General features: G+C 70.7%; 42 protein-coding genes. 16 read left to right on the top strand and 26 right to left on the bottom strand.

Features of this window, described 5'->3' with window-relative positions:
• Positions 1-251: 251 nt before the first annotated feature.
• From ABZ348_RS32650 to thyX, 3 genes are all read right to left on the bottom strand, one after another.
• A complete protein-coding gene (locus ABZ348_RS32650) occupies positions 252-1,937 on the bottom strand; it encodes a ribonuclease J (RefSeq protein WP_358939282.1) in 1,686 nt (561 codons plus the stop codon).
• A gap of 132 nt (positions 1,938-2,069) precedes the next feature.
• On the bottom strand, positions 2,070-2,969 hold the full coding sequence (gene dapA, locus ABZ348_RS32655; protein ID WP_358939284.1) for a 4-hydroxy-tetrahydrodipicolinate synthase: 900 nt from the start codon (positions 2,967-2,969) through the stop codon (positions 2,070-2,072).
• A 267-nt stretch (positions 2,970-3,236) separates the two neighbouring features.
• Positions 3,237-3,977, bottom strand: coding sequence for an FAD-dependent thymidylate synthase (gene thyX, locus ABZ348_RS32660; protein ID WP_358939285.1), 741 nt, complete (start codon positions 3,975-3,977; stop codon positions 3,237-3,239).
• Between the two features lie 259 nt (positions 3,978-4,236).
• Between thyX and ABZ348_RS32665 the strand changes: the two genes are divergently transcribed.
• Both ABZ348_RS32665 and ABZ348_RS32670 read left to right on the top strand, forming a co-directional pair.
• Positions 4,237-4,476 carry a hypothetical protein gene (locus tag ABZ348_RS32665; RefSeq protein WP_358939287.1) on the top strand — a complete coding sequence of 80 codons (240 nt, stop codon included), beginning with the start codon at positions 4,237-4,239 and terminating at the stop codon, positions 4,474-4,476.
• A 95-nt stretch (positions 4,477-4,571) separates the two neighbouring features.
• On the top strand, positions 4,572-5,123 hold the full coding sequence (locus ABZ348_RS32670; protein ID WP_358939289.1) for a hypothetical protein: 552 nt from the start codon (positions 4,572-4,574) through the stop codon (positions 5,121-5,123).
• Positions 5,124-5,222: 99 nt separating this feature from the next.
• On the opposite strand, the gene ABZ348_RS32675 is transcribed toward ABZ348_RS32670, so the two are convergent.
• The 6 genes from ABZ348_RS32675 to eccD form a co-directional block, all read right to left on the bottom strand.
• Positions 5,223-5,669: a hypothetical protein gene (locus ABZ348_RS32675; protein WP_358939291.1), complete on the bottom strand. Its 447-nt coding sequence runs from the start codon at positions 5,667-5,669 to the stop codon at positions 5,223-5,225.
• Between the two features lie 14 nt (positions 5,670-5,683).
• A complete protein-coding gene (gene dapB / locus ABZ348_RS32680) occupies positions 5,684-6,436 on the bottom strand; it encodes a 4-hydroxy-tetrahydrodipicolinate reductase (protein WP_358939293.1) in 753 nt (250 codons plus the stop codon).
• 20 nt (positions 6,437-6,456) lie between these two features.
• Positions 6,457-7,836 (bottom strand): pitrilysin family protein, encoded by a 1,380-nt coding sequence (locus ABZ348_RS32685; protein ID WP_358939295.1) that lies wholly within the window; start codon positions 7,834-7,836, stop codon positions 6,457-6,459.
• Positions 7,833-10,058, bottom strand: a complete 2,226-nt coding sequence (locus ABZ348_RS32690; RefSeq protein ID WP_358939297.1) for a polyribonucleotide nucleotidyltransferase — start codon at positions 10,056-10,058, stop codon at positions 7,833-7,835. The genes ABZ348_RS32685 and ABZ348_RS32690 overlap by 4 nt, the downstream gene beginning before the upstream one ends.
• 311 nt (positions 10,059-10,369) lie before the next feature.
• Positions 10,370-10,660 (bottom strand): 30S ribosomal protein S15, encoded by a 291-nt coding sequence (rpsO, locus tag ABZ348_RS32695; RefSeq protein WP_030351649.1) that lies wholly within the window; start codon positions 10,658-10,660, stop codon positions 10,370-10,372.
• 202 nt (positions 10,661-10,862) lie between these two features.
• Complete coding sequence (gene eccD / locus ABZ348_RS32700; protein ID WP_358939299.1) at positions 10,863-12,341, bottom strand: type VII secretion integral membrane protein EccD; 1,479 nt, start codon at positions 12,339-12,341, stop codon at positions 10,863-10,865.
• 192 nt (positions 12,342-12,533) lie between these two features.
• Between eccD and eccCa the strand changes: the two genes are divergently transcribed.
• Complete coding sequence (gene eccCa / locus ABZ348_RS32705; RefSeq protein ID WP_358939301.1) at positions 12,534-16,487, top strand: type VII secretion protein EccCa; 3,954 nt, start codon at positions 12,534-12,536, stop codon at positions 16,485-16,487.
• Positions 16,488-16,587: 100 nt separating this feature from the next.
• Positions 16,588-16,833 carry a DUF397 domain-containing protein gene (locus tag ABZ348_RS32710; RefSeq protein ID WP_358939303.1) on the top strand — a complete coding sequence of 82 codons (246 nt, stop codon included), beginning with the start codon at positions 16,588-16,590 and terminating at the stop codon, positions 16,831-16,833.
• 78 nt (positions 16,834-16,911) lie between these two features.
• Here the strand turns inward: ABZ348_RS32710 and ABZ348_RS32715 are convergent, their stop codons facing one another.
• The 4 genes from ABZ348_RS32715 to eccB form a co-directional block, all read right to left on the bottom strand.
• The gene (locus ABZ348_RS32715; RefSeq protein ID WP_358939304.1) at positions 16,912-17,205 is read right to left on the bottom strand and encodes a WXG100 family type VII secretion target; all 294 of its coding nucleotides are present in this window, start codon (positions 17,203-17,205) and stop codon (positions 16,912-16,914) included.
• A gap of 44 nt (positions 17,206-17,249) precedes the next feature.
• Positions 17,250-17,585: a WXG100 family type VII secretion target gene (locus tag ABZ348_RS32720; RefSeq protein WP_250923204.1), complete on the bottom strand. Its 336-nt coding sequence runs from the start codon at positions 17,583-17,585 to the stop codon at positions 17,250-17,252.
• Positions 17,586-17,729: 144 nt separating this feature from the next.
• The gene (gene mycP, locus ABZ348_RS32725) at positions 17,730-18,902 is read right to left on the bottom strand and encodes a type VII secretion-associated serine protease mycosin (protein WP_358939350.1); all 1,173 of its coding nucleotides are present in this window, start codon (positions 18,900-18,902) and stop codon (positions 17,730-17,732) included.
• Positions 18,903-19,027: 125 nt separating this feature from the next.
• On the bottom strand, positions 19,028-20,563 hold the full coding sequence (eccB, locus tag ABZ348_RS32730; RefSeq protein WP_358939306.1) for a type VII secretion protein EccB: 1,536 nt from the start codon (positions 20,561-20,563) through the stop codon (positions 19,028-19,030).
• A 217-nt stretch (positions 20,564-20,780) separates the two neighbouring features.
• On the opposite strand from eccB, the gene eccE reads away from it, so the two are divergent.
• The 9 genes from eccE to ABZ348_RS32775 all read left to right on the top strand — a co-directional run bounded on the left by eccE (position 20,781) and on the right by ABZ348_RS32775 (position 33,614).
• Entirely contained in the window at positions 20,781-22,076 is a 1,296-nt protein-coding gene (eccE, locus tag ABZ348_RS32735) for a type VII secretion protein EccE (RefSeq protein ID WP_358939308.1), read from the top strand.
• Positions 22,076-22,795, top strand: a complete 720-nt coding sequence (locus ABZ348_RS32740; protein ID WP_358939310.1) for a hypothetical protein — start codon at positions 22,076-22,078, stop codon at positions 22,793-22,795. The genes eccE and ABZ348_RS32740 overlap by 1 nt, the downstream gene beginning before the upstream one ends.
• 318 nt (positions 22,796-23,113) lie before the next feature.
• Entirely contained in the window at positions 23,114-26,539 is a 3,426-nt protein-coding gene (locus tag ABZ348_RS32745) for an SCO5717 family growth-regulating ATPase (RefSeq protein ID WP_358939311.1), read from the top strand.
• A 175-nt stretch (positions 26,540-26,714) separates the two neighbouring features.
• Positions 26,715-28,517 carry an ABC transporter substrate-binding protein gene (locus ABZ348_RS32750; protein ID WP_358939313.1) on the top strand — a complete coding sequence of 601 codons (1,803 nt, stop codon included), beginning with the start codon at positions 26,715-26,717 and terminating at the stop codon, positions 28,515-28,517.
• A 96-nt stretch (positions 28,518-28,613) separates the two neighbouring features.
• Positions 28,614-29,633 (top strand): ABC transporter permease, encoded by a 1,020-nt coding sequence (locus tag ABZ348_RS32755; RefSeq protein WP_358939315.1) that lies wholly within the window; start codon positions 28,614-28,616, stop codon positions 29,631-29,633.
• Positions 29,630-30,517, top strand: a complete 888-nt coding sequence (locus tag ABZ348_RS32760; protein WP_358939317.1) for an ABC transporter permease — start codon at positions 29,630-29,632, stop codon at positions 30,515-30,517. The genes ABZ348_RS32755 and ABZ348_RS32760 overlap by 4 nt, the downstream gene beginning before the upstream one ends.
• A 52-nt stretch (positions 30,518-30,569) precedes the next feature.
• Positions 30,570-31,577, top strand: a complete 1,008-nt coding sequence (locus ABZ348_RS32765) for an ABC transporter ATP-binding protein (RefSeq protein ID WP_358939319.1) — start codon at positions 30,570-30,572, stop codon at positions 31,575-31,577.
• On the top strand, positions 31,574-32,524 hold the full coding sequence (locus ABZ348_RS32770; RefSeq protein ID WP_358939321.1) for an ABC transporter ATP-binding protein: 951 nt from the start codon (positions 31,574-31,576) through the stop codon (positions 32,522-32,524). Before ABZ348_RS32765 ends, ABZ348_RS32770 begins: the two co-directional genes overlap by 4 nt.
• A 166-nt stretch (positions 32,525-32,690) precedes the next feature.
• The gene (locus ABZ348_RS32775) at positions 32,691-33,614 is read left to right on the top strand and encodes a DMT family transporter (RefSeq protein WP_358939352.1); all 924 of its coding nucleotides are present in this window, start codon (positions 32,691-32,693) and stop codon (positions 33,612-33,614) included.
• A gap of 104 nt (positions 33,615-33,718) precedes the next feature.
• Here the strand turns inward: ABZ348_RS32775 and ABZ348_RS32780 are convergent, their stop codons facing one another.
• The 9 genes from ABZ348_RS32780 to rimP form a co-directional block, all read right to left on the bottom strand.
• The gene (locus ABZ348_RS32780; RefSeq protein ID WP_358939323.1) at positions 33,719-34,666 is read right to left on the bottom strand and encodes a bifunctional riboflavin kinase/FAD synthetase; all 948 of its coding nucleotides are present in this window, start codon (positions 34,664-34,666) and stop codon (positions 33,719-33,721) included.
• A gap of 80 nt (positions 34,667-34,746) precedes the next feature.
• Complete coding sequence (locus tag ABZ348_RS32785) at positions 34,747-38,397, bottom strand: serine protease (RefSeq protein ID WP_358939325.1); 3,651 nt, start codon at positions 38,395-38,397, stop codon at positions 34,747-34,749.
• A 185-nt stretch (positions 38,398-38,582) separates the two neighbouring features.
• Positions 38,583-39,479, bottom strand: coding sequence for a tRNA pseudouridine(55) synthase TruB (gene truB / locus ABZ348_RS32790; protein WP_358939327.1), 897 nt, complete (start codon positions 39,477-39,479; stop codon positions 38,583-38,585).
• Positions 39,476-39,919: a 30S ribosome-binding factor RbfA gene (gene rbfA, locus ABZ348_RS32795; protein WP_358939329.1), complete on the bottom strand. Its 444-nt coding sequence runs from the start codon at positions 39,917-39,919 to the stop codon at positions 39,476-39,478. Before rbfA ends, truB begins: the two co-directional genes overlap by 4 nt.
• 34 nt (positions 39,920-39,953) lie before the next feature.
• Positions 39,954-40,247, bottom strand: a complete 294-nt coding sequence (locus ABZ348_RS32800) for a DUF503 domain-containing protein (RefSeq protein WP_358939331.1) — start codon at positions 40,245-40,247, stop codon at positions 39,954-39,956.
• A 157-nt stretch (positions 40,248-40,404) separates the two neighbouring features.
• The gene (gene infB, locus ABZ348_RS32805) at positions 40,405-43,521 is read right to left on the bottom strand and encodes a translation initiation factor IF-2 (protein ID WP_358939332.1); all 3,117 of its coding nucleotides are present in this window, start codon (positions 43,519-43,521) and stop codon (positions 40,405-40,407) included.
• A gap of 152 nt (positions 43,522-43,673) precedes the next feature.
• On the bottom strand, positions 43,674-43,970 hold the full coding sequence (locus tag ABZ348_RS32810; protein WP_358939334.1) for a YlxR family protein: 297 nt from the start codon (positions 43,968-43,970) through the stop codon (positions 43,674-43,676).
• Between the two features lie 131 nt (positions 43,971-44,101).
• Positions 44,102-45,136 (bottom strand): transcription termination factor NusA, encoded by a 1,035-nt coding sequence (nusA, locus tag ABZ348_RS32815; protein WP_358939336.1) that lies wholly within the window; start codon positions 45,134-45,136, stop codon positions 44,102-44,104.
• Positions 45,137-45,138: 2 nt separating this feature from the next.
• On the bottom strand, positions 45,139-45,639 hold the full coding sequence (gene rimP / locus ABZ348_RS32820; RefSeq protein WP_358939338.1) for a ribosome maturation factor RimP: 501 nt from the start codon (positions 45,637-45,639) through the stop codon (positions 45,139-45,141).
• 160 nt (positions 45,640-45,799) lie between these two features.
• Between rimP and ABZ348_RS32825 the strand changes: the two genes are divergently transcribed.
• The 3 genes from ABZ348_RS32825 (at position 45,800) to ABZ348_RS32835 (ending at position 47,742) form a co-directional block, all read left to right on the top strand.
• The gene (locus tag ABZ348_RS32825; protein ID WP_358939340.1) at positions 45,800-46,309 is read left to right on the top strand and encodes a hypothetical protein; all 510 of its coding nucleotides are present in this window, start codon (positions 45,800-45,802) and stop codon (positions 46,307-46,309) included.
• Positions 46,306-46,740: a ferritin-like domain-containing protein gene (locus ABZ348_RS32830; protein WP_358939342.1), complete on the top strand. Its 435-nt coding sequence runs from the start codon at positions 46,306-46,308 to the stop codon at positions 46,738-46,740. The genes ABZ348_RS32825 and ABZ348_RS32830 overlap by 4 nt, the downstream gene beginning before the upstream one ends.
• Before the next feature lie 132 nt (positions 46,741-46,872).
• Positions 46,873-47,742 (top strand): aminoglycoside phosphotransferase family protein, encoded by an 870-nt coding sequence (locus tag ABZ348_RS32835; protein WP_358939344.1) that lies wholly within the window; start codon positions 46,873-46,875, stop codon positions 47,740-47,742.
• Between the two features lie 124 nt (positions 47,743-47,866).
• Here ABZ348_RS32835 and ABZ348_RS32840 read toward each other — a convergent pair whose 3' ends face one another.
• From ABZ348_RS32840 to ispG, 4 genes are all read right to left on the bottom strand, one after another.
• Positions 47,867-49,564 carry a proline--tRNA ligase gene (locus tag ABZ348_RS32840; RefSeq protein ID WP_358939346.1) on the bottom strand — a complete coding sequence of 566 codons (1,698 nt, stop codon included), beginning with the start codon at positions 49,562-49,564 and terminating at the stop codon, positions 47,867-47,869.
• A 69-nt stretch (positions 49,565-49,633) separates the two neighbouring features.
• Positions 49,634-50,182: a GNAT family N-acetyltransferase gene (locus ABZ348_RS32845; RefSeq protein WP_358939347.1), complete on the bottom strand. Its 549-nt coding sequence runs from the start codon at positions 50,180-50,182 to the stop codon at positions 49,634-49,636.
• 170 nt (positions 50,183-50,352) lie between these two features.
• The gene (locus tag ABZ348_RS32850) at positions 50,353-51,195 is read right to left on the bottom strand and encodes a GNAT family N-acetyltransferase (RefSeq protein ID WP_358939354.1); all 843 of its coding nucleotides are present in this window, start codon (positions 51,193-51,195) and stop codon (positions 50,353-50,355) included.
• 253 nt (positions 51,196-51,448) lie between these two features.
• Complete coding sequence (ispG, locus tag ABZ348_RS32855) at positions 51,449-52,606, bottom strand: flavodoxin-dependent (E)-4-hydroxy-3-methylbut-2-enyl-diphosphate synthase (RefSeq protein WP_358939348.1); 1,158 nt, start codon at positions 52,604-52,606, stop codon at positions 51,449-51,451.
• Positions 52,607-52,802 lie beyond the last annotated feature (196 nt).

Below are 52,802 nucleotides of genomic sequence, written 5' to 3' on the forward strand. Positions count from 1 at the left end.
ACCAGACCTTTTTCTCACTCCGTTTCCGGACTTCGAATTCGATCCAGCACCCGATTGGAAGGGCTTTTCGCCTTTCGGCTGAGCCGACTTTATCAGAAGATTCTGAGTCGGAATTCCCGTTCCGATGAGATCGGGTGACCAAGTGTCTGAAGACTCCGGGTTCCCGGTCGGGCGGGGTCGTAAACGTACTGGAGCGGAGCGCCTCGATGCAAATCGAGGCGCTCCGCTCCAGCGAACGCGACGTCAGACCGTCAGACCTCGACCACCACGGGGAGGATCATCGGGCGGCGGCGGTAGGTGTCGGACACCCACTTGCCCACGGTTCGGCGCACCAGCTGCTGGAGTTGGTGCGGCTCCACCACTCCGTCGGATGCGGACCTGGCGATCGCTTCCTCGATCTTCGGCATGACATCGCCGAAGGCCGAATCCTCGATGCCTGAGCCGCGCGCTTGCAGGTGCGGACCGCCGACGACCTTGCCGGTGGTGGAGTCGACCACCACGAACACCGAGATGAAGCCCTCGTCTCCGAGGATCCGGCGATCCTTCAGCGACGACTCGGTGACGTCGCCGACCGAAAGACCGTCCACGTACACGTACCCGGCCTGAACCTTGCCGACGATCTTGGCCTTGCCGTCGATCAGGTCGACGACGACGCCGTCCTCGGCGATGACGATGCGGTCCTTGGGGACGCCGGTCAGCGCGCCGAGTTCCGCATTGGCCCGTAGATGGCGCCATTCGCCGTGGACCGGCATCAGGTTCTTCGGCTTGCAGATGTTGTAGAAGTACAGCAGCTCGCCCGCGGACGCATGGCCGGAGACGTGCACCTTGGCGTTGCCCTTGTGCACGACGTTCGCGCCCCAGCGGCTGAGGCCGTTGATGACGCGGTAGACGGCGTTCTCGTTGCCCGGGATCAGCGACGACGCCAGGATCACCGTGTCGCCCTGGACGATGCGGATCTGGTGGTCACGGTTGGCCATCCGGGACAGGGCCGCCATCGGCTCGCCCTGAGAGCCCGTACAGACCAGCACGATCTCGTGGTCCGGCAGGTCGTCGAGGGTCTTCACATCCACGACGAGGCCCGCGGGTACCCGCAGATAGCCCAGGTCACGTGCGATGCCCATGTTGCGGACCATCGAGCGTCCGACGAAGGCGACCCGACGGCCGTACTCGTGCGCCGCATCGAGGATCTGCTGGATGCGGTGCACATGGCTGGCGAAGCTCGCGACGATGATGCGCTTCTGCGCGTTGGCGAAGACCTGCCGCAGGACGTTGGAGATGTCCCGCTCGGGCGGGACGAACCCCGGGACCTCGGCGTTCGTCGAGTCGGACAGGAGGAGGTCGATGCCCTCCTCGCTGAGCCGGGCGAAGGCGTGGAGGTCGGTGAGCCTGCGGTCCAGCGGCAGCTGGTCCATCTTGAAGTCGCCGGTGTGCACCACCATGCCCGCCGACGTGCGGATGGCCACCGCAAGCGCATCGGGGATGGAGTGGTTGACCGCGATGAACTCGCAGTCGAAGGGACCGATGCGCTCGCGGTTCCCCTCGGACACCTCAAGGGTGTACGGGCGGATGCGGTGCTCCTGGAGCTTCGCCTCGATGAGGGCCAGCGTCAGCTTGGACCCGATGAGCGGGATGTCCTGCTTCAGTCGCAGCAGATAGGGGACACCGCCGATGTGGTCCTCGTGGCCGTGGGTCAGGACGATGCCCTCGATGTCGTCGAGGCGGTCCCTGATGGTGGTGAAGTCGGGCAGGATCAGGTCGATGCCGGGCTGCTCCTCTTCGGGGAAGAGGACACCGCAGTCGACGATGAGCAGCCGGCCGTCGATTTCGAAGACTGTCATGTTTCGACCGATCTCACCGAGCCCGCCGAGGGGTGTGACACGCAGTCCACCCTTGGTGAGCTTCGGCGGGAGGCCGAGTTCGGGATGCGGATGGCTCAAAAGACTCTCCTCACCACGTACGCCACGTGCCGCTGAGGACACGTGGCGTACGTGACATTCGTGCACTTGCTGGTTCTGTGCCCGATCGTGATCGATCGGGTCGTTTCTCTTATTTAGTTGTGAAGTCTGTGATCACAGCTGTACCCCACCGGCGGTGAGGTCGATCTTCAGCTGGGCGGTCTCCTCGGGTGACAGCTCGACGAGGGGGAGCCGCAGGGGGCCTGCGGGCAGGCCCAGCAGTGCGAGGGCCGCCTTGGTGGTGATGACGCCCTGCGTCCGGAACATTCCGGTGAAGACGGGCAGGAGCCGCTGGTGGATCTCGGTGGCCTTCTGCACGTCGCCGTTGATGTGGGCGTCGACGAGGGCGCGCAGTTCCGGGGTGACGACGTGTCCCACGACGGAGACGAAACCGACGGCGCCGACGGACAGCAGCGGAAGGTTGAGCATGTCGTCGCCCGAGTACCAGGCGAGACCGCTCCTGGCGATGGCCCAGCTGGCCCGGCCCAGGTCTCCCTTGGCGTCCTTGTTGGCGATGATCCGCGGGTGCTCGGCAAGGCGCACGATCGTCTCGGTGTCGATCGGCACCCCGCTGCGACCGGGGATGTCATAGAGCATGACCGGCAGCTCGGTGGCGTCGGCGATGGCCGAGAAGTGACGGAGCAGTCCCTGCTGGGGCGGCTTGTTGTAGTAGGGGGTCACCGCGAGGAGGCCGTGGGCGCCGGCGCGCTCGGCCGCGCGCGCGAGTTCGATGCTGTGGCGGGTGTCGTTGGTGCCGATGCCGGCCACGATGTGGGCGCGATCTCCGACCGCTTCCCCTACCGCCCGTACGAGCTGGTCTTTCTCCGCGTCACTGGTCGTGGGCGACTCTCCGGTGGTGCCGTTGATGATGAGGCCGTCGTTGCCTGCGTCCACCAGATGGGCCGCCAGACGCTGTGCGCCGTCGAGGTCGAGTGCGCCGTCCGCCGTGAATGGCGTGACCATGGCGGTGAGGACCCGCCCGAAGGGGGTCTGCGGAGTGGAGATCGGAGCCATGGGTAACACGCTACTCGTTGCTCGGCACACTGTGTCCCTTGAGGGGCGTGACGTACGTCTGACCAAGGAGCCCGGCACTGCCTGCTCGGGGGTTCAGGCAGTGCCGGGTCCGTTTGATCAGCCTAGATGAACTTCACGAAACACCGCAATGTGGACACTTCGCCGGACGAGTCCGCACATCTGTCCCCAACGGCCGGCGGCCGTCCCCGAAGGTTTCCCCTGCTGGAATCCGGCGGAGGAGCACGGGGCAACGACCGGCCCGGAGGATCAGGGGGCGATGCGGCCATTCGCGTTGAAGGCGGCGTGGGTCAACGGCATCAGCCGGGCCCAGTGCTCCTCCATCTGCTCTCCGACCATCTCGATCTCGCGCTGCGGGAAGGACGGGACCGCCGCGAGCTCGTGCTGGGTGCGCAGACCGAGGAAGTGCATCAGCGAGCGGGCATTGCAGGTGGCGTACATCGAGGAGAAGAGGCCCACCGGCAGGACCGCACGGGCGACCTCACGGGCGATGCCGGCGGCCAGCATCTCCTGGTACGTCTCGTACGACCGACGGTAGGAGTCCTCCATCGCCTCGCTCACGATCTTGTGCTGCTCAGGGCTGCCGTCAATGAAGACGTACTTGCCCGGGCGGCCCTCCTGGACCAGCTTGCGGTCCTGGCCGGGGACGTAGAAGACCGGCTGGAGCTCCCGGTAGCGACCCGACTCCTCGTTGTACGACCAGCCCACGCGGTGCCGCATGAACTCGCGGAAGACGAAGATCGGGGCGCTGATGAAGAAGGTCATCGAGTTGTGCTCGAAGGGGCTGCCGTGACGGTCGCGCATCAGGAAGTTGATGAGGCCCTTGGAACGCTCCGGGTCCTTCTGCAACTCCGCGAGGGACTGCTCTCCGGCGGTCGAGACACGGGCGGCCCAGAGTACGTCGGAGTCCGCGGCGGCGTGCTTCACCAGCTCGACGCTGACGTCGGTGCGGAAGCTGGGGGTCGCGGACTCGGCGGGCGTATCGGTCACCGGGAGGGGTCCTTCCAGGGGCTGCGTGGGCGGCGACCACTCTAGTCCACGTCCCTCCCGCTCCTTCTTCCACCGACATGCGCGACCGCGGCCCCTTTGCGCAGGTCGCCGGGAACCGGTGCTATCACCGCCAGCCGCCCCGCCAGCCGACCGTCAGCGGCTCCCCGGCTGCGATCGGCGGCGGAAATCGGGCACCGATTCGGCGTTCCATACGTCTATAGGGGTGACAGCTCGATCATCACACCAAGGAGAGTGCCTGATGTTCCGCCGGCGCGAGGCCGTCCCGTTTTCGTTCGTGGCCGAGCGCAATCAGTTCCGCAGTAACGTCACTCCCCCGCCGAGACAGCGCCCGAGCGTCTCCCAACTCACCGGCCGCACGCTGACCGGGTTGACCATCGTCGCCGGTCTCGTCGGTTCGCTGCTCCTGGGGATGCCTTCGCTGGAGTCCAGCGCCACACCGGCCCACAGTCAGCAGTCCGAGGCGACAGAGCGCCGCTGACCCGTACGGCCCCCCTGGGGTGGTCGGTCGAAGAGCACCTCGGTAGCCTCACCCGTCACAGCCCCATCCCGTGTGCTGGTGAGTGAGGATCAGTCGTGCCCCTGCCCTTCCTGACGGCGGACCGCACATTCGACGCGAACGCGGACGATGTCGCGCTGCCCTTCGACGATCATGACCTGTGGCGACGGCCCTACCGTCCCGGGCCCTGGCGGGTGGGGGCTGCGGCTGTGCTGCTCCTCCTCGCCTCCTTCGTTCTGATCGCCGGGGTGATCACCGCTGCGGCCGGTGCGCTCGGCGGAGCGGCCGTCTGCATGGCGCTGGGAGGAGCCGTCATCGCGGCGGCCCTGCGACTGCTGCGCATGGGCGTGTGGGTGAGCCGGCACGGCCTGCGGCGCGTGGGCTTCCTCCTGACGAACACGGTGGAATGGGCTCGGATCGCAGAGGTTCGGACGGCCCAGCAGCCCGTGCGGTGGCTGGGGCTGCCCCGTACGGTCCAGGGGCAGGCGCTCCTTCTCGTACGGAAGGGATCGAGCGAGCCGCTCCCCCTGCTGACCGATCACAACGCGGACTTCCTGTCCCGTGTCGAGGCTTTCGACCGGGCGGCGGACACCGTCGAGGCGTGGGGTTCGGAGTACCGCACGGAGTGAGGCCCACAACGCCGCACACGCACGATGAAGAGGCTGGTCACCCAGGGTGACCAGCCTCTTTGTGTTCGTCCGTGGGGTGCATGCCCACCGTGTCGGCGCCTACTGCGGAGGGGCCGCGTGGAGGGCGATGGCACGTTGCATGGCCTTGCGCGCCCGGGGGGTGTCACGGGCGTCGTGGTAGGCGATGGCCAGCCGGAACCAGGTGCGCCAGTCGTTCGGAGCCGCCTCCGTCTCGGCCTGGCGCTGGGTGAAGACCCGGTCGGCGGAGTCGCGGTCGATCCTGCCGCTGGGCAGTCGTACGAGATCGTCGACGGGGAGGCCGCCTTCGGCTTCCAGTTGGGCGGCCAGGCGGTTGGCCCTGGTCACGAACTGGGTGTTCTTCCAGAGGAACCAGATGCCGATGACCGGCAGGATCAGCACCGCCGCACCGAAGGTGACGGTGATCAGGGTGCCCTGCTGGATGAGCAGCACGCCCCGGCTGCCGACCAGGACGAAGTAGACGACGAGAGCGGTCGCCAGGACGAAATAGGTGATCTTCGCGCGCATGGTGGTTCGAGCTCTCAGGCCAGATCGAGGAAGTGTTCCAGGCCGAAGGTCAGGCCGGGGGTGGTCACCACGCGTCGCACGCCGAGCAGGATGCCCGGCATGAAACTGCTGTGGTGCAGGGAGTCGTGCCGGATGGTGAGGGTCTCCCCCTCGCCGCCCAGCAGGACCTCCTGGTGGGCGAGGAGACCGCGGAGCCGGATGGCGTGGACGGGGATGCCGTCGACGTCGGCGCCGCGGGCACCGTCCAGTGCGGTGACCGTGGCGTCCGGCTGCGGGGGGCAGCCGGCTTCGGCACGGGCCGCCGCGATCAACTGGGCGGTGCGGGTGGCGGTGCCGCTGGGTGCGTCCGCCTTGTTGGGGTGGTGCAGTTCGACGACCTCGGCCGAGTCGAAGTAGCGGGCCGCCTGCTGGGCGAACTTCATGGTGAGGACCGCGCCGATGGAGAAGTTCGGCGCGATCAGCACTCCGGTCTTCGGCGAGGCGTCGAGCCAGCCGCCCAGCTGCGCGAGCCGGTCGTCGGTCCACCCGGTGGTGCCGACGACGGCGTGCATCCCGCGCTGCACGCAGTAGTCGAGGTTGGCCATCACCGAGTCCGGAGTGGTCAGCTCGACCACGGCCTCGGCCCCGACCTCGGTCAGGGTCTCCAGCCGGCCGTCCCGCCCGAGGGCGGCGACGAGTTCGAGGTCGTCAGCGGCCTCGACGGCCCGTACCGCTTCGGACCCGATGCGTCCTCGGGCGCCGAGGACTGCCACGCGCAGCTTGCTCATTGGATTCTTTCCTCGTGTGGTTAGGAGACCGCTTCGTGGAGCCGGTCCGCCTGGCGGTCCTTCAGCGGGCCGATCACCGCGAGTGAGGGACGGTGGCCCAGGACCTCCGATGCGACCGTGCGTACCTCGTCCGGGGTGACTGCCGCTATCCGTGCGAGCATCTCGTCGACGGACATCTGCGTTCCCCAGCACAGTTCGCTCTTGCCGATACGGTTCATCAGCGCGCCGGTGTCTTCGAGACCGAGCACGGTGGAGCCGGAGAGCTGGCCGATCGCCCGGCCGATCTCGTCGTCCGTGAGGCCGTCGGACGCGACCCGGTCCAGTTCGTCCCGGCAGATCTTGAGGACGTCGTGGACCTGGTTGGGTCGGCAGCCCGCGTAGACGCCGAAGAGTCCGCAGTCGGCGAAGCCCGAGGTGTACGAGTAGACGCTGTAGGCGAGGCCGCGCTTCTCCCGTACTTCCTGGAAGAGGCGGGAGGACATCCCGCCGCCGAGTGCGGTGTTGAGCACGCCGAGGGCCCAGCGGCGCTCGTCGGTGCGGGCGAGGCCCGGCATGCCGAGGACGACGTGCGCCTGCTCGGTCTTGCGGCCCAGCAGTTCGACCTTGCCCGCGGTGCGCAGCGAGCGGTGTCCGTCGCGGGGTGCGAGCGGCACGGCGTCGGTACGGGTGAGGGCTCCGGCCTTCTCGAAGGCGCGGCGGACCTGGCGCACGACGGTGGCGTGGTCGACGTTGCCCGCCGCGGCCACGACCAGGTGGGTCGGGTCGTAGTGCTTGCGGTAGAAGCGTCGGACCCGCTCGGCGGTGAGGGCGTTCACGGTGTCGACGGTGCCGAGGACCGGGCGGCCCAGCGGGGTGTCACCGAGCATGGTGTGCGCGAAGAGGTCGTGGACGCAGTCGCCCGGGTCGTCCTCGGTCATGGCGATCTCTTCGAGGATGACCCCGCGCTCGGCGTCGACGTCCTCCTGGAGGATCAGCGACCCGGTGAGCATGTCGCAGACCACGTCGATGGCGAGCGGGAGGTCGGTGTCGAGGACCCGCGCGTAGTAGCAGGTGTACTCCTTCGCCGTGAAGGCGTTCATCTCTCCGCCGACCGCGTCGATCGCCGAGGAGATGTCGAGGGCGGAGCGACGCTCGGTGCCCTTGAAGAGGAGGTGCTCCAGATAGTGCGTGGCGCCGTTCAGGGACGGCGTCTCATCACGGGAGCCGACGTGCGCCCAGATGCCGAAGGTGGCGGAGCGCACGGAGGGCAGGGTCTCGGTGACGATCCGCAGACCACCGGGGAGGGTGGTGCGGCGGACGGTGCCGATGCCGTTCTCACCCTGGAGAAGCGTTTGGGTACGGGCGACGGCCCGCTCCTTCGAAGAGGGGCGGGCCGTCGCTCGTGAGCTGCGCGACGTCACTTGGCAGCGTCGTCCTTGTCCTCGGCGCCGGCGTTGTCGGACTCGCCCTCGATCACGGGGATGAGGGAGAGCTTGCCGCGGGAGTCGATCTCGGCGATCTCGACCTGGACCTTGGAGCCGACCGCAAGCACGTCTTCGACGTTCTCCACGCGCTTGCCACCGGCGAGCTTGCGGATCTGCGAGATGTGCAGCAGTCCGTCCTTGCCGGGCAGCAGCGACACGAACGCGCCGAAGGTGGTCGTCTTGACGACCGTGCCCAGGTAGCGCTCGCCGACCTCCGGCATGGTCGGGTTGGCGATGCCGTTGATCGTGGCGCGGGCGGCCTCGGCGGCCGGTCCGTCGGCGGCACCGATGTAGATGGTGCCGTCGTCCTCGATCGTGATCTCGGCGCCGGTGTCCTCCTGGATCTGGTTGATCATCTTGCCCTTGGGGCCGATGACCTCGCCGATCTTGTCCACGGGGATCTTGACGGTGATGATCCGCGGGGCGTTGGGGGACATCTCGTCCGGCGTGTCGATCGCTTCCATCATCACGTCGAGGATGTGGAGGCGGGCGTCGCGGGCCTGCTTGAGGGCCGCGGCCAGGACGGAGGCGGGGATGCCGTCCAGCTTGGTGTCGAGCTGGAGGGCGGTGACGAACTCCTTCGTACCGGCGACCTTGAAGTCCATGTCGCCGAAGGCGTCCTCCGCACCGAGGATGTCGGTGAGGGCGACGTAGTGCGTCTGACCGTCGATCTCCTGGGAGATCAGGCCCATGGCGATGCCAGCGACGGGGGCCTTCAGCGGCACACCGGCGTTCAGCAGGGACATGGTGGAGGCGCAGACCGAGCCCATGGAGGTGGAGCCGTTGGAGCCCAGCGCCTCGGAGACCTGGCGGATCGCGTAGGGGAACTCCTCGCGCGTCGGCAGGACCGGCACGATCGCGCGCTCGGCGAGCGCGCCGTGGCCGATCTCGCGGCGCTTGGGCGAGCCCACGCGGCCGGTCTCGCCGACGGAGTACGGCGGGAAGTTGTAGTTGTGCATGTAGCGCTTGCGGGTCACCGGGGAGAGGGTGTCCAGCTGCTGCTCCATGCGGAGCATGTTGAGGGTGGTGACGCCCAGGATCTGGGTCTCGCCACGCTCGAACAGGGCGGAGCCGTGGACGCGCGGGATGGCCTCGACCTCGGCGGCCAGCGTGCGGATGTCCGTGATGCCGCGGCCGTCGATGCGGACCTTGTCCTTGATGACGCGCTCGCGCACCAGGGCCTTGGTCAGGCTGCGGTAGGCGGCGGAGATCTCCTTCTCGCGGCCTTCGAAGGCCGGGAGGAGCTTCTCGGCTGCCAGCTCCTTGACGCGGTCCAGCTCGGTCTCGCGGTCCTGCTTGCCCGCGATGGTGAGCGCCTGGGACAGCTCGTCCTTGACGGCGGAGGACAGGGCCTCGTACACGTCGTCCTGGTAGTCCAGGAAGACGGGGAACTCGCCGACGGGCTTCGCGGCCTTGGCGGCCAGGTCGGCCTGGGCCTTGCAGAGGACCTTGATGAAGGGCTTCGCGGCGTCGAGGCCGGCGGCCACGATCTCCTCGGTGGGCGCCTCGGCGCCGCCCTTGACCAGTTGGATGGTCTTCTCGGTGGCCTCGGCCTCGACCATCATGATCGCGACGTCACCGTCTTCGAGCGCACGGCCGGCGACGACCATGTCGAAGACGGCGTCCTCCAGCTCGGTGTGCGTCGGGAAGGCGACCCACTGGCCCTTGATCAGGGCCACGCGGACGCCGCCGATCGGGCCGGAGAAGGGCAGTCCGGCCAGCTGGGTGGAGGCCGACGCGGCGTTGATGGCCACGACGTCGTACAGGTGGTCGGGGTTGAGCGCCATGATCGTCGCGACGACCTGGATCTCGTTGCGCAGGCCCTTCTTGAAGGAAGGGCGCAGCGGGCGGTCGATCAGGCGGCAGGTGAGGATCGCGTCCTCGGAGGGGCGGCCCTCCCGGCGGAAGAAGGAGCCGGGGATCTTTCCGGCCGCGTACATCCGCTCCTCGACGTCGACCGTCAGGGGGAAGAAGTCGAGCTGGTCCTTGGGCTTCTTGGAGGCGGTGGTGGCCGACAGCACCATGGTGTCGTCGTCCAGGTACGCCACGGCGGAGCCTGCGGCCTGCCGGGCGAGGCGGCCCGTCTCGAAGCGGATGGTGCGGGTGCCGAAGGTGCCGTTGTCGATGACGGCCTCGGCGTAGTGGGTCTCGTTCTCCACTAGTGATTTCTCCGTTACGTTGCGTCTTGTGTCCCTTCCGCCCGTGTGGCGGGGGGACTGGGCGGAGAAGCTCTCGTTCCTGGGGCCGGTCTTCGATCGAAGCACCCGGGGGCACCGGCGGACCGGTTTCCGGGAGCCACTACCGAGGACCGGCGGCAGCGAGCCAGCTTCTCCCACAGGGGTGGTGCGGGTGATGCGTCTTTATTGCTTTGTGTAACCACACCAGAATAAGTGCCGGGTGGCAGGTCACGCACGTACAGCAAAAGGGAGCGGTTCCCTCGTCACGGGGGAACCGCTCCCTCCACGGCGTCTTACTTGGCGCCGCCGGCCGCACCACGGCGGATGCCGAGGCGGTCGACCAGCGTACGGAAGCGCTGGATGTCCTTCTTGGCCAGGTACTGCAGCAGACGGCGGCGCTGGCCGACCAGGATGAGCAGACCGCGGCGGGAGTGGTGGTCGTGCTTGTGGGTCTTGAGGTGCTCGGTCAGGTCCGAGATGCGGCGCGAGAGCATGGCGACCTGGACCTCGGGGGAGCCGGTGTCGCCCTCCTTGGTGCCGAACTCGGTCATGATCTGCTTCTTCGTAGCGGCGTCGAGAGACACTCGGTACTCCTTCGTGGTGTTCTATGCGCCCACGAGTGCCCCTGGTCTTGTACTCAGGGGAGCTTCCGTGACTCGGAGGCGAAGGCGCGATGGGCGCAGCTCCCAGAAGAACCGGGGGCGCGTACACAAACGGCCGTCACCCACAGTACCAGTCGTGCGCCAGCGGCCCGGACGGGCGTCCCGGGTGCGGTCGGCGGCGAGGTCAGCTGGTCAGGGAGCGTGCGGCGGAGTAGACGTCGAGGACGGCGAGGCAGAGGGGGACGAGGGAGAGCAGGACGAGGCCCTCGGTGAGGTCGAGGAGTCGGCCCCAGAAGGGTGACAGGCCCTTCTTGGGGATGACGAGGCCGATGGCGGTGATCAGTGCGGCGCCCGCGGCGACGGCTGCGGTGAGCCAGACGGTGCGGACGTCGAGGCCACCGCGGTCCCCGTACATCACCAGATCCTTGACGAGGTCGACGGGCGGGTTGAGGGAGAGGCCGAGGACCAGGAGCGCGATCGCGGCGATTCCGGCGACGAGGGCGCAGGCGACCTGCGAGGTGTAGCGGAAGAGGCGGGCCCGCAGCAGCATGGCGAGGCCGGCGGCGAGGGCGAGGAGCTGTCCCCAGAAGCTGCTGGAGAAGCCGAGGACCGCGGCGGAGCCGACGACGACCGCCGCACATCCGCCGACGAGGCCCAGGAGCATTTCGTGGCCGCGGCGGGCCTGGAGGGCGATGCGCTCGCCGTCGACGGGCTCGGGCTCGGGCAGGGCGTGGGGGTCGGCCGGGTCGGCGTTGAAGTCGTCCTCGGCGGCGCTGCGGGGGGATGCGTAGCCGATGGGGAGCCGGGCGAAGCGGGCGGAGAGCCCGGGCAGGAAGGCGACGAGCCCTATGGCGACCGGCACGGTGACGGCCGCGGTCTCGGTGGCGGTGGCCTCGGTGAGGATGCCGATGAAGGTGGCGAGGGTGCCGGTGGCGCTGAGGAAGGTGGCGGCGACGAAGGGTGCGTCACCGCTGGGGGTGAGGGCAACGAGGGCGACCGAGGCGACGAGGACGGTGACGCACCCGAGGAGGAACTGGAGCCGGCCGGGGCCGTCGCCGCCGTCGGGCGCGATGATGCCGGAGCCCGCGATCAGGAGCAGGGGCAGTGCGCCGAGTCCGAGGGCGACGGCGGTGGCGCGGTCGGCGTAGACGCGGGCGCGCACCCCGGCGAAGGCGGTGAGGAGGAGTCCAGCGGCGCCGGCGATGATGCCGGGCAGGCTGTGCATGTCGTGGCGGACGGGGTCGGCGAACCAGAGCACGAAGCCCATCAGCACCAGCAGCAGTACGCCGCCCACCTGGCCGGCTGCACGCAGGAGTTCGTCGCTCCACAGATGGCGGTCGCGGCGGACGGCGGACGCGACGGCGTCCGACACATCGTCATAGACGGCCGGGGGCAGGGATTCCGCGAACGGGCGGAGGCTGAGGACCTCGCCGTCGAGGATCTGTTGGGCCGCGAGCGTGCGCGCGCCGTCGAGGACGGTGCCGTCACGGCGCACCAGGTGGTAGCCGGTGGGCGTGCCGGGGGTCTGGGTCTGGCCGGTGAGCCGCAGGATCTCCGGGTAGACGTCGGCGACGGCGATGTCCTCGGGAAGGGCGACATCGATCCGGCTGTCCGGAGCGACGACGGTGACGCGGCAGAAGCCGGTCGCTGCGGTCGTACTCACTTGTCTGGTCCCCCTGATTCGCGGTTGCGCACGCTGCGCGCGCCACCCTACCGGGACATCTTGGGCTGGTCTGCAAGTAGGATCGCCGTCGCGCGGAGGGGGCCCGCCGCTCACGGGGGCGTCGGTACGAAAGCTGCCCACCAGCATCCAACTGCACATGCTTTTCGTCTGTATCGAGGGATTGATGCTCCGGTGAGCCAGATCGTCGTGAAACGCCCGCCGAGGTCCCTGCCGCCTGAAGTGCCCACTGATGCCCTGGCCCTTGAGCCGCCTCCGGAGCTTCCGCGGGGGCAGCAGGAGGGCATGTTGATGCAGATCCTGCCGGTGCTCGGCATGGGTTCTTCGGTGGTCTTCTTCTTCTCGCCGCAGGCTCCTCCGTTCATGCGCATCATGGGTGTGCTGATGCTGGTGTCCACGCTGGCGATGGTGATCGCCCAGGTGGTGCGGTTCCGTCGGGGTACGCAGGGGCAAATGGCTGATGTCCGGCGGGACTATCTCAAATACCTCGCCCAGACGCGTCGCACGATCCGCAAGACGGCGCGCGGTCAGCGGGATGCCCAGCTGTATCTGAACCCCGATCCGGAGCAGTTGTGGTCGCTGGTGGCCGAGGGCTCGCGGGTGTGGGAACGCCGCGTGGGCGACCATGACTTCGGTCAGATCCGGGTCGGGCTCGGTGCGCAGCAGTTGGCGACGCCGCTGATCGCTCCGGACACCGCGCCGGTGGACGAGTTGGAGCCGCTGGCGGCGGGGGCGATGCAGCAGTTCCTCGCGGTGCACGGTTCGTTGGACGGCCTGCCGATGGCCATCTCCCTGCGCGCCTTCTACCACTTGACGGTCTCCGGGGAGCCGCAGTCGGCACAGTCCGCCGCACGTGCCCTGGTGACCCAGTTGGTGACCCTGCACTCCCCCGATGACCTGATGGTCGCGGTGGTCGTGGCGCCCGGGGCCGTGGAACGGTGGGACTGGACGAAGTGGCTGCCGCACACGCAGGTGCCCGGTCAGATCGACGGGGCCGGCACCAAGCGCCTGTTCGGGGACGACCTCGCCGAGTTGGAGCAGTTGTTGCACGGCAGGTTGGAGGGCCGGCCGCGGTTCAGCCGGGACAACCAGCCGGTGTTGGACCAGCCGCACGTCGTCCTCGTCCTCGACGGGGGGATGGTGCCGCCCGACTCGCTGTTCGCGGCGGCCGAGGGGTTGCAGGGCGTGACCATCGTCGAGGTGGTCTCCGGTGATCTCGACGAGCCGCGCGGCGGGCTGTCGATCGTGGTGCGCCCGGGGAAGCTGCGGCTGGCGTCGGGGCACCGGGTGGCGTACGAGGGGGTCCCGGACGGGATCTCGCTGCCGGCCGCGGAGGCGCTGGCGCGTCAACTGGCGCCGCTGCGCACGGGTGGGGGTGACGACGACGAGCCGCTGTTGGCGAATCTGGACTTCACGGACCTGCTGAACCTGGGGGACGCGGCCGGTGTCGACGTCGCCAGGACCTGGCGGCCCCGGTCGATGGCCGAGCGGCTGCGGGTGCCGATCGGTGTCGGTGAGGACGGCCAGCCGGTGATGCTGGACCTCAAGGAGGCCGCGCAGGAGGGCATGGGCCCGCACGGGCTGTGCGTCGGCGCCACCGGCTCCGGGAAGTCGGAGTTGCTGCGGACCCTGGTGCTCGGTCTCGCGGTCACCCATTCGTCGGAGACGCTGAACTTCGTGCTCGCCGACTTCAAGGGTGGTGCGACGTTCGCCGGGATGTCACAGATGCCGCACGTGGCGGCCGTGATCACCAACCTGTCGGACGATCTGACGCTCGTCGACCGGATGGGTGACGCGATCCGCGGCGAGTTGCAGCGGCGGCAGGAGTTGCTGCACAAGTCGGGCAACTACGCGAACATCCACGACTACGAGAAGGCGCGTGCGGCGGGCGCTCCGCTGGAGCCGCTGGCCTCCCTGGTGCTGGTGCTCGACGAGTTCTCCGAACTGCTCACCGCCAAGCCCGACTTCATCGACATGTTCATCCAGATCGGCCGGATCGGGCGTTCGCTGGGTGTGCATCTGCTGCTGGCGTCCCAGCGGCTGGAGGAGGGCAAGCTGCGGGGCCTCGACACGTACCTCTCGTACCGGATCGGTCTGCGGACGTTCTCGGCGGCCGAGTCGAGGGCAGCGATCGGGGTGCCGGACGCCTATCACCTGCCGTCGGTGCCGGGTTCGGGCTATCTGAAGTTCGGTACGGAGGAGATGACGCGGTTCAAGGCGGCGTACGTCTCGGGGACCTACCGCACGGGTGGCCCGGACCTGTCGGCCGGGCAGTTGCCCATCGAGCGGCGACCCGCCGTCTTCACGGCGGCCCCGGTGCCGGTGGTGTACGCGGCGCCCACGCCGATCGCCAGTTCGTCGGCCCGCACCCACGAGGACGAGGCACTCGCGGACACGGTGCTCGATGTGATCGTGCGCCGGCTGGAGGGGCAGGGCGTGCCCGCGCACCAGGTGTGGCTGCCGCCGCTCGACCAGGCGCCGACCCTGGACCAGTTGTTGCCCGGCCTCGCGCCAACGGGCGACCGGGGGCTGACCGCGACCGAGTACACCCGTCCCGGTGGGCTCACGGTCCCCCTGGGGCTGATCGACAAGCCGTTCGAGCAGCGGCGCGAGGTCCTCTACCGGGACTTCTCCGGCGCCGCGGGCCACATGATGGTCGTCGGCGGTCCGCAGTCCGGCAAGTCGACGCTGATGCGGACGCTGATCTCGTCCTTCGCGCTCACCCACACGCCGCACGAGGTCCAGTTCTACTGTCTGGACTTCGGCGGCGGCGGGCTCTCCTCCCTGGCGGACCTGCCGCACGTCGGTGGTGTGGCGTCCCGGTTGGACCCGGAGCGGGTGCGCCGGGCGGTCGCCGAGGTCCTCGGGGTGCTCAACCGGCGCGAGGAGTTCTTCCGGTCCAACGGCATCGACTCCATCGCCACCTACCGCCGTCGGCGGGCAGCGGGCGAACTCCCCGGTGAGGCGTGGGGCGATGTCTTCCTGGTCATCGACGGCTGGGGCGGCTTCAAGAACGACTACGAGATGCTGGAGCCGCTCGTCGCCGATCTCACCGCGCGCGGCCTCGGCTACGGCATCCATGTGGTGATCACCGCCGCGCGGTACATGGAGGTGCGGGCTGCGCTCAAGGACCAGATGCTCGGTCGACTGGAGTTGCGGCTCGGTGACGTCATGGACTCCGAGTTCGACCGGAAGGTCGCGGCCAATGTGCCGACCGGGGTGCCCGGTCGCGGTCAGGTGCCGGAGAAGCTGCACTTCATGACCGCCCTGCCGAGGATCGACTCGATCAGTTCGGCACACGATCTGGCGGAGGGGTGCGCGGCTCTGGTGCAGGCGTCCAAGAGCCAGTGGAACGGGCCACCAGCTCCCGTCATCCGGCTGCTGCCGCGCCGGCTGCCGGCGGAGCAGTTGCCGAAGGGCTTCGAGCAGCCGCAGCACGGCATCGCCATCGGCATCGACGAGACCAGCCTCGAACCGGTGTTCGTCGACTTCGAGACCGATCCCTTCTTCCTGGTCTTCGGCGAGAGCGAGTCCGGCAAGACCGCGCTGCTGCGGCTCATCGCCAAGCAGATCACCGAGCGATACACCCCCGAGCAGGCGCGGATCGTGGTGGGCGACTACCGGCGCACCATGCTGGAGGCGGTGGCTCCCTCGCACCTGCTGGAGTACGCACCGATGACGTCGGCCATGGAGATGCACATGGACGCCATCGGGACCGTCATGGGCAAGCGGGCGCCCAAGCCGGACATCACCCCGCAGCAGTTGCGCGACCGCAGCTGGTGGACGGGCCCCCAACTGTTCGTGATCATCGACGACTACGAGTTGGTGGCCACCGGTTCGGGCAATCCGCTGTCGGTGCTGGTGGAGCATCTGCCGTTCGCCCGTGACGTCGGCATCCGCTTCATCGTGGCCCGCAGTTCGGCGGGGGCTTCCCGGGCGATGTACGAGTCGTTCATGCAGCGGGTCAAGGAGTTGGGCGCCCAGGGCGTCATCCTCTCCGGTGACCCGGGTGAGGGCGACATCCTGGGCAACGTCCGGGCGCGGCCGATGCCGCCGGGGCGCGGCACGTTCGTTTCGCGCAAGCGCGGCGCACCGCTGATCCAGGTGGGCTGGCTGCCGGATCGCTGACGACCATAGGGTGTTCAGGGCCGTCCGAAGGGGCGGCGCAGCAGGTGGCTCGCCCTCGGGAGGGCCACCTGGTTCGACAGAACCGTGGGAGGACGGCGCGATGGCTGACGCAGCCGACAAGGAACGCGAGAAGGAAGAGCTGTACGCCCTCGACATCTCCGGTGTGGAGTGGCTCAGCGCGCCCGGCACCAGCGAGGACGAGGAGCGGGTGGAGATCGCCCATCTGCCCGGCGGGGCGGTCGCGATGCGCTCGTCGCTGGACCCGGACACCGTGCTGCGCTACACGGAGGGCGAGTGGCGCGCCTTCGTCCTCGGCGCGCGTGACGGGGAGTTCGACCTCACCTAGATCGCGGGGGCAGAACGAACGAGGGGGGTTGCCCGGCCGGTGCCGGGCAACCCCCCTCGTCATGGGCGCAGGGTCGGATCACTGCATCATGCGGAACCGGGCTGCGTTGCCCTTGTCGGTGTCCTGGTAGCCGACGACGGCCTGGTCCAGCAGTCGGGCGATGGTGGCCAGCTCCTGGTTGAGGCCGTCCATGTTGGTGGCGATGTTGCCCTGGACGGTGATGTAGGCCTCCTTGGCCTCACCCTGCCAGTTTCCGGCGACCTGCTTCACCTGGCCCAGGAGGTCCTGGAGCTGCTGGTTGAGGTAGGAGGAGGTGGCGCGCACATCACTGGCCGCCGTGGTCACCGTGTCGTAATTGACGGCAGTCGTCATCGTTTGCTCCTAGTGGCGAGGGTTTGCGAACGGTGCGGTGTCGATCAGACGTTGAGGATGGCGCTGCCCTGGCCGGGCTCCATCTTGCGGAACGCCTGGATGCGCTCGGTCTCCTGGGCGTCGAAGCCGTCGGCGCTCATCTTGACCAGCTGCTGGAGGTTGTCCAGGTCGCGCTGCACATCGCGCAGTCGGCGGTTGAGCTCCGCCTGCACCCGGTCGTACTCCTGCTGGGCCGCGCCCTTCCAGCCGGCCTGAATGCGGTCCACAACGCCGTTGAGCGAGGTGATCCGGCTGTTCAGTTCCTGCTGGAACTTGTCGATCTTGCCGGAAAGACCGACGAGTTCGCCACTAGTGACATCAAGGTCCCTATTGCCCGACATCGTGCCCCTTCTTCCTTCGACGGTGACGTAGACGGAAGCCAATTGGATGCCGCCCCCGTGATGGACAGGTTTCCACCGGTCCTACCGTCACTCTATCCACTCGGTACAGGTGTTCCAACTGCAAAGTAACCTGGGCCATTTACCTCAATGCGCCCTCTTGCGTCGCGTATCGCGGACGACGGTCGCGGCACCCGCCACCACGGACACCAGTACGACGCCGATTCCCAACGCATAGGTTGCGTACCGCTCTGTGCGCTCCTGCGCCGTCTCGCCGAGGGTCAGTGCGGCGGGCTCCGGCGCGGGCGCCTTGGCCGGTCCGGAGTCGGCCGTGGGCTGCTGGATCGGGCCGTCGTCGCCCCTGAGCGCGCGCACCGGGTCGACGACGCCCCAGCCGACGAAGTCGTCACGGCCGTTGGTGCTGCGCTCGGCGGTCTGCTCGATCTGGGCGATGATCTCGTGCGGCTTCCACTTCGGGTACTTGGCCTTCAACAGGGCGACGACGCCGGCCACATAGGGGGCCGAGAAGCTGGTGCCGTTGTCGACGCACTGCCCGTTGCCGGGGACCGTGGAGACCACGTCGACGCCCGGGGCCGCGACCCCGACGAAGTCACCCGCCTGGGAGAAGGCGGCCCGCTCGTTGTTGCGGTCCGACGAGGCGACCGCGAGGACCCCGGGGAAGGCCGCGGGATAGGTCTTCTTCAGCTTGCCGTCCATGCCGTCGTTGCCCGCCGATGCGACGACGACGATCTCCTCCTTCAACGCCCGCCCCACCGCCAGTGCCAACGCCGAATCCGGCTGTAGCGCCTTGGCCGTGTCCTGGGAGATGTTGATGACGTCGGCTTCTTCGGCGATGGCGTGGTCGATCGCCCTCGCCATCGTCACATCGCTGCCGCTGTTGTTCTCGTCGTTCTGGCGGATCGGGATGATCGTGGCCTCCGGGGCCAGACCCACGAATCCGGTGCCCGCCCGTGGGCGGGCCGCGATGATGCCGGCGACCTTGGTGCCGTGCCCGATCTCGTCGACCGTTCCATTGGTCTTCCCCGCGTTGCCGCCCGGGTCCTCCTTGTCCGCCGGCAGCAGGTCCTTGCCCGCGGACGCGTCGACGGCGCCGCGCAGTTGGGGGTTCTTGTTGTCCACGCCCGTGTCGATCACGGCGACCCGGACGCCCTTGCCCTTGGTGTCCTGCCACAGCTCGTCGAGCAGGACGCGCTGCAACGGCCAGGGCGTGCCCGGGATCTGCTTCGTCATCGGAATGGTGCACTCACCACTGCCGTCGAGGCCGGGTCCCGTACCGCTCGCGGTGCGCGGGCCCTCCACGGCGTACGCGAATGAGGGCACCAGCAGCCAGCCGGCGAGGGTGGTCGCGACGGCGACCAGGGTGGTTCTGCGGTACGGATGTTGACCCGGGACTGAGTGTCGGTACGTCACTGGCGACCGTCCCCCTACGAACCCTGCGGCTGACGCGCGCTGTTGGTGTCGAGTCGCGGGCCCTTGGACAGGAACTCCGACCATACGATCGGGATCAGCGCGGGCGTCACCTTTCCGTACCCCAGCCGGTTCTGCGCCTCGCTCGGCTCGGGGCGACCGTCCGACTGCTGTGGCTGGTCGCCGGCACCGATCTCCGAACGGTCGCTGTCGCTGTCGCCGTTGGCCTGGACGGCGTACCGCAGCCCGGTGTCGGTCACCAGGAACAACGAGCCGTCGGGCTTGGTCTGTTCGCCCTGGATCTGGGTGTAGAGGAGGCCGGTGCCAGGCGTCACATAGGTACTGGTGCCACCGGCCGTGATCTCCGCCGGATAGCGGGAGCCGGCCCACATGGACAGGGTCGTGCGCCCCTTGTCGTCCACCTTGCGCAGCACGCTACAGATGGTGTCGCGCTCCCCGCCCACCGTGTTGACCAGTTCCGCCTTCAGGGCGGGCCACCGGAACTCGCCGCCGAAGTCGTCGGACTCGGGGGAGAGCGACGAGGCGTCCACCTTCGACGCGTCGCCCTCCATGTCGAGCCGGTCGGTCTGGGGGGAGTTGATCAGCAGCCAGGCCGTGAAGTCCGACACGGGACGCACCTCGCCCCTGAGCACGACGTAGTGCTGCGGGCCGGTGCCGGTCGGGGCGCGCAGGACCATGCCGATCCGGTCCTGCTCCTCGGTCAGCCCGCCGCCGACATCGGCGTCCGCGCCCACCTCGCCCGGCACTTCGGGGAACTCGACCCGGCTGCCCTCGTGGAGGGTGGCCAACCAGTCGTCCGTGACGGCCTGGGGCTGCTCTCGGTTGACGAGGGCCCGGGTCAGGACGTCGGAGTCGTCGCCGGGCACCAGGTACTTGGTGCCGGAGGGGTCGACGAGGTAGCGCTGCTTCTTCTGGCCCTGCACGTACAGGACCTGACCGCCCATGAGCTTCTGGGCACCCTCGGTGAGCTTCTCGTCGCGCTTGCCGAAGACGAACGTGGCCTTCTGCACGGAGGTGCTCTTGCCGGCTCCGGGCTGCTCGCAGGCGGCCCATCGCTTGGCCCGGCCCGCCTCCTTGTCGCCGGGCAGCCGGTCGGGTGCGTACGGGATGCCGAGGATGGGGCCGCGGGGGGGTTTGCCCCGGTCGAGGACGTCATCGCTGACCGTGATGACCTTGAACTGCTGTGGGTTGAGCAGCAGACGGGCGGAGGCGAGGTTGAGGACCGGGTGGAGGAGGACCTTCTTGTTCTTGTCCTTGCCCGTCTCCAGGACCACGTAGCGGGTGGTGGACTTCTTGCCCACGATCACCTTGGTGCCGGGCGCCGCCCAGTCCTTGGGGGCCTTCGGCTTGAACATGCCGAACGCGCCGAAGCCGGCCAGGACCAGGGCACCGATGATCAACCCGGGGACGATGGCGCGCAGCGGGCGCGGCGCTCCTTCCTCCGTTCCCGTGGCAGAAGGCTGGAGGAATGCCGCCACCGTGCGTTTCTTCGCAAAGGTGTATGCGTTGAGCTCATCCCGCCGTGATGCCATGAGTCCCCATTGATGAAGAAGGCGCTATTTCCCCGTGGAGGTCGTCTGGTGCGTTCGACCTCGGGTCCTGAATACCGGACCGGCCCCCTACTATGCCTGTTATCCGATGGCTCGCGTGGGCCGGGTAGGGTGTTCCGGCCCGTGAATCCCCTTATGGGAAAGGGCCATCGGGGGCGATCGGGACGGTTTGGGGTTTTATGAACTGGGGGACGGATTAATGGCTTCCGCTACGCGTGCGCGGCGCGCTGCACGGGGGCAATCCCCCAACCAACCCGCGACGCCCTCCCAAGGAGCGGTCGCCCCCCGACTCAAGGGACGACCCGGACACTTCGGCTCGTTCCGACTGCAACAACTCGTACTGATCGAGATCTCCGCCGCCCTGTTGCTGGTGGCCTGGGTCATCGACACCCTGCTCCTGGTTCCGGCGGCGGTGGTCGCGGCGGTCCTGGTCCTCCTCGCCCTCCTGCGCAGACACCGGCGTTCCCTGCCGGAGTGGCTCGCCACCGTCTTCGCGCTGCGTGCGCGGACCCGCAAGGCCGCATCCCTGGTGCTGCCCCCGGACACCGAGCCGGGTCTGGCCCCCGCCGTCGAGTGCGACCCCGCCCTGCGGACGTACACCTTCAGTGACCGCGACCGGCGCCCGGTCGGGATGATCGGGGACGGCACCTTCGTGACCGCGCTCCTCCAGGTCGAGTCCGGCCCGACCGCACTGCGCCCGGAACGGACCGCGCGTCCCCTGCCCGTCTCCCTCGTCCGGGACGTGCTCGAAGTGGACGGCATCCGACTGGAGTCGGCGCAGATCGTCCAGCACACCCAACCCGCGCCCGCCCCGCACCTGCCGCAGCAGTCGGTCGCCGCCCGCAACTACGCGCCGCTCCAGGCGCAGACGGGTTCACCCGCGCTGCGGATCACGTGGATCGCGCTCAAGCTGGACCCCGAGCTGTGCCCCGAGGCGGTCGCCGCCCGCGGTGGTGGACTGGAGGGCGCGCAGAAGTGTCTGGTGCGCACCGCCGACCAGTTGGCGAGCAGGCTTGCGGGCGCCGGATTCACCGCGACCGTGCTGACCGAGCCGGAGCTCATCGCCGCCGTCGCGACCTCCTCCTGCGCAAGCCCGCTCGCGATCGCCCAGGCGGGACGGGCCGACGCGCCCACGCGACGCACCCAGGAGACCTCCCGCACCTGGCGCGTCGACGACCGCCGCCACACGACCTACTGGATGGGGCGCTGGCCGCAACTGGGTGGCGGCGGGGCCTCCATGCCGCAACTCATCGCACTTCTGACCTCCATTCCGGCACTCGCCACCACCTTCAGCCTCACCCTGGGGCGGGGCGACCGGCAGGGGGTGACCGTGACCGGCCACGTCCGCATCACGGGTCGCAGCGATGAGGAACTGGTCACCGCCCGCCATGAACTGGAGCGCGCTGCTCGGGGAGTACGCACCGGACTGGTGCGGCTCGACCGGGAGCAGTTGCCCGGAATGCTCGCCACACTGCCGCTCGGGGGAGCCCGCTGATGCCGTCACCCGCCACCAGACTCCGTACCGGATTCGGACTGATCGGTCCGCGCCGCGATCGGCACGAGGTGCCGTTGGACCAGTTGGCCGCGCTCTCCGTGCCGGTGGGGGACGACGGGATGGTGATCGGCGTGGACGCCGAGGGCCGGCCCACCGTGCTCGGCATCAACCGCCCCACCCCGTACGACGTCACGCTGATCGGCGGCCTGTGGACGGCGCAGGTGCTCGCGCTGCGGGCGGCGGCGACGGGGGCCCGGGTGACGGTCGAGACCGGACGGGCCCCGGCCTGGACCGCGTTGGCGCAGGCGGCGGGCGGCGGTCAGCAGTGCATCTCGCTCCATGACGTGGGACGGGTGCCGCCGCAGGGGCCGTCCGCCGGCAGTCCGGTGGTGGTGGTCCGCGACTGCGGGATGCGTCCGCCACGCGGTCGCGTGGTGTCCGGGCCCTGGCAGTCGGTGGTGACCCTGCTGCCGTATCTGAGCCCGGTGGCGCCGCGGTTGATGGAGAAGTCCGGGGTGGTGGGCGTCCAACGGGTGTCCCCCGACGAGGCCGCCCAGATCGGTCGGATCATGCATCTGCCGTCGGCGGAGACGGAGGCGTTGTCGACTCTGGCGGACGGTGTGACGCTCTGGTGTACGGCACGTGATCGACAGTTCGTCATGACCCAGGCCACGGACGCCGAGACCGGATTGTTGGGCAGCGCCCGCAGGATGGACTGACCGGGCGCATACGCTAGGTCTTGCACTGTTTTGTCGGGCGATTTTCCGGGTGTTTTGTTCAACGGCTGGTGGGCATGGGCCACGTGGGGGCCGCCCGTGGCGTACGGGACGGTAGCCGACGGACGGTCGGCCCTGCCGGTCCGCCCCGATGGGCGATTAGGGTGGTGGGGGGAGCGGTGCGGGACCCTGCGGGGGTGCGCGCCGTAGAACCTGAGGGGACACCGGCGGTGTTCCACAGGGAGAGCCGGGCCGATCGGGAAACAGCGGTCGCCCCCACCCACGACGGCACCAGGGTGCTCGACCACACCAGGAGGCACAGTGAACAGCGATCGGGACGAAATCCGCGGGGGTTGGACTCCCGCCGACGAGTCCGACGCGGAGCCCGCCGAGATGACGGGTGAGTTCACCATCGACTACACCCCGCCGGCCTGGTACACGCAGAACGCGTCGGGTGACTCCACGGCCTCCGGGGCGGCTCAGACGTCGCCGCCGCCGCCGGCGGGAGCGCCGGTCCCGGGGCTGCCCACGGGCAGTGGGTTCGAGCCGAGTTGGACGCAGGCGCCTTCGCCGGTGGCACCGCCGCCCGGCCCTCCGTTGGCACCGCACCCGCAACCCGCACAGCCGCCTTCGGGCGCCGCGGTTCCACCGCTGCCGACGGCCCCTTCGCCCGCACGGCCGTCGACCGAGGACGTGGACGCCGTACGGGCCCCCGTCCTGCCGCCCGTTGTGGACCCGACGCGGATCGCGCCCCCGGCTCCCGAACCTGCGCAGGTCGTGGCTCCCGTTCCGGCGCAGGTCGTGGCTCCCGAACCGGCTGTGGCGCCGGTCCCGGTGGTCGAACCCGTGGGGAATCCCGCTTCGGCACCGGACGCCTGGGCGCCCCCGGCGCCGGCCACCGGACACACGGGGACGACGCACCACACCGCTTCCGCCCCCGATGCGGCGCCCGACTCCCCTGTGCAGCCCGCGGGCACTCCCGTCGCACCGGCGTCCGAACCGCTCGGCGGCGGAGATGTGGAGAGCGGAGCAACCATGCGCTTCTCCCCCGTCGTGCCGGGGCGTGAGATCGCGGAGCGGGACGCCGCGTCCGAGGGGGCGAGAAGCGCGGAGCCCGGTGCGGAGCGGTCCGACACGGCCGATTCCGCCCCGACCCCTGGTGGCCCCGCGAACGGGGCGTCGGTGGCCGGGCCGCCGAGCGCCGTCGACGCGAGTGCGGCCGTCGAGCCCGCGTCCGTACCGGCTCCCACCGAGGACCGCGAGCAGGTCTCCCCGGCGACCGGCGGTCCCCGCGGCGATCAGAGCGACCGGGAGAACGAGCGGCCACCGGTGGTGGATGCCACCGCTCCGGCAGGGGATGAGTCCCCGGACTCCCCCGCACCCGCCGACTCCCCGGGCAACTCTGCGAACTCCGCGAACTCCAGAGATGGGGACGACCCCGCCGATCCCGGTCGTCCGGCTCCCCAGGACGCGATCCCCGCGTCCCGGGACTCCGTTCCCGACTCCCGGGACGCGGCCCCCGTTCCGCGTGGTGGCGTCCCCGCCCTTCCGAATCCCGCCCTTCCGAATCCCGCCCTTCCGTCTCCCGCGCAGGCATGGGCACCCGGCGACCAGACCCCGGACGCGGCCCTGCCGCCGCTGCCTCCCGCCTTCCAGCCTGCCGCGCCCGCTTCGGCGCCGCAGTGGCCGGTCTCCCCCCAGAGTTCCGAGCAATCCGCGGTACCGCCGCTGCCCGGCCCCACACCGACCGGGCCGCCGCCCGGATACGGCTTCCCGCAGCCCGGGACGCCGGGCCAGCCGGGCGGGTACGGATATCCCCAGCAGGACCCGCCGGTGGCCCCGCTGCCCCGGGCCGCCCACCCGGCGCACCCCGGGCACGAGGTCCCGCCCGCGCAGGTGCAAGCAGGCGTTCCCGAGGCGCACCAGGGTCCCCAGGCTCCACAGCACCCCCAGCCCTTCGCGCCGCAACAACAGCACCAGCCCCCGTACCAGCAGCCCCCGTACCAGCAGTCCACGGACCAGCAGCCACCGCAGCAGCCGTACGCCCAGCAGAACCCGCCCGGCTACGGCTTCCCGCAGCCGCCCCGGCCGCCCGAGCCGCAGGCGCAGGCACCGGTGCACCACCCGCAGGCACAGGTGCCGCAGGGGCCTCCTCCCGGCTACGGCTATCCGCAGGGTCACCAGCCGACCGCCGGGCCGCTGCCACCGCAGCGTCCCGGGCCCCAGGAGCCGCCCGCCGCGCAGGGCCAGCAGAACCCGCCCCCGTACCAGCAGGTCCAGCCCCAGGCCGGTCCGCCGCAGCCGACCGTGCCGCCGGTCGATCCGCGGGCCGGGGCAGCCTGGCCGACGCCGGTCACCCACGACCAGCGGGAACGTTCGGTTCCGGGTGCTCCGCTCGGTTACACGGCGGCCGTCGAGCTGTCCTCGGACCGGCTGCTGCGCAACAACCGGCAGAAGCCCAAGTCGAGTCGCACGCCTTCCGGCGCCTCCCGGTTCAAGCTGGGCGGCAAGAAGGAGGAGGCCGAGCGGCAGCGCAAGCTCGAACTCATCCGCACACCGGTGCTGTCCTGCTACCGCATCGCGGTGATCAGCCTCAAGGGCGGCGTCGGCAAGACCACGACGACCACCGCGCTGGGCTCGACGCTGGCCACCGAACGGCAGGACAAGATCCTGGCCATCGACGCCAACCCGGACGCGGGCACGCTCGGCCGTCGGGTGCGCCGGGAGACCGGAGCGACCATCCGGGACCTGGTGCAGGCGATCCCGTACCTCCACTCGTACATGGACATCCGCCGGTTCACCTCGCAGGCGCCGTCCGGACTGGAGATCATCGCCAATGACGTGGACCCCGCGGTGTCGACGACCTTCAACGACGAGGACTACCGTCGGGCCATCGAGGTGTTGGGCCGTCAGTACCCGATCATCCTCACGGACTCGGGCACCGGGCTGCTCTACAGCGCGATGCGCGGGGTGCTCGACCTCGCGGACCAGCTGATCATCATCTCGACGCCCTCGGTCGACGGCGCCAGCAGTGCTTCGACGACGCTCGACTGGCTGTCCGCCCATGGGTACGCGGATCTGGTGCAGCGTTCGGTCACCGTCATCTCCGGGGTGCGGGAAACCGGGAAGATGATCAAGGTCGAGGACATCGTGCAGCACTTCCAGACCCGCTGCCGGGGCGTGGTCGTGGTGCCGTTCGACGAACACCTCGCGGCGGGCGCCGAAGTCGATCTGGACATGATGCGGCCCAAGACCCGCGAGGCGTACTTCAACCTCTCGGCACTGATCGCCGAGGACTTCGTGCGCGCCCAGCAGCAGCAGGGGTTGTGGACCGCGTCGAACGGCAACCCGCCGCCGACGATGGCCCCGCCGATGCCCGGGCAGCCGGGAGCTCCCGTACCGCAGCAGCAGGGGCAACAGCCCTACGCGCCGCAGCACCCCCAGCCCCAAGGCGGTGCGCCGTACGGGGGCGGACAGCAGCCATATCCGCAAGCGGGCTGGCAGCAGCAGGCGCAGTACCAGGTGCCCGGACAGCCCGCGGCGCCCCACCAGGCCCCGGGCCAAGCCTTCTACGGGGCCCCTGGGCAGGCTCCGCCGCCGGCCTTCTCACAGCCGGGAGCGCCGCAGCCCCCCGCCCGAGGGGGCCAGTCGGATGATTCCGGGTCGCCGGATGCGGGCGCTCCCCCGGTGGCCGAGAACTGGCCGCCCCGGCAGCCGCCGCAACCGCCCCAGGGCCCGCCGCAGTAGGCCCGACCAGCAGGGCCCGTACCGCCGAGCGGTACGGGCCTTCGCCTCGTCCGGACCGCCCACACGCGCCCGGCGGGTCGTTGACCTGCCGAACCACCCCTGATAGACGTCGCCTCAACGATGGGCCGACCCCAACCGGCCATCAACTCCCCGTGCGTGATGACGCGAGGTCACGATGGCCACTGAGGCGCGCAGACGGCTGTGGCTCGCCCTGGGCACCACGATCGTCCTGCTGGCCGTGCTCGTCCCACCGGGCCGGGCGGCAAGCTCCGCGCCCAGGGTGTTGACGGTCGCCGTCTCCCAGAGCGTGGACTCCCTGAGCCCGTTCCTGGCCCAACGCATGGTCGCGACCACCGTGCACCGGCTGATCTACGAGAACCTCACGAACTACGACGTCAAGGACGGTCGGGCCGTGCCGGGGCTCGCCACCTCCTGGACCGCTTCACCGTCCAAACTCGTCTGGACGTACGCGATCCGCCGCGGGGTGCACTGGTCGGACGGCCGGCCCGTCACCGCGGCGGATGCGGCCTGGACGTTCACCACGATGATGGAGAACCCGGAGGCGGCCACCGCCCACGGGAGCTACACGGCGAACTTCCGCAAGGTCACCGCCCCCGATCCGCACACGCTCGTCATCGAACTGCGCAAACCGCAGGCCACCATGGTCGCGCTCGACGTTCCGATCGTGCCCCGGCACATCTGGTCCCGGGTGCGCGACTTCTCGTCGTTCAACAACGACCGGACGTATCCGGTGGTGGGCAACGGTCCCTTCGTCCTGACCGACTTCCGGGTGGACCGGTTCATCAGGCTCACACCGAACAGGTCGTTCTGGCGGGGTGCGCCGCACTTCGACGAGTTGGTCTTCACGTACTACAAGGACGGGGACGCGGCCGTCGCCGCCCTGCGCAAGGGCGAGGTGTCCTTCGTCCACGGCCTGACCCCCGCGCAGGCGTCGGCGCTCAAACGCGAGACGGGCATCACGGTGAACGACGCGCCCGGCCGCCGCTTCTTCGCCCTGGCCACCAACCCGGGCGCACGCTCGCTCGACGGTCGACGATTCGGCAACGGACACCGGGCCCTCCTCGACCCCGCCGTCCGCAAGGCCCTCATCCACGCCACCGACCGGCGGACCATCGTCGAGAAGGTCTTCCGGGGCCATGCCGTGGAGGGTGCCGGATACATCCCGCCCCGGTTCCGCTCCTACTTCTGGCAGCCGTCCCCAGGACAGCGGATGGACTTCGCACCGGCCGCATCGGCAGCCCTGCTCGACCGCGCGGGCTACCGGCTGAAGGGGAGGCAGCGGCTCGGCAAGGACGGCAGACCGCTGCGGTTCCGGCTGCTCTGCCACGCCATCGACCCCAACGACAAGGCCGTCGGCCGATATCTACGGGAGTGGTGGGGCAGGCTCGGCATCGAGGTGCGGCTCGACTGCCGGGACAATGTCTCCGACCCCTGGCTGCGCGGCGACTACGACCTCGCGTTCGACGGCTGGTCGGTCAGCCCCGACCCGGACTTCGTCCTGTCGATCCACACCTGCGGCGCCCTGCCCGCGACTCCCCGGGGCACCGGTTCGACGGACAACTTCATCTGCGACCGGCAGTTCGACGCGCTGTACCGGCAGCAGTCGGCCGAGTACGACACGGTCCGCCGGGCCGACCTCGTCAAGCGGATGCAATCCCGGCTCTACGACACCGGCTATCTGCACATCCTCGCCTATCCGAACGCGGTCGAGGCGTACCGCACCGACCAGATCGCCTCGATCACGACCATGCCCGAGGACGGGGGCAACATCTGGGGGCAGGACGGCTACTGGAGCTGGTGGTCGGCGAAGCCGACGGTCGGTACGGCCGCCCGGATCGCGGTCGGGCCGTCCGCGGCGTCCGTCCTGTCCGGCATGGCGGCGGCCCTGGCCGTGGCGCTGCTGGTCGCCGGCCTGGTCGTCCGACGGCGGCGGGCGACGGCGGACGACCGTGCGTAGCGCCCCGCGGAACCCGAGCGCACCCGGGCTTCGAGCCGCGAGTGGTCAGGCAGCGGGCACCGCACTCCGTCGCGTCCCCGGAAGGGAGCCCCGCCCGTGACGTCGGTCGCGTACGCCGAGGAACGGGCCGGAAGTCCCCTCGCCGGCTATCTCCGCTACGGGGTCGGCAAGGTGGCCGGGGCCGTCGTCTCCCTGGTCGCCGTGCTGGTCACCGGGTTCTTCCTGTTCCGGATCATCCCCGGCGATCCGGTGAAGGCAATGACGCATGGAATGCCCACCTCTGCCGAACAACTGGCGACCCTACGCGCCCAACTCGGGCTCGACCGACCGCTGTGGCGGCAGTTCACCGACTACTGCGGAGCGGCCCTCGGCGGCGACCTCGGCATCTCGTACCAGTTCCACGCCCCGGTAGGCGAGCTGATCGCCGAGAAGCTCCCCGCGACCGTCCTGCTGACCGGGACCGCCGTACTGCTCTACTCGGCCCTCGGCCTCTGGCTCGGCACCCACTGCGCATGGCGGCACGGCGGGCGGATGGACCGGCTCACGACCGGGGTGGCGCTGACCCTGTGGTCCGTACCGTCCTTCTGGCTGGGTCTGCTGCTGATCGTCACCCTCGCGGTCGGCGCGGGCCCCGTCCCCGGGCTCTTCCCCACCGGCGGCATGGAGTCGGGCGGCACGCAGGGCTTCGCCCATGTCGTGGACGTGGCGCACCACATGGTGCTCCCGGTGTGCACGTTGGTCGCCGTCGGCTATGCGCAGACGCTGCTGGTGGTGCGGGCGTCGTTGCTGGACGAGTTGGGGAGCGACTATCTGACGACCGCACGGGCGAAGGGCCTGCGCGATGCCTCCGTGCGTCGACGCCATGCCGTACCCCATGCGCTCCTGCCCACGGTGACCATGGTCTTCATCAACCTCGGCCATGTGGTGGCCGGTTCGATCCTGGTGGAGACGGTGTTCTCCTGGCCCGGCCTCGGGGGCCTGTTCTACCAGGCGCTCAGCGTGCCCGATCTCCCCCTGGTGCAGGGGCTGTTCATCGTCTTCGCCGGAGTGATGATCCTGATGAACCTGCTGGCCGACCTGGCCTGCCCCTTCCTCGACCCCCGGGTGCGCCGATGACGTCCGCCCTGGTGTGGGCCCGTCGCCGCGGCTCGCTCGCCCGCTTCTGGCGGGGTTATCGCGAACAGCGCGCGGGGCTGTGGGGTCTCTCGGTCCTGCTGGTGATCGGTGCGGTCGCCGCAGCCGCCCCGCTGCTGGCGTCCGGGGATGTGCGGAGCGTCGCCGACGCACCCGGCGGGCCCATGGAGGCACCCAGTGGCGCCTACTGGCTGGGTACCGACCAGTTCGGCCGCTCCCTCCTCGGGCTGTTGGTGTGGGGCGCCCGGGTGTCGCTGGCGGTGGGGCTGCTCGCCGCGGCGCTGTCCGTGGCGATCGGCACCCTGGTCGGGGTCGTCGCCGGACACTACGGGGGCTGGTTCGCCACCGCCCTGATGCGGATCACCGACTGGTTTCTGGTGATGCCGGCGCTGGTGCTGGCGATCGTGCTGGCGACGGTGTTGTCCCGGGGCCTGTGGACGGTGATCCTCGCGATCGCGGTGACCAGTTGGCCGACCACGGCACGGCTGGTGCGGGCGCAGACGGTCGCGGTCGAGTCCCGTCCCTACATCGAGCGCGCCACCGCGCTCGGCGGCGGCCACCGGCACATCATGACCCGCCATGTGCTCCCGCAGGTGATGCCCCTGGTGTTGGCGCAAACGACGCTCGGCATCTCCACGGCCATCCTCACCGAGGCGACCCTCGCCTTCCTGGGCCTCGGTGACCCTTCGGTGGTCTCCTGGGGCGGGATGCTCCAGGACGCCCGGGAGGCGGGGGCGGTCTCGTCGGGGCACTGGTGGTACCTGGCGCCGCCCGGGATCGCGATCGCCTCGGTGGCCGTGGCGTTCACCGTGTGCGGACGGGCCGTGGAATCGGTGCTCAACCCCCGACTGGGGGCGGCGCGATGAACCCACCAGCGATGAACCCACCGGCGGTGCACCGGACCGGAGGGCGGCTGCCATGGACCGGGGGGCGGTTGCGGTGAACCTGCTGGAGGTGCGGGACCTCACGGTCACCTACGGTTCGGGGCCCATGGCGGTACCCGCCGTACGGGGCGTGGACCTGACGGTCAGCGCAGGACAGAAGGTGGGCATCGCCGGGGAGTCGGGCTGCGGGAAGTCCACGCTCGCCCTCGCCCTGCTGCGTCTGCTGCCCGCATCCGCCCGCTTGGACGGGCGGATCCTGCTCGACGGCGAGGACGTACTCACCATGCGCTGGGGCCGGCTGCGGGCGGTGCGCTGGGCCGGGGCCTCGATCGTCTTCCAGGGGGCGATGCACTCCCTGAACGCGGTACGGCGGATCGGCGAGCAGATCGCCGAACCGCTGCTCGTCCACCGTAGGGCCACACCGGCGGCGGCCCGGACCCTGGCGGGGGAACTGCTGCGGCAGGTCGGACTGCCCACGGCCCGCGCGGACGCCTATCCGCACGAACTCTCCGGCGGCCAGCGCCAACGGGTGATGATCGCGATGGCGCTGGCGTGCGATCCCTCGCTGATCGTCGCCGACGAACCGACCACCGCGCTCGATGTGATGATCCAGGCCCAGATCCTGCGACTCGTCCAAGCGCTGGTGACCGAACGGAACATCGGACTGGTGATGATCAGTCACGATCTCGCGGTCCTCGCGGACGTCTGCGATCGACTCGCCGTGATGTACGCGGGGCGGGTGGTCGAGGAGGGGCCGGCACGGGCCGTGTTCGACGCCGCGCGCCACCCCTACGGCCAGGCGCTCTCGGCCGCGTTCCCCCGGGTCGGCGACCCCGCGTCGCGCCTGGCGCCCCGCGGGCTGCCCGGCGATCCCCCCGACCCCGCCGCACTCCCCACCGGCTGTGCCTTCCACCCCCGCTGCGCCCGCGCACTGGAGCCGTGCACCCATCAGGACCAGTCGCTGACCGGGGACGACGAACACCGGGTCGCCTGTCTGCGTGCGGACGAACCGCAGGGTCGACCTTCAGGGAGCACCCCATGAGCCCCGAGCCCCTGCTGACCGCGGAGGGGCTGCACGTCCGGTTCCCCGGTCGCCGCGGCGGGCCCGACGTACGGGCCGTGGACGGCGTGGACCTCACGGTGGCGGCCGGCGAGATCGTCGCCCTCGTCGGTGAGTCGGGCTGCGGCAAGAGCACCCTGGCCCGGGCCCTGCTGGGTCTGGTGCCCGTGGGGGCCGGCCGGATCGGCTTCGCCGGTGCTCCGCTCCCCACCACTCCCCGCGGGCTGAAGTCCTTCCGGCGCCGGGTCCAGTTGGTCCTCCAGGACCCCAGTGGATCGCTCAACCCTCGGCACACGGTGTACGACGCGGTGTCCGAGGGGCTGCGGATCCACCGGTACGAAGGGGACGAACGGGAGGCGGTCTGCCGGGCGCTGTCATCGGCGGGTCTGCGTCCGCCCGAACGCTTCCTGCTGCGGCGCCCCCATGAGCTCTCCGGCGGTCAGCGACAGCGGGTCGTGATCGCGGGCGCACTGGCCCTGGAGCCCGAACTGATCGTCGCCGACGAACCGGTGGCCTCGCTCGACGCCTCGGTACGCGGGGAGATCCTGGCGCTGCTCCTGCGGCTGCGCGACGAACTGGGCCTGTCCGCCCTGGTGGTGACGCACGATCTGGGGTTGGCGTGGAACATCGCCGACCGGGTCGCGGTGATGTACCTGGGACGGATCGTGGAGTACGGCACGGTCGAGGAGGTGCTCACGGCGCCCCGGCACCCGTACACCCAGGCGCTGTTGTCGGTACTGCCGGAGGCGAAGTCGCCCGCGGTGGTCCTCGGCGGCGAACCGCCGGACCCGACGAGGGTGGCGGAAGGCTGCCGCTTCCACGAACGGTGTCCCCTCCTGGCCGCGGACCCCGCCGGGCGCGCAGCTCACTGTCGGAGCCGGGCGCTGCCGATCCTGACGGGCCCGGGGGCCGCCTGCCACTGGGTGTGACATCCGCCCGCCCACCCCGCACTCCACGGGGAGAGTGCTCCCGACCACGGCGAGAGGCGTTCCCCAGCAGACCTCTGGCCCCTACACGTTTCCTGCCGGTACGGTGATCGCCCCACGTGCGAGCCGCCGTCGTCTCCACCTGCCCGTGCACCCGTTGGAGACCCCGTTGTCCTCGTTCGCCCTGCCCTCGTCGGCGCTCGCCCCGCGGCGCGCCTGGCTGACCGATCTGCCCGTACTGCTGGTGGCCGTCGTGTGGGGCGCCAGCTATCTGGCGGCCAAGGGCATCACCACCACCCACACCGTCATCGCCGTACTGGTGCTCCGCTTCGCGGTGGTGCTGCCGGTCCTGATCGTCGCCGGACACCGCAGGTTGAGGGCCCTGACGGCGGCCCAGTGGCGGGGAGCGGGCGGCCTCGGGGCCATCCTCAGCGGCATCTTCCTGCTGGAGACCTACGGGGTCGTCCACACCTCCGCCACCAATGCCGGACTCATCATCAGCCTCACCATGATCTTCACCCCGCTCGCCGAAGCGGCGGTCACCCGGACCCGTCCGTCACGGGCCTTCGTCGGCGCGGCGGGACTGTCGGTCGCCGGAGTGGTGCTGCTGACCCAGGGCAGCGGGTTCACCACGCCGTCCGTGGGCGATCTGCTGATGCTGCTGGCCGCGGTGGCCCGGACGGTCCATGTGTTGGCCATGGCCCGGGTCGAGGCCGTCCGGAGCGCGGACTCCCTGTCGCTCACCACTGTCCAGTTGGGCAGTGCGGTGGCCGTGTTCGCGGTGTTGGCCGCGCTGCCCGGCACGGGTGCGTCCCCCTGGGCGGTGGCGGTCGGATTCGGCCCCCGGGAGTGGGCGGGGCTGCTGTTCCTCGCCGTGTTCTGCACCCTGTTCGCGTTCTTCGTCCAGATATGGGCCGTACGACGTACGTCCCCGTCCCGGGTCAGCCTGCTGCTGGGCACCGAACCACTGTGGGCCGCTGCGGTCGGCATCATGATCGGCGGTGAGCACCTGGGGGTACTCGGACTGGTGGGAGCGGCGCTGGTGCTCGGCGGCACGATGTGGGGCCGCCGGGCCGCGGACCGCGAGGGCTGATCGATTCGCGCCGATCCGCTCGGGCGATCGGTTCACGGCACGCGGGTGCGCCCCCTGCCGGTTCCAGCCGGGGCACACCCGTGGCGTGTTGGGGCGAGCAGCGCTCAGGAGGCGGCCGAGATCAGCTCACGGCACTTCTTGACGTCGGCGGTCATCTGCACCAGCAGATCATCCACGGTGTCGAACTTCTGCATCCCCCGGAGGTACGCCAGGAAGTCCACGGCGACGTGGAGACCGTAGAGGTCGAGCCCCACCCGGTCGATGGCGTACGCCTCGACGGTCCGCTGCGTACCGTTGAACTGCGGATTGGTGCCCACCGAGATCGCGGCGGGCATCCGCTCGCCGTTCGCGGTCAGCCAGCCCGCGTACACCCCGTCGGCCGGGATCGCCGTATGGGGCAGGGTCTCCAGATTGGCGGTGGGGAATCCCAACTCCCGGCCGCGCTGCGCCCCGCGCACCACCACGCCCTCGACGCGGTGGGGGCGGCCCAGGATCTCGTTCGCGCCCTCGATGTCGCCCTCGGAGAGCAGCCGACGGGTGAGCGTGGAGGAGAACGGTTCGCCGCCGCCCGCATCGCCCGTGACGAAGAGGTCGATGACCTCGACGTCGTAGTCGTAGGTGGCGCCGAGTTCCGCGAGGAAGGTGACGTTGCCCGCAGCCTTGTGGCCGAAGCGGAAGTTGGGGCCCTCGACGACCAGTCGGGCGTGCAACTTGTCGACCAGGACCTTCACGATGAAGTCGGCCGGCGAGAGCTGGGAGAACTCCGCGGTGAACGGCAGGATCAGCACCGCGTCCACCCCCAGTTCGGCCATCAGCTCGGCCCGTCGGTGGTGCGGTGAGAGCAGCGGCGGATGGCTGCCCGGGCGCACGACCTCACTCGGGTGGGGATCGAAGGTCACGACGACCGAGGGCAGGGAGAGTTCACGCGCCCGCTCCACGGTCCGACCGATGATCACCTGGTGGCCGCCGTGCACCCCGTCATAGGAGCCGATGGTGACGACACTGCGCCCCCAGTCCTCGGGAATGTCCTCCAAGCCACGCCAGCGCTGCACTGTGCTCGCTCCTCGCCCGAACCCGTTCAACAGATGTACCGATCTGCCGGTGTGTCGATTTTCCGACAGCCGATTGCCGATTACGCAGGTCTAAGACTGCCATGCCCACGCCGTACGGTTGGCATCGGCATCGCGCCACCGAGGTTCCCGACCGCTCGGCGAGCGCCCGGGCCGAGCACCCCGGTCCACTCCCTGGGGTCCCTGGCCAGGCAGCCTGCGATCAACCACGCGAATTCCGGGCGTTCCCTGGCCAACTCGACCACGATGCCGTCCCAGCGGGCGAAACCGTGCGGAGTGCGGGCGTAGAGGGTGCCGGTGCGGTGGATGAGATCACGGGTGCGGGCCATCGTGCGGACGGTGGCCGTACGGGCGGCTGCGCGCAGGAGGGCGTCGAGCACCGCGGGCTCGGGCGACCGTTCGCCCTGCTGCCGGAGCAGCGCCTCCAGCAGTTCGATCCGCAGCGGGTCAGCCCCGGGCTCTCCCGGTGCGGCGAGCACGGAGGCGAGCTCCTGTCTGAACTCCCCGGGACCGTCCTGGACCGCCTCGCTGACCAGGGGAAGCAGCAGGACCCTGGCGGCCGGTCCCTGGGTCAGCCGGTGTTCGACGAAGGCGGCGGCGTCCTGCGCGCCCGCGGGGTGGCACCGGATGTACTCGGCCACCAGCTGTGCTGCCCGGCGGGCCGGCCCGTGGTCCTGGAGCCGGGCCAGCGCGCGTACGACCTCGCCCGCGCCGGCGCCGTCCGCCCGTAGCCGTGCTCCCAGGACGGGGAAGACCCGGTCGGGGTGGGTGGCCAGGGCGGGGACGAAGGCGGCTGCGGGCAGTCCGGGAGCACCGGCCGACCAGCAGTCGAGGGCCCGGTCGAGGTGATGGGAGCGGGTGCGCGGGTCGCGGACGAGCACGGCGAGCGCAGGCCCCCGCAGTTCCGCGTCGGCGGGGTGCGCCAGGAGGGCGGACGCCGCGTACCGCAGCAGTTCGCCATCGGCGCCGCTGCTTGCGTGCGCCGCCACGACCGGGGCGTGGACCGCCGCCGCCCGTCGTCTCCCGGGCCGTGCGTCGTGCGCCCAGCGGTCCACTGCCCGGCACAGCGCGGAGGGCTCCGCCTCGGCGAGCGCGGCGAGGAGTTCCCGCGCACGGGGATGGTCGCTCGCCACCAGGGCTTCCGTCAGATCGTCCGGGGCGAGGTCGCGATGGGCGTACAGCAGGGCCCGCGCGGTTTGGGCCACGGTCGGGCCCGGCGCCGTGGGGGTGTGGGTCGCCAGCGGGGTCCGATCGGTGAACCAGCGGCACAGCAGGGGCTGGACGGTCAGCGGATCGGCGGTCAGCCGGGCGGCGACCGCTGCGAGGAAGGGGGGCAGGCCGTCGCGTGCCGGTGGATCGGCGGGAACCAACCGTCGCAGCAGATCGAGCCGGTCCGCCTCGGACAGCCTCAGTCCGCACCAGAACCGGGGGTCGAAGGCGGCGAACGCACCGGTGCCGGGCGGCCGGCGGGAGCGTGCGGCGATGTGGTCGGCCAGCGCCCGCAGCAGGGTGAGGTGGGCGCCGGGGTCGGGGACGGCGAGCAGGGTCCCGGTGAGGAGGTGTACGCCCCACCAGCGGGCCTCTGCGGCCCGCTCGCCGCGATCGGTGCCGTGGTGGGCGCCCGGTGCCCATGCGGAGCCGCCCGACGCCCGACCTGCGGGATCGGCCTGGCCGGGCGGGCGCGGTGGCGTGGCACGGTCCAGTCGGTCCACTGCTTCGATCATGTCCGCGAGGCGTTCGGCGAGCGCCACCGGCCCGCACCGGCGCTCCCGCTGGAGCAGTGCCTGCACCACCGGCCCGATGCGATGGTGCGGTACGGGCAGGGCGGCCGCGGGCGGGCCCTGCCGGGCGCCGGGGGGCGGGGGGACGTGTCCGGCCACCCCCGGCGGTCCGGGGTGCGCGGGCAGGGCGAACAGCGCGGTGCGCCCGTGGTGCACGAGGGCGTGCAGCGCCGCGTCGAGATCGAGGTGGAGCCCTTGGAGCCAGTCGGCTACCTCTTCGTGGGCGAAGCGGTAGCCGGCGCCGGTGGGGACCAGGAGCCCTTCCGAGAGGATCGCGGGGGCCCATCCGGTGCGCCAGGGGAAGAGCTCGTCGAAGGACTCCCGCTCCAGCTCGCCCTGGCCGGGGCCGAGGCACCGCCGAGCCGCCTCGTGGATCCGGCCCAACACCCGGGCGGCGAGCCGCCGGACCGCCAGCCCGCGCGGGGGTTGCCGGTCGAACGCGGCGATCCGCACCGCGACCCGGGCGCACTGGAGATCGAGGTGCGCGCGGAAGACCTCGGTGCGCGTGGGCCGACCGGGCGCCCCGCCGGGGAGCGCCCGCCGCACCTCGGCCAGTAGGCGCAGGGCGAGCGGACGGAGTTCCTCGCCCGGTGCGAGGGGTTCCGCGGGCAGTCCGTAGTGGCGGGCCGTCCGGTCGGCCTCAGCGGACGTGAGCGGGTGGAGGGGAATGGCAGGCGGTAGGGCGAAGGCGGGCCGCTCGGGGTGGTGCAGCAGGTGCCGGGGATAGAGGGCACCGGCCCGTTCCCAATGCTCGGGCCGGCAGCCGACGACCAGCGACACCCCGTGGGCGTCCAGCCAGCGCGCCGTGGCCGCGGTCCACTGCGGAAGTCGCCCGGCCAGCAGGGGCGGCATCTCCTCGGGCCCGTCGAGGAGCACCAGGAGGGGGCGGTCGGCGCCGCGGGCGAGGGCGGCGATCCTCTCCGGGGTGACGGTCGTCGGGTGAGGGTCGGGCCCGGCGCCGCACCGACGGCCGGGGCCACCAAGGGCTGCACAGGCTCCGACGGCTCCGTGCAGGGCCCGGGCGACGGCGTCGGTCAGACAGCGGTCGTCCGGCCAGAGGTCCGCCCCACGGAGCCACACCGTGGGAGCCGGCCCGGGGCCCTGTGCGCGCCGGGTGGCCCAAGCCATCAGTTCGGTCGTACGGCCCGACCCGGGAGGGCCCACGAGGGCGCACACTCCCCGGGTGACGGCATCGAGTTCCCTCTGTACAGGGGGCCGCGGCAAGGGCTCGGGCCAGGCGTCGGGGCACCTCGGCCCGCGGGCGGACAGCGCGGTGAGTTCAAGGACGGCCGCGAGGTTCAGATCCGCGCCGTGGCAGGGCACGGTCGTGGCATTGCGCTCGATGAGCGCCCCGAGCGGAGAGCCCGCAGGAAGGTCGACGGGAGGCAGCGGCAGGGCGTACGCGGACGCCGCACGTTCGCCGTGGAGGGCGGTTCCGACGAGGCCGACGACCGCACCCGTCGTCGCATCGATCAGCGGGCCGCCGGCCGCGGTGCCGCCGAGCGCGAGGGCGTCACCGGACCCGGGGGCGACGGCGAGCGCGAGGACGTCGTCGATGGGGTGGAACCGGTCGGTCGCGGTGTAGACGGCCGCGGTCCGCCCGAGGAGCCGCGCGCTCCGCCAACCGCGGGCCCAGAGCCTCAACCGGCAGTGCGGTGGGAGCGGTCGGCGCACCCCGATCGGCAGCGGCGGCACCGCGAGGTCCTCCGTGCGGACGAGGGCGATACCCGCCGCCGGGATCGAGGTGATCGCATCGGCTTCGGCGAGGCAGACCCGCTCACCGGGGCCGTGCACGACGACCCGCGAGAGCCCGTCGACGCACTCATGGCCGGTGACGACGGTGCCGAGGTGGTCGGCGACGAATCCGGTCCCGCGGTGCCGTCCCGCGAGATCGCAGATGCGTACCAGCGTGGCCGGGTCACCGCGTCCCATGACCTCGACGGTAGGTCGGCGGGGACGCGCGGGTGAAGGACGCGGTGCGAACGCGCCCCCCGCGTGCGCCCGCCGTGCCCCGAGCGCCTGGCCGTCCGGGTGAGCACGGCCGGGGAGGCCCGCACGTGCGGAGGCCCGCCGTGCAGCGAACGTTCCGCTCCACGACGGGCCTGTGCGGCGATCGGTCAGCCGAACACGGCCAGGCTCTTGGCCTTGCCCTTCTGCTCCTCCACCAGCGCGAGGAAGCGCCCCTGCGGCCCGAAGACCGCGACGGGCGACGTGTCGTACGGGGGCATGTCCAGTCGTACGCCGTGGGCCACCAGCTTGGCCCGCCGCTCGTCGACCTCCCAGCGGGCGAAGGCCGCGGCAGCCGCATCGGCGATGGGCATCACGGTCAGCTCCTCCTGGAGTTGGTCGAGCGTCCTGGCCGCATCCAGACCGTACGGGCCCACCCGGGTGCGTCGCAGTGCGGTCAGATGGCCTCCGACCCCGAGTCCGGCGCCGAGGTCACGGGCCAGCGCACGGATGTAGGTGCCGGAGGAGCAGACGACCGAGACGACCAGGTCCACGACCGGGGTGCCGTCTTCGGCGACGGCGCCTCGCACGTCGTACACACGGAACGACGAGACCGTGACCGGGCGGGCCGGGATCTCGAAGTCCTCGCCGCCGCGGACCCGGGCGTAGGAGCGCTTGCCGTCGATCTTGATGGCGCTGACCTTGGAGGGCACCTGCATGATGGCACCGGTGAGGGCTGCCACACCCGTGTCGATGGACTCGCGCGTGACCGCCGAGGCGTCCACCGAGGCGGTGAGCTCACCCTCGGCGTCGTCCGTGACCGTCGTCTGCCCCAGGCGGATGGTGCCCAGGTACTCCTTCTCGGTCAGCGCGAGGTGCCCGAGGAGCTTGGTGGCCCGCTCGACGCCGAGGACCAGGACTCCGGTCGCCATGGGGTCGAGCGTCCCGGCGTGTCCGACACGGCGGGTCCGGGCGATGCCGCGCATCTTGGCGACGACGTCGTGGGAGGTGAAGCCCGACGGCTTGTCGACGATGACCAGGCCGTCGGGGGTGTTCTGCTGTGTCATGCGGAGGTGTCGTCCTCGTCCTCCGGCTTGCGGTACGGGTCCGCTTCGCCCGCGTAGGTCGCGCCCGACGACGCCTCGCGCACCTTCTCGTCCGAGGCGCGCGCCTTGTCGAGGAGGTCTTCGATCGTCTTGGCGTTCTCCGGGAGGGCGTCCGCAACGAACGTCAGGGTGGGCGTGAACTTGGTTCCCGCCGCGGCCCCGACGGCGCTGCGCAGCACACCCTTGGCGCTCTGGAGCCCTGCTGCGGCGCTCGCCCGGTCCTCGTCGTCGCCGTAGACCGTGTAGAAGACCGTAGCCTCCCGCAGATCTCCGGTGACCCGAGTGTCGGTGATGGTCACATGGGTGCCGAGCCGCGGGTCCTTGACACCGCGCTGTAGCTTCTCAGCGACCACTTCCCGGATGAGGTCCGCCAGTTTCTTCGCCCGCGCGTTGTCGGCCACTGGTCCTTCTCCTTCTTACCTGCTTGCCTTGCCATCAGTCTTCGTCGCTGTGGAGCCTGCGTCGAACGGAGAGCAGCTCCACCTCCGGCCGGCCCGCGACAAACCGCTCACACCGGTCCAGCACTGCTGTGAGGTGCGCCGTGTCCCCTGACACCACCGCCAGGCCGATCTCGGCCCTGCGGTAGAGGTCCTGGTCCCCGGTCTCCGCCACGCTCACCGAGAACTTGCGTTGTATCTCGGCGACTATCGGACGGATCACGGAGCGCTTCTCCTTCAACGACCGTACGTCGCCAAGGAGCAGATCGAAGGACAGCGTCCCCACATACATGTATGTCCGGATGTCCCGCCGGTTCGGGTTCATGTGCGATGGAGGTGCGCCCACCGGGTCGAATGCCGAGGGTGGGAACACCAGAACCGTACATGCGGCAGCCGGGGCCGATCGACGGGTTTTCCCCGCCGATCGGCCCCGGCCGCGCCGTGTGCGATCAGCCGCGCGGCTTCTCGCGCATCTCGTACGTCGCGATGACGTCGTCGATCTTGATGTCGTTGAAGTTTCCGAGGTTGATACCGCCCTCGAAGCCTTCCCGAATCTCGGTGACGTCGTCCTTGAAGCGGCGCAGGCCCTCGATGTTGAGGCTCTCCGCGATGACCTTGCCATCGCGGATGAGACGGGCCTTGGTGTTCCGCTTGACCTCGCCGGAGCGGATGAGAACACCCGCGATGTTGCCCAGCTTGGAGGAGCGGAAGACCTCGCGGATCTCCGCCGTACCGAGCTCGACCTCTTCGTACTCCGGCTTCAGCATGCCCTTCAGGGCCGCCTCGATCTCCTCGATGGCCTGGTAGATCACCGAGTAGTAGCGGACGTCGACGCCCTCGCGCTCCGCCATCTGCGCGGCGCGACCGGCCGCACGGACGTTGAAGCCGATGACGATGGCGTCGGAGCCCATCGCCAGGTCGATGTCGGACTCGGTGACCGCACCCACGCCACGGTGCAGCACGCGGATGTCGACCTCCTCGCCCACGTCGAGCTGGAGCAGCGAGGACTCAAGGGCTTCGACCGAACCGGAGGCGTCACCCTTGATGATGATGTTGAGGTCCTGCACGAGGCCGGCCTTGAGCACCTTGTCCAGGTCCTCCAGGGAGACCCTGCGGGTGCGCTTGGCGAAGGCCGCGTTGCGCTCGCGTGCAGCGCGCTTCTCGGCGATCTGACGGGCCGTACGGTCCTCGTCGACCACCAGGAAGTTGTCGCCGGCGCCCGGGACGTTGGTGAGACCGAGGACGAGGACCGGGGTCGAGGGACCCGCCTCTTCCACGTTCTCGCCCTTGTCGTCGAGCATGGCGCGCACTCGGCCGTAGGCGTCGCCCGCGACCATCGTGTCGCCGACGCGCAGCGTGCCTCGCTGGACCAGGACGGTCGCCACGGCACCACGGCCGCGGTCGAGGTGGGCTTCGATCGCGATGCCCTGTGCGTCCTGCTCCGGGTTGGCGCGCAGGTCGAGCGAGGCGTCCGCGGTCAGGACCACGGCCTCCAGCAGGGAGTCGATGTTCAGGCCCTGCTTGGCGGAGATGTCGACGAACATGGTGTCGCCGCCGTACTCCTCGGCCACCAGACCGAACTCGGTGAGCTGTCCGCGCACCTTCGTCGGGTCGGCGCCCTCGACGTCGATCTTGTTGACCGCGACCACGATCGGCACGTCGGCCGCCTTGGCGTGGTTCAACGCTTCGATCGTCTGGGGCATGACGCCGTCGTTGGCCGCCACCACGAGGATCGCGATGTCGGTCGACTTGGCACCACGGGCACGCATGGCGGTGAACGCCTCGTGACCGGGGGTGTCGATGAAGGTGATCCGACGGTCCTCGCCGTTGACCTCGGTCGCGACCTGGTAGGCACCGATGTGCTGGGTGATGCCACCGGCCTCGCCCGCGACGACGTTCGTCTTGCGGATCGCGTCGAGCAGTCGGGTCTTTCCGTGGTCGACGTGACCCATGACGGTCACGACCGGCGGACGGGAGACGAGCTGCTCCTCGCCACCCTCGTCCTCGCCGAACTCGATGTCGAAGGACTCCAGGAGCTCGCGGTCCTCCTCCTCCGGGCTGACGATCTGGACCTGGTAGTTCATCTCCTGGGCCAGCATGACGAGCGTGTCGTCGGAGACGGACTGGGTCGCGGTGACCATCTCGCCGAGGTTCATCATCACCGCGACGAGCGACGCCGGGTTGGCGTTGATCTTCTCGGCGAAGTCGGTGAGGGACGCACCGCGCGACAGACGAATGGTCTCGCCGTTGCCGCGGGGCAGCATCACGCCGCCGACCGACGGGGCCTGCATGGCCTCGTACTCCTGGCGCCTCTGCCGCTTCGACTTGCGTCCACGACGAGCCGGACCGCCGGGGCGACCGAACGCGCCCTGTGTGCCGCCACGGCCACCGGGGCCACCGGGACGACCGGCGAAACCGGGACGACCGCCGCCGAAGCCGCCGCCACCACCGGGGCCACCGCCACCGGGACGACCGGCGAAACCGCCACCGCCGCCACCGGGACGACCGCCACCGCCACCGCCACCGGGACGACCGGCGAAACCGCCGCCACCGCCACCGCCGGGACGACCGGCACCAGCGCCACCGGGACGACCGCCACCGGCACCGGGACCGCGGCCACCGCCACCGGGGCCGCCGCCGGGGCGGGGACCGGCAGCCGGACGCTGCGGCATCATGCCCGGGTTCGGGCGGTTACCTGCGGGACCGCCACCGGGACGGGGGGCCTGCGGACGGGGCATCCCACCCGGGGACGGGCGGGCGCCGCCCTGACCCTGGGGACGGGGTGCGCCACCGGGGCCGCCCTGCGGGCGCGGGGCGCCGGGAGCACCCTGGCCGCCGGGGCGGGGTGCGCCACCGGGACGAGGGGTCTGCGGACGCGCCATGCCGGTGGAGCCACCGGAGGTGAAGGGATTGTTGCCCGGACGGGGACCGGCCGGACGGCTGCCGCCGGGGCGCGGGGCGCCCTGGCCTGCGGGACGTCCACCACGGTCGCCACCGCGACCCTGGCCGCCGTCACGCTGACCGCCGTCACGCTGGCCACCGGCCGGGGCCGGACGGGCCGGACGCGGGCCGGGGGTGGCGGGACGCGGGGTCTGCGGTGCGGCGGGCTGGGCCGGAGCGGAGAACTCCGCAGCGGGCACCGGGTTGACCGGGGCGGGCTTGGCCGGCGCGGGCTTGGGACCCGGGCGCGGGCCCGGAGCCGCCGGGGCCGGCGTGCTGGGGGCGCTGCTCGAAGGTGCTTCGGCGGCAGCCGGCCGGGGGGCCGGGGCGCCGGGCTTGGGAGCAGCGGGACGTGCCGGCGCGGCCGGGGAGGGCGCACCGGGCGTGGGGCCACCCGGACGGGGGGCGGGGGAAGGCGCTGCCTTGCGGGGCGCGCCGGGCTTGGCAGCGGACTTGCCGGCGGCGCCGGGTCCCTGCAAAGCGTCAGTCAACTTGCGTACAACCGGCGCCTCGATCGTCGAGGAAGCCGAACGGACGAATTCACCGAGTTCTTGGAGCTTGGCCATGACGACCTTGCTCTCGACGCCGAACTCCTTGGCGAGTTCGTATACCCGGACCTTAGCCACTTCGCTCCTTTTAGGTCCGGGTTACCGCCGGACCGTCGCTACTTCATGGGCGTACTCATCGCGTACTCATCGAGGGGTGCTCATCGCAATCTCGACCTACTTCCGACTCGCGAGGTACCTGACCGCACGGGATTCCGTGCCGTACATCTTCATTACGGTGCTGTCTGCGCCGTCCCGTGCGCGTCGTGCAGATGCCGACGCACTCCGGCCGTGTCGAGCGGTCCCTTGGCCTTGAAGGCCCGGGGGAACGCCCGGCGTCGTACAGCCAGATCGAGACAGTCCATGGCGGGGTGTACATATGCACCCCGGCCGGGCAGCGTACCGCGATCATCGGGGACGCATTCGCCTCCGACCACCACGATGCGCAGCAGATCGGTCTTGGCCGCTCGTTCCCGGCAGCCCACGCAGGTGCGTTCAGGGCGTAGGCGGGCATACGTCCGGCCAGACACGTTTAAGTCTACCTCCCCGTTGCGACCCCACCCCTTTGGGGCAAGAATCGAACGTTCGTTGTCTTGATATGGGTGACCACCGCAGCATATGGGAGGTCGCCCACCGCCCAGCTCAGCACCGGGCGGGCAGGTCAGCGCTGGCCGCCGGCCCGGTCGGTCCCGGCGTCTGCATCGGCACCGTCGGCGGGCTGCTCGGTGTCCGGGCGGATGTCGATGCGCCAGCCGGTCAGCCGAGCGGCCAGACGAGCGTTCTGCCCCTCCTTGCCGATCGCCAGGGACAGCTGGTAGTCCGGCACCGTCACCCGGGCCGAACGCGCGGCCAGGTCGACGACCTCGACCTTGCTGACCCGGGCGGGGGAGAGCGCGTTGGCCACCATCTCCGCGGGGTCGTCCGACCAGTCGACGATGTCGATCTTCTCGCCGAGCAGCTCGGCCATCACATTGCGCACCCGGCCACCCATGGGGCCGATGCAGGCGCCCTTGGCGTTCAGCCCGGAGCGGGTGGAGCGGACCGCGATCTTGGTGCGGTGGCCGGCTTCCCGCGCGATCGCCGCGATCTCCACGCTGCCGTCCGCGATCTCCGGGACCTCCAGCGCGAAGAGCTTCTTCACCAGGTTCGGATGGGTGCGCGAGAGGGTGACGGACGGGCCGCGCACTCCCTTGGCCACCCGCACCACATAGGTGCGCAGCCGCAGCCCGTGCGTGTACTCCTCGCCCGGGACCTGCTCCTGCACCGGCAGGATCGCCTCCAGCTTGTCGTCCAGCTTCACCAGGACGTTCTTCGGGTCCTTGCCCTGCTGGACCATGCCGGCGACGATGTCGCCCTCCCGGCGGGCGTACTCACCGAAGGTGACGTCGTTCTCGGCGTCGCGCAGCCGCTGCTGGATGACCTGGCGGGCCGTGGTCGCGGCGATCCGGCCGAAGTCCGACGGGGTGTCGTCGAACTCCTTGGGCTCCTGACCCTCCTCCAGATCGGCCGCGTCCTCCTTGGCCCACACCGTCACGTGCCCGGTCTCGCGGCTCAGCACCACGCGTGCGTGCCTGCGGCTGCCCTCGGTGCGGTGGTACGCGATGAGGAGGGCCGACTCGATCGCCTCGACCAGGAGGTCGAAGGGAATCTCCTTCTCCTGCGCCAGGCCCTTCAGGAGCTTTACGTCGATGTCCACGGCTACGCCTCCTCTTCCTGCTTCTTGTCCTTGCGGTTGAACTCGATCTCGACGCGCGCCTTGGCGATCTCGTCGAAGGCGGTGCGCCGGGCGGTGGGCTTGCGCCCCTTCACGCCGGGCACTTCGAGGTCGAGCCCCTCGTCGTCCACGGTGAGGATCCGGGCCACCAGTTCGCCGCCCTCGTGCAACTGCAATCTGACCAACCGGCCGACGGCGCGCACGTAGTGGCGGTGCTCGGTCAGCGGGCGGTCGGCGCCGGGCGAGCTGACTTCGAGTACGTACTCCTCCTCGCCCATGGCGTCGCTCTCGTCGAGCTTCTCGGAGACGGCACGGCTCAACTCGGCACAGGCGTCGAGCGTGGCTCCTTCGTCGGAGTCCACGATGATCCTCAGTACCCGGCGACGCCCCGCGCGGGACACCTCGATCTCTTCCAGATCCAGGTCCGCGGCGCTGACGAGCGGCTCCAGCAGCCCGCGCAGCCTCTCGCTCTGGGTGGTGCTCATCCGGGTGACTCCTCGGCCGCGTGTGCTGTTGTGGGGGCGTGGCAAGTCTGCGTGTCAGATCAAAGGGTATCCGGTCCGGAAGGGTGTTGCTGTCCACGTACGGGGGACCCACAGGTACGCTCGCCTGCGGCGATGATCACCGAGAAGTAGGGAGACACGCGTGGGGCGCACGGGGACGACACGCAGGCGTGCCCTCGTCGTGACGGCGACGGTCACCGCGGGATCGCTGGCGGGCTGCTCCGGGGGCGGCTCCGGAGCCGGCGCACGGGCCCGTGCGGAGCGCGCGGCGCAGCGTCGGGCGCAGGCCGATGCGACCCTGCGGAAACGGTTGGCCGCGGCCAGTGGGGCGCTGCGGGACCAGTACGACGCCACCGTGGCGCGTCACCCCCAGTTGGCCGGGCGGTTGACGGCACTGCGCGGCTCGGTGTCGGAGCACGTCACGGCGTTCGGCGGGAGCGTGCGCACGGCACCCCCGCCGGTGGTCCCCGAGGACGCCACGGCCGCGCTCCGCGCCCTCGCCACGGCCGAGCGGCACACCGCCGACGCCCATGCCGCGGCGCTGGTGGACGCGGAGCCGGAGTTGGCCAGGTTGTTGGCGTCCGTCGCCGCTGCCGGCGCGGCACACACCTATCTGCTGACCGCACCGGCCCCGAACGGGGAGGCCGCATGAGCACGCGGGCCCTGCTCGACGCGGTCCAGGCCGCGCTGGCAGCGGAGCACGCCGCCGTCTACGGCTACGGGGTCGTCGGCGCCCGCATCGACGATGCGCGCAGGGCCGATGCGGTGCAGGCCCACGACGCCCATCGCGCCCGGCGCGACGGGCTGGCCCGCACCGTGCGCGACCTGGGCGGCACCCCCGCCGCCGCCGCGCCCGGCTACGCCCTGCCCTTCCCGGTGCCCGACCCGGCCGCCGCCCTACGGCTCGCCACGCACCTGGAGGACCGGGTCGCCGGTGTCTACTCCGATCTCGTACGGGCCGCGAACGGCCAGCTCAGACGGGAAGCGGCGGTGGCGCTGCGGGAGGCGGCAGTGCGGTCGGTGCGCTGGCGGGGCACCGGCGTAGCCTTTCCTGGGCTCGCCGAGCGTGCGGCCCGTCCGTGAAGGGTCGTCCCCCGCCGGTCCCCCATGGCGGAGGCGCCACGGAGACAACGGTGGGCGTGGAGCGACAGAGGGATGTCGGCACCGATGACCGTGTCGACGTCTTTGGAGCTTTGGAGAGGGAAACACTCGCACATGGGTTTTGAAGCGCCCCGACGTCTGGTGCGGGCGCTCGGTGAGGGTGACGCCTGGCTCGCCCGGCTGCCGTCGATCGCCGAGGAAGCAGTGGACCGACTGGAACTGGCGGTCGAGCGGACCGTGGTCCCCGGCGGGCGGAGCAGTTGCGTCCTGCTCGTACGGCGGTCGGACGGCACTCCCGCGGCGCTGAAGCTTGCGCCCCCGTCCGCGGCGCCCGAGGTGGAGCGCGCGGCGTTGGAGCTGTGGGACGGCTGGGGTGCGGCCCGGCTGCTGCCCGCTCCCCCCGCGGAGGGCGCCCTCCTGATGGAGCGGTTGCACCCCGAGGTGTCCTTGCGCTCGCTCCCCGACGGCAAGGCCGTGTTGGAGGCGGCGGGGATCGTGCGTCGGCTCTGGGTGGAGCCGGGCGCGGAGCACGGTTTCGAGACGGTGGCCGAACGCACGGCCCGGCAGGCCAAGTCCCTGCGGGACACGGCGGAGCCGGCCGTCGAGCCGCTGGTGACGGCTGCTCTGGCCGCCCGCGACGAGTTGGCTGCGAGCTCGCCCGAGTCCCTGTTGCTGCACGGCAACTTCCGCCAGGGCAAGGTACTGGCGGGCGATCGTGCGCCCTGGGTGGCGGTGGGGCCCGATCCCCTGGTCGGGGAGCGTGCGTACGATCTGGGCCGGCTCGCCTGGGACCGGGTGGAGGACCTGGTGGCCGCGGCTGCGGGGGCTTCGGCGGCGCGGCGCAGGATCAACAAGCTCGCGGACTCGCTGGAGGTGGACGCGGAGCGGCTGCGCGGGTGGGCGCTGTTCCGCGCGGTGGAGTCGGCACGGCGGGTCTCCACCCGGGAGGCCGAGCTCCGGTGGGAGTTCGCGTCCTGGTTGTAGGCGCTGTGCTGGTTTCAGGCTTTGGCGTGGTTTCAGGCTTTGCCTTGAACGGGTGCACGGGCCTCGGATGACCGTGGACGCGACCGTGCCCCCTCAGCGCAATGGCCGAGGGGGCACGGTCGGGTCAGGCGCGCAGTTTGGCCACGGCCTCCGCGAGGGGCAGTTCCTCGCGCTCGCCGGTACGCCGGTCCTTCAGTTCGAGGACGCCTTCGGCGGCCCGACGGCCCGCGACCAGGATCTTGGGCACGCCGATCAGCTCGGCATCGGTGAACTTCACTCCGGGCGACACCCCGGGGCGCTCGTCCACCAGGACCCGCAGTCCCGCTTCGGCGAGCGCTTCGGCTGCCTGGAGGGCGAGCTCGATCTGGAGCGCCTTGCCTGCGGCGACCACATGGACGTCGGCGGGTGCGATCTCCGCCGGCCAGCACAGGCCCTTGTCGTCGGCGCTCTGCTCGGCGAGCGCGGCCACGGCACGCGAGACGCCGATGCCGTACGAGCCCATGGTGACCCGCGTGGGCTTGCCGTTCTGGCCGAGGACGTCGAGCTGGAAGGCGTCGGCGTACTTGCGGCCCAGCTGGAAGATATGGCCGATCTCGATGGCACGGTCCAGCTTGAGGCCCGTTCCACACGTGGGGCAGGGGTCGCCGTCCTGGACGACGACGACGTCCACGTACTCGTCGACCTCGAAGTCACGGCCCACGACGACGTTGCGCACATGGGCGCCGGCCTTGTTGGCTCCGGTGATCCACGCGGTGCCTGCCGCGACGCGCGGGTCGGCGAGGTAGCGGACCTTCTCAAGGCCCTGCGGGCCGACGTAGCCGCGCACCAGGTCGGGACGGTCGGCGAAGTCCTCGGCGGTGACCAGTTCGACCTCGGCGGGGGCCAGGTGGTCGGAGAGCTTGCCCAGGTCCACCTCGCGGTCACCGGGCACTCCGACGGCGACGATCTCGCCGTCCACCTTCACCAGGAGGTTCTTCAGCGTCGCGGCGGCGGAGACCCCGAGGTGCGCGGCGAGGGACTCGATGGTCGGGGTGTCGGGGGTGTCCAGCTCCTCCATGGCGGGGTGCTCGACGGGAGCCGGGGCCTCGCGGGTGTACGTCACCGCTTCGGTGTTGGCCGCGTAGTCGCACGCCGTGCAGTGGACGAAGGTGTCCTCCCCGGCCGCGGCGGGGGCGAGGAACTCCTCCGAAGCGGAGCCGCCCATCGCGCCGGACACGGCGGAGACGATGCGGTAGCTGAGCCCGAGCCGGTCGAAGATCCTGATGTATGTGTCGCGGTGGGCTCCGTACGACTCGATGAGCCCCTCGTCGGTGCTGTCGAAGGAGTACGAGTCCTTCATCAGGAACTCGCGGCTGCGCAGGATGCCCGAGCGGGGGCGGGCCTCGTCCCGGTACTTCGACTGGATCTGGTAGAGGGTCACCGGCAGGTCCTTGTAGGACGTGCACTGGTCCTTCACGAGGAGGGTGAAGATCTCCTCGTGCGTGGGTCCGAGGAGGTAGTCGGCGCCCTTGCGGTCCTTGAGCCGGAACAGCTCGGGCCCGTACTCCTCCCAGCGCCCGGTGGCCTCGTACGGCTCCTTGGGCAGCACGGCGGGGAGCAGGACCTCCTGGCCGCCCATGGCGTCCATCTCCTCGCGGACCACGCGGGCGACGTTCTCCAGGACCTTCTTGCCGAGCGGCAGCCAGGACCAGATGCCCGCGGCGTTGCGTCGGACGTAGCCGGCGCGGACGAGCAGTTTGTGGCTGAGCGTCTCGGCGTCTGCCGGGTCATCGCGCAGTGTCTTGACCATCAGACGGGACATGCGCTGGACCTGGGCTGCCATGAGGAAATCTCCTGCGTCAAGAAAGAGTGATGTGCAGGAGGTTAGCCGGGCCGCCGGTGAGGGTGGAAATCAGTTCCCGCGCAGCAGGGGCAGCGGGGCGCCCATCACGGCGTACGGACTGGGTGCGCTCGGGAAGTGGACCTGGAGCGCGAGGTCCCGGTAGCCGAGTCTGCGGTACAGCCCGCGGGCGGGCGATTCGATGTCGAGGGCGGAGAGGATGGAGCGCGGCTGGTGCACCGCGTCGGTGATGGAGGTGATCAGCGAGCGTCCGATGCCGCGGCCCTGGAAGTCGGGGTGGACATGGAGTTCGGTGATGACGAAGGAGTCGTCGAGCCAGTGGTCGATGTCGGCGCGGCGCAGATAGGGCTCCACGACGGTGGACCACCAGTGACGGCGGTCGTTGGGCATCCCGTAGACGAAGCCGACGAGCCGGCCGGAACCGGTCTGGGCGCCGAGGGCCCAGGCGCCCGGTTGGAGCATGTGGCGGTAGACGATGTGACGGCGCACCGCGATCTCCTCGTCGGTGAGCCCGAAGGCGAGGGCCTGCACCGCCAGGGCCTCGTCGATCCGCGAGGCGAGATCGAACGGCCCGACCACGACATCGGAGAGTGCTGCCATGCGCGAACCCTACTGGTCGCGCCGGGTGACCAGGACGGCGCACCGGTGCGGGCGGGCGCGGACGCCGGGGGTTCCGGGGGCGCGGGCGCCGCATTCGGGCCGGGTTCCGGGGGCGCGGGGTTGCGGATTCTGGGGGCGCGGGGTTGCGGATTCCGGGGGCGCGGCTCCGTTCAGAACAGGACGCTCATGAACGCCCCGGTCTCCTCGAAGCCGACCCTGCGGTACGCGGCCCGGGCGGGGGCGTTGTAGTCGTTGACGTACAGACTGACGACGGGGGCGATGTCGGCCAGGGCATAGCGCAGCACGGCGGCCATGCCCGTTTCGGAGAGTCCTCGGCCGCGGTGTTCGGGGTCGACCCAGACGCCTTGGACCTGGCACGCCTGGGAGGTGGCCGCGCCGATCTCGGCCTTGAAGATGACCCGGCCGTCGTCGATGCGGGCGAACGAACGTCCGGCGCCGACGAGTTCGGCGACCCGTGCCTGGTAGAGCAGCCCGCCGTCGCCCGCCATCGGGGAGACGCCGACCTCCTCGGTGAACATGGCCACGCACGCGGGCATGATCACTTCCATTTCATCCTTGCGGATGCGGCGGACGTAGGGGTCGGGCGCGATGTCGGTGGGGACGTGATCGGTCACCATCAGCGGCTGGTGGGGGCGTACGTCGCGGGCCGGGCCCCAGCTGGGTTCGAGCAGGCGCCACAGGAGCGCGGTGGGTTCGGCCGGGCCGACGATCGAGGAGCAGCGGCGGCCGGCCCTGCGGGCGCGGTCGGCGAAGGCGCGGACGGCTTCGGGGGTGGCGCAGATGGGGACGAGGTTGGCTCCGGAGTAGCACAGTGAGCGGAGCCGCCCGTCGGTGTACCAACCCCACATCTCGCCACCCAGCCGCCATGGGTCGAGCCCGGCGACCTGGACGCGCGAGGTGACGAAGGCGTTCGTCACGGGCTCGCTCTCCAAGACGGCGAGCGCCGCTTCGAGGTCGCTGGGTTCGAGGACCCGGGTGGTGGTCTGCGTCAACACGAGGGGGCCTCACCAAACGGTCTGCTGGTCTCCGCACTGTACCTGCCGGGCGGGCCGGGTGCCGAGCGGTGGGAGGCCCCGCATTCCGTCGTGGGACGGGTGCGGGGCCGGTACTGCCTGGTGCGGGGGTGGTCGGCGCACTCGGGGGCGGGAGCCCCGCGGAGGAGCCTCCACAGGTAAGGACGTCACCGGCCCGGGGGAAGCCGGGCCGCGGCGGGCCCCTTCGGGCCTGATCCGCCCGCGGCGGACGTCAGCCGGCGACGGAGACGGTCGGCTCGCCCGAGGGGATGCCGTTCTTCTCCATCTCCTCGGCGATCTTCATCGCCTCGTCGATCAGGGTCTCGACGATCTTCGACTCGGGAACGGTCTTGATGACCTCGCCCTTGACGAAGATCTGACCCTTGCCGTTGCCGGACGCGACGCCGAGGTCTGCCTCACGGGCTTCGCCGGGGCCGTTCACCACACAGCCCATGACGGCGACCCGCAGGGGCACCTCCATGCCCTCAAGACCGGCGGTGACCTCCTCGGCGAGCTTGTAGACGTCGACCTGGGCCCGACCGCAGGAGGGGCAGGAGACGATCTCCAGTCGGCGCTGGCGGAGATTGAGCGACTCCAGGATCTGGATGCCGACCTTGATCTCCTCCGCGGGCGGGGCGGAGAGGGAGACCCGGATCGTGTCGCCGATGCCCTCGCTGAGCAGTGCCCCGAAGGCGACGGCCGACTTGATGGTGCCCTGGAAGGCGGGGCCGGCTTCGGTGACGCCGAGGTGGAGCGGGTAGTCGCACTGGGCGGCCAGTTGGCGGTAGGCGTTGACCATGACCACGGGGTCGTTGTGCTTGACCGAGATCTTGATGTCCTGGAAGCCGTGCTCCTCGAAGAGGGACGCCTCCCACAGCGCGGACTCGACGAGCGCCTCGGGGGTGGCCTTGCCGTACTTCTTCAGCAGGCGGGCGTCCAGCGAACCGGCGTTGACGCCGATGCGGATGGGGGTGCCTGCGTCGAGGGCCGCGGCGGCGATCTCCTTGACCTTGTCGTCGAACTGCTTGATGTTGCCCGGGTTGACCCGGACCGCGGCGCAGCCGGCGTCGATCGCGGCGAAGACGTACTTGGGCTGGAAGTGAATGTCCGCGATGACCGGGATCTGGGACTTGCGCGCGATGATGGAGAGGGCGTCGGCGTCGTCCTGGGTGGGGCACGCCACCCGGACGATCTGGCAGCCGGAGGCCGTCAACTCGGCGATCTGCTGGAGCGTCGCACCGATGTCGGAGGTGCGCGTCGTGGTCATCGACTGCACCGAAACCGGGGCGTCACCACCCACCGCGACGGATCCGACCTGGATCTTCCGACTGACCCGTCGGTCGGCGAGCTTGATCGGAACGGTAGGAATACCGAGAGAAATCGCGGTCATCTGCTGTGCAACCCCAAGGTGTGGATCGAGGTCCCGAGAACGGCGGGCTCCAGGGGTCCGAGGTTACGGCACCACGGTTACGACAAGCACATCGCGCGGGGAAAACACCCCGCATAGTGGGGCGGCCGGGTGCGACGGCTCATCGAGGACAGGATGTAGGAGCCGAGGGGTTTGTCGCCCGCTTCCTTGGCCGCGT

It is taken from the genome of Streptomyces sp. NPDC005963 (assembly GCF_040638655.1).
In the GTDB taxonomy this organism is placed as follows: Bacteria; Actinomycetota; Actinomycetes; order Streptomycetales; family Streptomycetaceae; genus Streptomyces.

Excerpts from the sequence above, each read along its gene's own strand:
- dapA (WP_358939284.1), bottom strand. The coding sequence starts at position 2,969 with ATGGCTCCGATCTCCACTCCGCAGACCCCCTTCGGGCGGGTCCTCACC.
- ABZ348_RS32665 (WP_358939287.1), top strand. The coding sequence starts at position 4,237 with ATGTTCCGCCGGCGCGAGGCCGTCCCGTTTTCGTTCGTGGCCGAGCGC.
- ABZ348_RS32675 (WP_358939291.1), bottom strand. The coding sequence starts at position 5,669 with ATGCGCGCGAAGATCACCTATTTCGTCCTGGCGACCGCTCTCGTCGTC.
- dapB (WP_358939293.1), bottom strand. The coding sequence starts at position 6,436 with ATGAGCAAGCTGCGCGTGGCAGTCCTCGGCGCCCGAGGACGCATCGGG.
- ABZ348_RS32710 (WP_358939303.1), top strand. The coding sequence starts at position 16,588 with ATGGCTGACGCAGCCGACAAGGAACGCGAGAAGGAAGAGCTGTACGCC.
- ABZ348_RS32715 (WP_358939304.1), bottom strand. The coding sequence starts at position 17,205 with ATGACGACTGCCGTCAATTACGACACGGTGACCACGGCGGCCAGTGAT.
- ABZ348_RS32720 (WP_250923204.1), bottom strand. The coding sequence starts at position 17,585 with ATGTCGGGCAATAGGGACCTTGATGTCACTAGTGGCGAACTCGTCGGT.
- eccB (WP_358939306.1), bottom strand. The coding sequence starts at position 20,563 with ATGGCATCACGGCGGGATGAGCTCAACGCATACACCTTTGCGAAGAAA.
- eccE (WP_358939308.1), top strand. The coding sequence starts at position 20,781 with ATGGCTTCCGCTACGCGTGCGCGGCGCGCTGCACGGGGGCAATCCCCC.
- ABZ348_RS32740 (WP_358939310.1), top strand. The coding sequence starts at position 22,076 with ATGCCGTCACCCGCCACCAGACTCCGTACCGGATTCGGACTGATCGGT.
- ABZ348_RS32750 (WP_358939313.1), top strand. The coding sequence starts at position 26,715 with ATGGCCACTGAGGCGCGCAGACGGCTGTGGCTCGCCCTGGGCACCACG.
- ABZ348_RS32760 (WP_358939317.1), top strand. The coding sequence starts at position 29,630 with ATGACGTCCGCCCTGGTGTGGGCCCGTCGCCGCGGCTCGCTCGCCCGC.
- ABZ348_RS32765 (WP_358939319.1), top strand. The coding sequence starts at position 30,570 with ATGGACCGGGGGGCGGTTGCGGTGAACCTGCTGGAGGTGCGGGACCTC.
- ABZ348_RS32770 (WP_358939321.1), top strand. The coding sequence starts at position 31,574 with ATGAGCCCCGAGCCCCTGCTGACCGCGGAGGGGCTGCACGTCCGGTTC.
- ABZ348_RS32785 (WP_358939325.1), bottom strand. The coding sequence starts at position 38,397 with ATGGGACGCGGTGACCCGGCCACGCTGGTACGCATCTGCGATCTCGCG.
- truB (WP_358939327.1), bottom strand. The coding sequence starts at position 39,479 with ATGACACAGCAGAACACCCCCGACGGCCTGGTCATCGTCGACAAGCCG.
- ABZ348_RS32800 (WP_358939331.1), bottom strand. The coding sequence starts at position 40,247 with ATGTATGTGGGGACGCTGTCCTTCGATCTGCTCCTTGGCGACGTACGG.
- rimP (WP_358939338.1), bottom strand. The coding sequence starts at position 45,639 with ATGAGCACCACCCAGAGCGAGAGGCTGCGCGGGCTGCTGGAGCCGCTC.
- ABZ348_RS32830 (WP_358939342.1), top strand. The coding sequence starts at position 46,306 with ATGAGCACGCGGGCCCTGCTCGACGCGGTCCAGGCCGCGCTGGCAGCG.
- ABZ348_RS32835 (WP_358939344.1), top strand. The coding sequence starts at position 46,873 with ATGGGTTTTGAAGCGCCCCGACGTCTGGTGCGGGCGCTCGGTGAGGGT.
- ABZ348_RS32840 (WP_358939346.1), bottom strand. The coding sequence starts at position 49,564 with ATGGCAGCCCAGGTCCAGCGCATGTCCCGTCTGATGGTCAAGACACTG.
- ABZ348_RS32845 (WP_358939347.1), bottom strand. The coding sequence starts at position 50,182 with ATGGCAGCACTCTCCGATGTCGTGGTCGGGCCGTTCGATCTCGCCTCG.
- ispG (WP_358939348.1), bottom strand. The coding sequence starts at position 52,606 with ATGACCGCGATTTCTCTCGGTATTCCTACCGTTCCGATCAAGCTCGCC.